At 42.4% G+C, this 49,693-nt stretch carries 47 protein-coding genes; 21 read left to right on the plus strand and 26 right to left on the minus strand.

The features are described 5' to 3' along the window. Positions 1-177: 177 nt before the first annotated feature. Positions 178-516 carry a helix-turn-helix domain-containing protein gene (locus BM043_RS02565; protein ID WP_092788658.1) on the plus strand — a complete coding sequence of 113 codons (339 nt, stop codon included), beginning with the start codon at positions 178-180 and terminating at the stop codon, positions 514-516. After that, a complete protein-coding gene (locus BM043_RS02570) occupies positions 510-1,811 on the plus strand; it encodes a type II toxin-antitoxin system HipA family toxin (RefSeq protein WP_092788659.1) in 1,302 nt (433 codons plus the stop codon). The genes BM043_RS02565 and BM043_RS02570 overlap by 7 nt, the downstream gene beginning before the upstream one ends. 55 nt (positions 1,812-1,866) lie before the next feature. Here the strand turns inward: BM043_RS02570 and BM043_RS02575 are convergent, their stop codons facing one another. Continuing rightward, positions 1,867-2,637 carry a YdcF family protein gene (locus tag BM043_RS02575; RefSeq protein ID WP_092788660.1) on the minus strand — a complete coding sequence of 257 codons (771 nt, stop codon included), beginning with the start codon at positions 2,635-2,637 and terminating at the stop codon, positions 1,867-1,869. Positions 2,638-2,826: 189 nt separating this feature from the next. Here BM043_RS02575 and BM043_RS02580 point away from each other — a divergent pair, with 189 nt between their 5' ends. Together BM043_RS02580 and BM043_RS02585 are read left to right on the plus strand one after the other, a co-directional pair. Continuing rightward, positions 2,827-3,234, plus strand: coding sequence for a nucleotidyltransferase substrate binding protein (locus BM043_RS02580; protein WP_092788661.1), 408 nt, complete (start codon positions 2,827-2,829; stop codon positions 3,232-3,234). Beyond that, the gene (locus tag BM043_RS02585) at positions 3,234-3,392 is read left to right on the plus strand and encodes a nucleotidyltransferase domain-containing protein (RefSeq protein ID WP_092788662.1); all 159 of its coding nucleotides are present in this window, start codon (positions 3,234-3,236) and stop codon (positions 3,390-3,392) included. The genes BM043_RS02580 and BM043_RS02585 overlap by 1 nt, the downstream gene beginning before the upstream one ends. 176 nt (positions 3,393-3,568) lie before the next feature. On the opposite strand, the gene BM043_RS02595 is transcribed toward BM043_RS02585, so the two are convergent. Next, positions 3,569-3,877, minus strand: a complete 309-nt coding sequence (locus BM043_RS02595; protein WP_092788664.1) for a DUF3784 domain-containing protein — start codon at positions 3,875-3,877, stop codon at positions 3,569-3,571. Between the two features lie 127 nt (positions 3,878-4,004). Between BM043_RS02595 and BM043_RS02600 the strand changes: the two genes are divergently transcribed. The 4 genes from BM043_RS02600 (at position 4,005) to BM043_RS02615 (ending at position 10,656) form a co-directional block, all read left to right on the plus strand. Then, positions 4,005-6,950, plus strand: a complete 2,946-nt coding sequence (locus BM043_RS02600) for an FAD-binding and (Fe-S)-binding domain-containing protein (protein WP_092788665.1) — start codon at positions 4,005-4,007, stop codon at positions 6,948-6,950. Positions 6,951-7,088: 138 nt separating this feature from the next. Next, positions 7,089-7,820: a LytR/AlgR family response regulator transcription factor gene (locus tag BM043_RS02605; RefSeq protein ID WP_092788666.1), complete on the plus strand. Its 732-nt coding sequence runs from the start codon at positions 7,089-7,091 to the stop codon at positions 7,818-7,820. A 133-nt stretch (positions 7,821-7,953) separates the two neighbouring features. Next, positions 7,954-8,373 (plus strand): energy transducer TonB, encoded by a 420-nt coding sequence (locus BM043_RS02610; RefSeq protein ID WP_092788667.1) that lies wholly within the window; start codon positions 7,954-7,956, stop codon positions 8,371-8,373. A gap of 72 nt (positions 8,374-8,445) precedes the next feature. Continuing rightward, a complete protein-coding gene (locus BM043_RS02615) occupies positions 8,446-10,656 on the plus strand; it encodes a tetratricopeptide repeat-containing sensor histidine kinase (RefSeq protein ID WP_092788668.1) in 2,211 nt (736 codons plus the stop codon). A gap of 13 nt (positions 10,657-10,669) precedes the next feature. On the opposite strand, the gene hutG is transcribed toward BM043_RS02615, so the two are convergent. From hutG to hutH, 4 genes are all read right to left on the minus strand, one after another. Beyond that, complete coding sequence (gene hutG, locus BM043_RS02620) at positions 10,670-11,626, minus strand: formimidoylglutamase (RefSeq protein WP_092788669.1); 957 nt, start codon at positions 11,624-11,626, stop codon at positions 10,670-10,672. Between the two features lie 229 nt (positions 11,627-11,855). Continuing rightward, the gene (locus tag BM043_RS02625) at positions 11,856-13,859 is read right to left on the minus strand and encodes a urocanate hydratase (protein ID WP_092788670.1); all 2,004 of its coding nucleotides are present in this window, start codon (positions 13,857-13,859) and stop codon (positions 11,856-11,858) included. A gap of 63 nt (positions 13,860-13,922) precedes the next feature. Then, positions 13,923-15,188 (minus strand): imidazolonepropionase, encoded by a 1,266-nt coding sequence (gene hutI / locus BM043_RS02630; protein WP_092788671.1) that lies wholly within the window; start codon positions 15,186-15,188, stop codon positions 13,923-13,925. Between the two features lie 36 nt (positions 15,189-15,224). Then, on the minus strand, positions 15,225-16,790 hold the full coding sequence (hutH, locus tag BM043_RS02635) for a histidine ammonia-lyase (RefSeq protein WP_092788672.1): 1,566 nt from the start codon (positions 16,788-16,790) through the stop codon (positions 15,225-15,227). Positions 16,791-16,895: 105 nt separating this feature from the next. Here hutH and BM043_RS02640 point away from each other — a divergent pair, with 105 nt between their 5' ends. The 3 genes from BM043_RS02640 (at position 16,896) to BM043_RS02650 (ending at position 20,070) form a co-directional block, all read left to right on the plus strand. Further along, positions 16,896-17,762, plus strand: coding sequence for a LysR family transcriptional regulator (locus tag BM043_RS02640; RefSeq protein ID WP_092788673.1), 867 nt, complete (start codon positions 16,896-16,898; stop codon positions 17,760-17,762). 143 nt (positions 17,763-17,905) lie between these two features. After that, positions 17,906-18,700: a helix-turn-helix domain-containing protein gene (locus BM043_RS02645; RefSeq protein WP_177188409.1), complete on the plus strand. Its 795-nt coding sequence runs from the start codon at positions 17,906-17,908 to the stop codon at positions 18,698-18,700. A 65-nt stretch (positions 18,701-18,765) separates the two neighbouring features. Continuing rightward, positions 18,766-20,070: an MFS transporter gene (locus BM043_RS02650; RefSeq protein WP_092788675.1), complete on the plus strand. Its 1,305-nt coding sequence runs from the start codon at positions 18,766-18,768 to the stop codon at positions 20,068-20,070. On the opposite strand, the gene menD is transcribed toward BM043_RS02650, so the two are convergent. From menD to BM043_RS02665, 3 genes are read right to left on the minus strand one after another with little or no spacing between them, the layout of a single operon-like run. Further along, positions 20,067-21,755: a 2-succinyl-5-enolpyruvyl-6-hydroxy-3-cyclohexene-1-carboxylic-acid synthase gene (gene menD / locus BM043_RS02655; protein ID WP_092788744.1), complete on the minus strand. Its 1,689-nt coding sequence runs from the start codon at positions 21,753-21,755 to the stop codon at positions 20,067-20,069. The genes BM043_RS02650 and menD overlap by 4 nt on opposite strands. Next, positions 21,752-22,963 carry a chorismate-binding protein gene (locus BM043_RS02660; protein ID WP_092788676.1) on the minus strand — a complete coding sequence of 404 codons (1,212 nt, stop codon included), beginning with the start codon at positions 22,961-22,963 and terminating at the stop codon, positions 21,752-21,754. Before BM043_RS02660 ends, menD begins: the two co-directional genes overlap by 4 nt. After that, complete coding sequence (locus tag BM043_RS02665) at positions 22,960-23,382, minus strand: hotdog fold thioesterase (protein WP_092788677.1); 423 nt, start codon at positions 23,380-23,382, stop codon at positions 22,960-22,962. The genes BM043_RS02660 and BM043_RS02665 overlap by 4 nt, the downstream gene beginning before the upstream one ends. 51 nt (positions 23,383-23,433) lie before the next feature. On the opposite strand from BM043_RS02665, the gene BM043_RS02670 reads away from it, so the two are divergent. After that, positions 23,434-24,057 (plus strand): histidine phosphatase family protein, encoded by a 624-nt coding sequence (locus BM043_RS02670; RefSeq protein WP_092788678.1) that lies wholly within the window; start codon positions 23,434-23,436, stop codon positions 24,055-24,057. Here the strand turns inward: BM043_RS02670 and BM043_RS02675 are convergent. The 3 genes from BM043_RS02675 to BM043_RS02685 form a co-directional block, all read right to left on the minus strand. Continuing rightward, on the minus strand, positions 24,041-24,448 hold the full coding sequence (locus tag BM043_RS02675; protein WP_092788679.1) for a hypothetical protein: 408 nt from the start codon (positions 24,446-24,448) through the stop codon (positions 24,041-24,043). The two genes, BM043_RS02670 and BM043_RS02675, sit on opposite strands and share 17 nt — an antisense overlap. Before the next feature lie 105 nt (positions 24,449-24,553). Continuing rightward, positions 24,554-25,327 (minus strand): zinc ribbon domain-containing protein, encoded by a 774-nt coding sequence (locus BM043_RS02680; protein ID WP_092788680.1) that lies wholly within the window; start codon positions 25,325-25,327, stop codon positions 24,554-24,556. Between the two features lie 3 nt (positions 25,328-25,330). After that, positions 25,331-26,431, minus strand: a complete 1,101-nt coding sequence (locus BM043_RS02685) for a Nif3-like dinuclear metal center hexameric protein (RefSeq protein WP_092788681.1) — start codon at positions 26,429-26,431, stop codon at positions 25,331-25,333. 41 nt (positions 26,432-26,472) lie between these two features. Here BM043_RS02685 and lpxK point away from each other — a divergent pair, with 41 nt between their 5' ends. The 6 genes from lpxK (at position 26,473) to BM043_RS02715 (ending at position 34,692) form a co-directional block, all read left to right on the plus strand. Continuing rightward, positions 26,473-27,534, plus strand: a complete 1,062-nt coding sequence (lpxK, locus tag BM043_RS02690; RefSeq protein WP_092788682.1) for a tetraacyldisaccharide 4'-kinase — start codon at positions 26,473-26,475, stop codon at positions 27,532-27,534. Beyond that, the gene (locus BM043_RS02695) at positions 27,527-29,476 is read left to right on the plus strand and encodes a putative porin (RefSeq protein WP_092788683.1); all 1,950 of its coding nucleotides are present in this window, start codon (positions 27,527-27,529) and stop codon (positions 29,474-29,476) included. The genes lpxK and BM043_RS02695 overlap by 8 nt, the downstream gene beginning before the upstream one ends. A gap of 38 nt (positions 29,477-29,514) precedes the next feature. Beyond that, complete coding sequence (gene miaE / locus BM043_RS02700; RefSeq protein ID WP_177188410.1) at positions 29,515-30,126, plus strand: MiaE family protein; 612 nt, start codon at positions 29,515-29,517, stop codon at positions 30,124-30,126. A 126-nt stretch (positions 30,127-30,252) separates the two neighbouring features. Beyond that, a complete protein-coding gene (locus BM043_RS02705) occupies positions 30,253-31,497 on the plus strand; it encodes an ABC transporter permease (RefSeq protein ID WP_092788684.1) in 1,245 nt (414 codons plus the stop codon). Positions 31,498-31,623: 126 nt separating this feature from the next. Further along, complete coding sequence (locus tag BM043_RS02710) at positions 31,624-33,315, plus strand: GMC oxidoreductase (protein WP_092788685.1); 1,692 nt, start codon at positions 31,624-31,626, stop codon at positions 33,313-33,315. 96 nt (positions 33,316-33,411) lie between these two features. Beyond that, a complete protein-coding gene (locus BM043_RS02715; RefSeq protein ID WP_092788686.1) occupies positions 33,412-34,692 on the plus strand; it encodes a prolyl oligopeptidase family serine peptidase in 1,281 nt (426 codons plus the stop codon). A gap of 71 nt (positions 34,693-34,763) precedes the next feature. Here the strand turns inward: BM043_RS02715 and BM043_RS02720 are convergent, their stop codons facing one another. Next, positions 34,764-35,117 carry a DUF805 domain-containing protein gene (locus tag BM043_RS02720; protein WP_092788687.1) on the minus strand — a complete coding sequence of 118 codons (354 nt, stop codon included), beginning with the start codon at positions 35,115-35,117 and terminating at the stop codon, positions 34,764-34,766. An 84-nt stretch (positions 35,118-35,201) separates the two neighbouring features. Here BM043_RS02720 and BM043_RS02725 point away from each other — a divergent pair, with 84 nt between their 5' ends. Together BM043_RS02725 and BM043_RS02730 are read left to right on the plus strand one after the other, a co-directional pair. After that, a complete protein-coding gene (locus BM043_RS02725; RefSeq protein WP_092788746.1) occupies positions 35,202-36,272 on the plus strand; it encodes an acyl-CoA dehydrogenase family protein in 1,071 nt (356 codons plus the stop codon). A 119-nt stretch (positions 36,273-36,391) separates the two neighbouring features. Beyond that, a complete protein-coding gene (locus BM043_RS02730) occupies positions 36,392-37,456 on the plus strand; it encodes a PA0069 family radical SAM protein (RefSeq protein WP_092788688.1) in 1,065 nt (354 codons plus the stop codon). Between the two features lie 88 nt (positions 37,457-37,544). On the opposite strand, the gene BM043_RS02735 is transcribed toward BM043_RS02730, so the two are convergent. The 3 genes from BM043_RS02735 to BM043_RS02745 all read right to left on the minus strand — a co-directional run bounded on the left by BM043_RS02735 (position 37,545) and on the right by BM043_RS02745 (position 39,560). Beyond that, on the minus strand, positions 37,545-38,069 hold the full coding sequence (locus tag BM043_RS02735) for a nuclear transport factor 2 family protein (RefSeq protein WP_092788689.1): 525 nt from the start codon (positions 38,067-38,069) through the stop codon (positions 37,545-37,547). A gap of 487 nt (positions 38,070-38,556) precedes the next feature. Further along, positions 38,557-38,934, minus strand: coding sequence for a DUF2784 family protein (locus BM043_RS02740; RefSeq protein ID WP_245752909.1), 378 nt, complete (start codon positions 38,932-38,934; stop codon positions 38,557-38,559). Positions 38,935-39,095: 161 nt separating this feature from the next. Beyond that, positions 39,096-39,560 carry a nuclear transport factor 2 family protein gene (locus BM043_RS02745; protein WP_092788691.1) on the minus strand — a complete coding sequence of 155 codons (465 nt, stop codon included), beginning with the start codon at positions 39,558-39,560 and terminating at the stop codon, positions 39,096-39,098. A gap of 434 nt (positions 39,561-39,994) precedes the next feature. Between BM043_RS02745 and BM043_RS02750 the strand changes: the two genes are divergently transcribed. Next, positions 39,995-40,219, plus strand: coding sequence for a hypothetical protein (locus tag BM043_RS02750; RefSeq protein ID WP_092788692.1), 225 nt, complete (start codon positions 39,995-39,997; stop codon positions 40,217-40,219). A gap of 75 nt (positions 40,220-40,294) precedes the next feature. On the opposite strand, the gene BM043_RS02755 is transcribed toward BM043_RS02750, so the two are convergent. The 10 genes from BM043_RS02755 to BM043_RS19810 form a co-directional block, all read right to left on the minus strand. Next, the gene (locus BM043_RS02755; RefSeq protein ID WP_218144118.1) at positions 40,295-40,564 is read right to left on the minus strand and encodes a type II toxin-antitoxin system RelE/ParE family toxin; all 270 of its coding nucleotides are present in this window, start codon (positions 40,562-40,564) and stop codon (positions 40,295-40,297) included. Positions 40,565-40,575: 11 nt separating this feature from the next. Next, entirely contained in the window at positions 40,576-40,806 is a 231-nt protein-coding gene (locus BM043_RS02760; protein ID WP_092788694.1) for a hypothetical protein, read from the minus strand. A gap of 306 nt (positions 40,807-41,112) precedes the next feature. Then, complete coding sequence (locus BM043_RS02765) at positions 41,113-42,195, minus strand: hypothetical protein (RefSeq protein ID WP_143071023.1); 1,083 nt, start codon at positions 42,193-42,195, stop codon at positions 41,113-41,115. Between the two features lie 31 nt (positions 42,196-42,226). Next, the gene (locus BM043_RS02770) at positions 42,227-43,675 is read right to left on the minus strand and encodes an L-lactate permease (protein ID WP_092788696.1); all 1,449 of its coding nucleotides are present in this window, start codon (positions 43,673-43,675) and stop codon (positions 42,227-42,229) included. Positions 43,676-44,210: 535 nt separating this feature from the next. Beyond that, a complete protein-coding gene (locus BM043_RS02780; protein WP_092788698.1) occupies positions 44,211-44,741 on the minus strand; it encodes a CIA30 family protein in 531 nt (176 codons plus the stop codon). Between the two features lie 317 nt (positions 44,742-45,058). Then, complete coding sequence (locus tag BM043_RS02785; RefSeq protein WP_092788699.1) at positions 45,059-45,577, minus strand: hypothetical protein; 519 nt, start codon at positions 45,575-45,577, stop codon at positions 45,059-45,061. Between the two features lie 253 nt (positions 45,578-45,830). Beyond that, entirely contained in the window at positions 45,831-46,370 is a 540-nt protein-coding gene (locus tag BM043_RS02795) for a hypothetical protein (RefSeq protein WP_092788701.1), read from the minus strand. Positions 46,371-46,398: 28 nt separating this feature from the next. Continuing rightward, entirely contained in the window at positions 46,399-46,809 is a 411-nt protein-coding gene (locus BM043_RS02800) for a hypothetical protein (protein ID WP_092788702.1), read from the minus strand. A 1-nt stretch (position 46,810) separates the two neighbouring features. Beyond that, positions 46,811-48,823, minus strand: a complete 2,013-nt coding sequence (locus BM043_RS02805; RefSeq protein ID WP_092788703.1) for an alpha amylase C-terminal domain-containing protein — start codon at positions 48,821-48,823, stop codon at positions 46,811-46,813. A gap of 377 nt (positions 48,824-49,200) precedes the next feature. Next, a complete protein-coding gene (locus BM043_RS19810) occupies positions 49,201-49,425 on the minus strand; it encodes a PIN domain-containing protein (RefSeq protein ID WP_143071024.1) in 225 nt (74 codons plus the stop codon). Between the last annotated feature and the right edge of the window lie 268 nt (positions 49,426-49,693).

Here is a 49,693-nt window from a genome sequence, read left to right on the forward strand (position 1 = left end):
TCAATAAATAATTTTTATCATTATTATGAGTGAGTAATAATTTGTTTTATCAAAATTTCAATTGCTAGAGTCTTATTCTATGATTCTCTGTCTTACTTCTAGCGTCTTTTATCTAAAATTGTTTGATAAATCATTCATAAATAAGTATATTTGAATATAATAAATGATTAATCAGTCATGACTATCGAGCAGCTTTCAGATATGGCTATCCTGCAGATGATCGGAGACTTCATCAAAAAGAAACGGATAGGCATCAATAAGACTCAGGATGAGTTGGCTACCGAGGCCGGGATGAGTCGTTCTACGCTAAGTTTGCTAGAGCGGGGTGAGAAGGTGAATCTGATCACCTTGATTCAGGTTTTGCGTGTCTTGGGGGAGTTGCAATTGTTGGAGGCTTTTGAGGTTAGTCAGCAGATCAGTCCGCTCGAATACATCAAGCTACAAAAGAAAAATCAGCGTCAGCGGGTAAGGCATACGGATATTGCTGCTGAGGATGATCGCCCTTCAGAATGGTAGTAGCAGCAGAAATCTGGATTTGGGATCGGCTTGCAGGGGCGGTTCTTTGGGATGAGACCAAACAGTTAGCAAGCTTTGAGTTTGACCGTGGTTTTTTGCGATCTGGCTGGGATATTTCGCCTATTTTGATGCCTCTTTCTCAGGGAAATCGGCTTTATTCCTTTCCCGAAACACGCAGTGACAAAGGCGATGGTTTTGATGCCTTCAGGGGGCTTCCGGGACTGTTGGCAGACATGCTTCCCGACAAGTACGGAAACCACCTGATCAATACTTGGCTAGTTCAAAATGGCCGTCCTTCCAACAGTTTAAATCCCGTGGAATTGCTCTGTTTTATCGGAAAAAGAGGAGTGGGAGCATTGGAAATCAAGCCTGCTTTGCGAAAGGAAAGCCTGAAAGCGAGTTCCTTGGAAATTGACAGTTTGGTAGGAATCGCCCAGAAAGTGCTGAATGTCAAAGAAAACTTTCAAACCGATCTTTCTCAAGAAGAGGAATCAGCATTGGCGGATATCTTGAAAATCGGTACTTCTGCTGGTGGGGCAAGGGCAAAGGCAGTGATCGCATTTAATCCTAAAACCGGAGAAGTGAAGAGTGGTCAGGTGAAAGCGCCAAAAGGCTTTTCGCATTGGATTATCAAGTTTGATGGAGTGCATGATTCTCAGTTTGGATCTAGTGCGGGCTATGGAAGAGTAGAGATGGCCTATTATCTGATGGCACTTGAGGCAGGAATAGAGATGAATGAATGTCGCTTACTGGAAGAAAACGGGCGGGCACATTTTATGACCAAGCGCTTTGACCGAACCGATTCAGGAGAAAAAATCCACATGCAGAGTCTCTGTGGCATTAGGCATTTTGACTTCAATCAGGTTGGAATGTATAGTTATGAACAAGCTTTTGAAACAATGCGGATGTTAAGATTAACTTATCCGGAAGCGGAGCAGCTGTTTATCCGAATGGTGTTCAATGTGCTGGCTCGTAATTGTGATGATCACACCAAGAATTTTGCCTTTCTGATGGATCAAAGTGGCAAATGGAGGCTTTCTCCTGCCTTTGATATTTGCCATGCTTACCGGCCCGGTAGTCTCTGGGTAAGTAGCCAATCTCTTCAGGTCAATGGAAAACGAGAAGGAATCACTGAGGATGATTATTTGGAAGTAGCCCGAAAGATGAATATCAAAAAACCGGATGAAAAGATAAATCAGGTAAAAACGGCGGTCAAAAAATGGAGCCATTTTGCCGAGGAAGTCCAAGTAGAACAGAAGTTGCGCGATTCGATTCAGAAAACACTTTTGGTCTAATGTCTGATTTCAAGGGGGCTGGTAAATATTAAGAACCTCATCAGTTTAAAGCTCCTTACATATAGCCAACCACTGTGTAAACGACTATTCCAATCCATTCTTTCACTAGCTTGGTCCAGTACTCCATCGAAAAAGGATCAGGAAAAAACAGAGCAGGAAAGTCATACTTCACGTCATGGGAATAATAATCGGTCGGAAAAGTGACCGTATTCAATCCCACCTTGTCAAAGCAACCTTTGGCCCTATACATATGAAAGGCTGAAGTGATGAGGACAAACTCCTGGTCGGTGGAAATGCCATTTTGCTCCAAAAAAGTTTTGGTGAACTGAGCATTTTGGGCCGTATTTTTTGCTTGATCTTCAATGAGAATATCCGATTCCGGGACTCCGGTCATCACCAAGAATCTCTGTAATAATTCAGCTTCTGATTGCGGATTGATTGGATTGAGGCCTTGACCACCGGTAATGAGGATTTTTTTGATTTTGCCCATTCGATAGAGTTGCAGAGCGTGGGTGATGCGGTCTGCGCCTTTATTAAAAAAGGTTCGGTCGGTTGCTGTTTTGCTTAGATTAGTGACTCCGGTGAGAACAATGCCGATTTCATGTGTTTCGATTTCTTCAAAAGGTTTGAACTCGGGTTCCCAAGCCAATAAGGCCAGATTAGATAGGAATGGATTGGTAAAAAAAAGTAAAAGTCCAATGCCTGCCCAAACCAACTTTTTTCCCCATGATTTACGGATATAAACTGCGCCAGAGACGATCAAAATCAGCACGATTGTCAGCGGCATCGCCAAAAAACTCAGAAACTGGGAGAGGTAGAAGAACATGGAAGGTTTGATTTTGGGTGTAAAGAAAAGCGGGAAGGATGGAATTTTCAAACTCAATTTTCAATGATCAATTATCAGGTGGAGGATCCTTGGTTATTGAGTTAGACCAATGGAAATTGATCATTGAGTTTGGTCTTTGATTTTTCTCCCAAGGGAATTGTGGTAAATTGAACCATAAACTCTAAAGGTATGGAAAAGGATATTCGTTGGATTCAGCGTTTGGATAATTTCCTCAAGGCGGTAAATCTCCTTGTGGAAGTAGAATCTTTAGATTTGGACGAACTTTCTCAATTAGAAAAAGAGGGGATTGTCCAGCGATTTGAATATACCTTGGAATTGGGATGGAAGACGCTGAAGGATAAAATGGAGTTTGATGGATTAATTTTGGATCGTATTTCTCCAAAAGTTGTTATAAAAGAAGCTTTTCAAGCCAAGTACATCGATCAGGTTGAGGTTTGGCTGGAAATGATTAATGATTGGAACTTACTCAGTCATAGTTATGATTTAGAGACCTTTGAGGCGGTTATTCCTGATATACAGTCTGTTTACACACTTTTGTTAGCCTCACTGGCAAAAAAACTTTCAGAAATTTACTAATGGAAACCTTCGGCCTAAGCGTTAAATCCTTCGAAATCCTAAAGCGTATTTTTAGTAAATACCCTGCCATTTCTAAGGTCAAAGTCTATGGTTCGCGTGCCAAAGGAACTTACAGCGAACGCAGTGATTTGGATTTGATGATCTTTGATGATCTTTGATGAGATTGAGCGAAAAGTTTTGGGTGAGATTTGGATGGAAATCAATTCCAGTGATTTTCCCTTAACTGTCGATCTTCAGGTTTGGAAGGATATTAAAAATGAAAACTTGAAAGAACACATCACCAGGGTTGGAAAGGTGTTTTATTTAGCTTCTCGTCAGAAAACCAAGGTTTAAATTAATTGATTCTGTTGTTTATCAAGTAATTACCACCAACCACAGCGATTATCGCCCCAACCAAAGTAACTATCAGGGTAATTCCTGAGCTCAAGTGTGGGGCTTCAAGCCACCTAGAAATGACATAGGAAAGTAATGAAATTACCCCCATAGCGGTAAACAATAGAAATCCATAGAAGGGTAACCCATTCCTCTCTGTGTTTTCTCGCTCTTTTTGAGATAGACTATTGTAGCCGGCAAGGATATTAGGATAAACTCTTACGATGAGTCCGATTGCCAAAAAAATAATACCTGATAGGATGGATCCCATAATCTTCTTATTTAAAAATGCTTTTCCAATTATACTCCTAAAATAGTTAGCGAGCTTTGAAAAACAAGTTTTCTACTAATTCAGTTATACCGCTATTATTTTATTGGGGGATCTGTATTTTTACTCTATGCTTTCAAACCAATCGAATCTAGTACCTCAACTGGAAAAACTGGCCACCCAACTGGAGGGTAGCTTGCAGTTTGACCGACTAACCCGGACGCTCTATGCGACCGATGCCTCCGTCTATCGGGAGATGCCTTTGGCGGTTGCTTTTCCCAAGTCGGAGTCGGATATCCAACAGCTCATTCACTTTGCTACGGAACACGGTACTTCCTTGATTCCACGTACGGCAGGTACTTCCCTCGCCGGACAATGCGTGGGCAACGGCATCGTAGTTGATGTGTCCAAGCATTTCACGCAAATATTGGAATTCAATAAGGAGGAACGCTGGATTCGCGTTCAGCCAGGTGTAGTTCGGGATGAGTTGAATCGTTTTTTGAAGGCCCATGGGTTATTTTTTAGCCCGATCACTTCCACCGCCAACCGGGCCATGATCGGTGGAATGGTGGGAAATAATTCCTCAGGAACGACTTCCATTGTCTATGGGGTGACACGGGATAAAGTGATTTCGCTGAACACCATTCTCAGCGACGGAAAAAAAGTGGTTTTTGAAGAAATCTCCCAAGATGATTTTGATAGGAAGTGCGGACAGAATGATCTGGAGGGACAGCTCTATCGGCAAATTTTCGACGAACTCAACAATCCCGAGATCCGGGAAGAAATTCATGCCCAATTCCCCAAAAAGTCCATCCATCGTCGAAATACGGGTTATGCAGTAGACGAATTGCTAAAAACGGAGCTTTTCGAGGGTAACCAAAAATTCAACTTCTGCAAGTTATTATCTGGTTCGGAAGGCACCTTGGCTTTTACCACCGAAATCAAAATCAGCCTCGATCCACTTCCAGATCCCATAGAAATCGTCGTGGCGGCCCATTTTGAAAGTATCCACGAAAGCATGAAATCCGCCCAAGTCGCCATGAAGCATCCGGCGACAGCAGTGGAACTAATGGATAAAATTATCCTGGATTGTACTAAAGAAAGCATCGAATACTCCAAAAACCGCTATTTCGTGGAGGGAGATCCGGAGGCGATATTGATGATCGAGTTTCGAGGAAAAACATTTGAAGAGGCAATGGCAAAAGGGGAGGCTTTGGTTGAAGACCTTAATAAAGCCAAGCTGGGCTATGCCTATCCCATCATCGAGCCGGAAAAGGTGGCTTCTGCTTGGTCCCTTCGGGCTGCAGGTTTGGGATTACTGGCTAATATTCCCGGTGATCCCAAGGCGGTGGCCTGCATCGAAGATACGGCAGTGGATATTGATGATTTGGCAGACTACATCGATGAGTTTGATCAGATGATGGTAGCTTTCAATCAAAAACCGGTGCATTACGCCCATGCGGGTGCCGGAGAAATCCATTTGCGTCCTGTTTTGGATTTGAAGACTCAGGAAGGAGTGGAGGATTTTTACAAAATCTCCCGTGCCTCTGCTGAGTTGGTGAAAAAATATCAAGGGTCGTTATCGGGAGAACATGGAGACGGTCGGGTGCGTGCGGCTTTTATTCCCTTGATGGTGGGAGAAAAAAACTACCAACTTTTCAGAAGGATCAAATCCACTTGGGATCCGAAAAACATCTTCAATCCGGGCAAAATCGTGGATGCTGCACCGATGAATCAATTTCTGCGCTATGAACCGGGCATGCAAACTCCCGAGCATAAAACGGTCTTGGATTTTTCCAATGTGGGAGGAATCCTTCGCTTGGCGGAGAAATGCAACGGCTCTGGAGATTGCCGCAAACTTCCGGGTTCGGGAGGGACGATGTGTCCCAGTTTCATGGCCACTCGAAATGAAAAAGATACGGTTAGAGGCAGAGCAAATACGCTTCGGGAGTTTTTGACTTTGGATAAAAAGGAAAACGCCTTTGATCATCCTGAGATCAAGGAGGCCTTAGATCTTTGTTTGAGTTGTAAAGGCTGCACTGCCGAATGTCCCTCCAATGTGGACATGTCAAGCATGAAAGCGGAATTTCTCTATCAATATCAAAAAACACATGGAGTTCCCCTCCGATCCAAGGCTTTCGCCTACATTAATGAACTCAATGAATTGGGAGCGAAAGTACCTTCAATTGCCAATTTCTTCCTGAAAAACTCCTTTACCGGAGGTTTGATGAAATCAGTTCTGGGAGTAGCTCCAAGCCGGAATTTACCTGAAATCAGCCATTTCAGTCTTAGGAAGTGGTATAAAAAGAACTATGCTTCGATTTCTGGGCCATCTGAAATAATCAAATCCGTGTATTTCTTTGTGGACGAATTTACCAACCATAATGACACGGAGATAGGAATCAAAGCGATATCGCTATTGAAAAAGTTGGGATATGAAGTGAAAGTTATCGATCATGAAGAAAGCGGGCGCTCTGCCCTTTCCAAAGGCCTTTTGCTGAAAGCTAAAAAACATGCAGAAGCGAATGTTCGAATTTTCGATAAGCTGATCGATGGCAATTCTCCTCTAATTGGATTAGAACCTTCGGCGATTTTGAGTTTCCGTGATGAATATCCACGGATTGTTGGTAAAGATTTGGTCGAAGGAGCCAAGAAACTTAAGTTTCACGTCAAGCTGATTGATGAGTTTTTGGCGCAGGAGACAGCCTCAGGGAATATCAAAGCGGAATCATTTACAGACAAAACCCAAAAAATCAAGCTTCACGGACATTGCCATCAGAAGGCGCTTTCTTCTCTGACTTGGACGCAAAAAATCCTTTCTCTTCCGGCAAACTATTCGGTGGAAACGATCCCGAGTGGCTGCTGTGGAATGGCAGGTAGCTTTGGGTATGAAAAAGAACATTTCGAAGTTTCACAGCAGGTAGGAGAGTTGGTGCTGTTTCCGGCGGTGAGAAATACCGAAGAAACCACCTTGATTGCAGCGCCAGGGACTTCTTGCCGCCATCAGATTGCAGACGGCACAGGCCGAAAAGCCAAACATCCGGTGGAGATTCTTTGGGATGCTTTATCGATTTAGAAGTGAGATTTGTTAGCAGCAAAAATAGCGTATGGTGAATACGATTTTGACTTTTTCCCTCAAAAAATCAAAAAAACAAATCGAATACTAATTTGATTTTAGGTAGTATTGAATGGTGAGTTTATTTAAAGAAGACTGTTGGAAAAGCATAAAATTTTAATCGTTGAAGATGAGGTGATTATCGCGGAAGATCTTCGGGATATTTTGGAGTCCATGGGGTATGAGGTGGTGGATGTGGTCATGTCAGCCCGTGAAGCCATGCAGGTTTTGGGCTCGGATGATGTTGATTTGGTGCTTTTGGATATTCGTATCAAAGGAGGAAAAGACGGGATAGACCTCGCAGCAGATATCAATGAAAACTTCAAAATTCCTTTTGTCTTTTTGACTTCTCATGCAGATACGAATACGCTGGAGCGAGCTAAGGAAGTTCGGCCCTACGGCTACTTGGTAAAGCCTTTTTCTGAAAAGGAAATCCATGCGACTATCCAAATGGCTTTATCCAATTTTCAATCAGAGCAAATCAAAACTCAGGAGGATTCTGCTGAGGAATTTATCCTTCAGGATTGTCTTTTTGTGAGGCATAATGGCTTGTTGGTCAAGGTGTTTTTCAATGATATTCTCTATTTCGAATCGGATGGAAATTACACCCAGGTTTTCACTCAGGATAAGAAGTTTGTGATCCGCGCTATTTTGAAAGATTTGGAAAGGAAACTTGATGAAAAGCAATTTGCCCGAATTCATAAATCCTATCTCATCAACCTGACTTACATCGAGGCCATCGATTCCAATGAAGTGCACATTGCCGGAAAACGGATTCCATTGAGTAGAAATCAGTATTCTTGGCTGATTAATCACATCAAAACGCTGTAGGTTTATCAGCTTTACGCGATAACTGTATTTCAGTACATTTCTTTTACTTTTTAAAGCAGTTCTTACCAAAACTGTCGAGGGGATTAGCAATTAGAGGTAGTTTCATTTGATCAAAATTTAAACTCCTTTAATCATGAAAGCTCTATCTATCAATCTATTAGCTCTTTGTTTTTTAGTTTCAGTTCAATCCCTATTTGCTCAAAATCAATTGGCATTCACGGAATATCCAGAACCTTCCATCGTGAGTATGATGTCTTCATCCCAGCCAGCATTTGAGGGAGGGCATGAAGCTTTAGTCGAATTCATTTCCGAAAATTTCATTTACCCGTCTCAAGCCAAAGTCAAAGGATCCGAAGGAACTGTAATTGTGGAATTTTTAATCGAAAAATCAGGAAAAATCAGTCAACCTGTAATCAAGAAATCGGTTTGTGAAACATTGGATGCGGAAGCGATAAAACTAATCAATAAAATGCCGGATTGGATTCCTGCCGCTCAAAATGGGGTTTCGGTGAAAACAAAATATCAACTTCCCATCCGTTTCGAATTGAACTGAGTAGTTTTTGGTTTTTTACTTTTGGCAAATTAGGTTAACTTAAAACATTCTTTTTCTTATGCTTAGATTCCAATGCGTCGAATACTAACATTTCTGCTTTTTTTGATTTCTCAGCTATCCTTCTCCCAAACAGAGCAGGATAGCTGGGTTCAGGACTCTCTACAACTTTATATAGACGGAATCGAAAAGCGAATTCAAACCGAAAACCGACAGGAAGCGATCACCCTGATTCAGCTCGTCTATGACCAAGGTTCGAAGACGCTTTCCTCAGAAATTTTTGATCTTTTTTTCGATTTGATCGAAGATCCCCGACTCAAAAATCAACCTGATGTCTTGGGTACGGCCTATCATTATTTGGGTAATTTGGAGTTTTATCGGGGACAAGCGGATGCTGCTAAATCCAACTTCGAGCAAGCTTTGGTTTATTATTCCGAAGGAGGACGAGAAAAGGACGCTGCGGGGATGGCGATGAATTTGGGGATTATCAAAGAGCGACAGTCGGATTATGAGGGTGCGATCGAAAGTTATTTGGTAGCGATTCCCATTTTTTCGGAGGCAGATGATTTAGCCGGTTTGGCCGTGGCTTTAGAAAATCTGGGATTGGCCTACAGCTATCAAGGAGAGTACAGAGAAGCTTTGGAATATTTAAACGAAACAGACTCCGTTTTGACCATCCGGACTAATCCTGAGGACAGTCGGTGGACAAATTTGTTTTATAACAAAAGCAATGTTCATCTCAATATCGGGAATTTGGACAGTGCGTTAAATTTTGCTCTAAAGGGCCTTCGGATTTCTGAGAAAAATGAAGATTGGAGTCAAGCCAATGCAGGTCATCTCTACTTGACCAAAATCTATGAACGATTGGAAGATTGGTATAATTGGAGACTCTATCTGGATAAAGCTCGAGATTTTGCCACTGAAAAGGAAAATAGGTTGATTTTGGCTGAGTTGGATTATGAATTGGCTGATTATTTTTTGGATCAAGAGCGATTTGACTCGGCCAAGTTCTATGTAGATAAAGGGCTCACTTTTTTTGATGAAAGCAAGCAATCCGAGGGAGGTACTAGAGGGCGAATTCTGAGAGGAAGGATAAATTTCAGGCAGGAAAATTTCCCCCAGGCCATCGCTGATTATAAAGAGGCATTGGCAGTGATGAATTCGGAAAAAAGCCGGGAAATCGCCTCGATTTATCACAATCTGGGCACCTCTTATGCGCGGACAGGGGAATTTGTTTTGGCAGAAGATTTTTTAAAAAAAGCACTAACTCTTCGGAATGAATTTGGACAACCTAATGGCCTGAGGGATGTGCATTTTGCCCTTGCGGACTTGTATCAGCGAAAAGGGGATTACAGGCAAGCCTATGAATCGCAGATCGCTTACAAGCAATACAGTGATAGTGTCTTAAATGAAAATAGAACCAAGCAACTTTTAGAAACTCAGACGGCCTTTGAAACCGAAAAAAAGGATCAGGAAATCGAACTTTTGGAGCAGCAGAGTCAATTGCAAATGCTTAAAACAGAACGGCAACAAGCACAAATTTACCTAGCGATAGGTGGGATTCTTATGTTTTTGGTCGTGGCAACCCTTTTCTACAATCGCTCTCGAGTCAAACAAAAAGCCAATGAACTTCTGACCGAAAAAAATCAAAAAATCGAAAAGCAAAATCAAGAGCGGGAAATGCTATTGAAGGAAATCCATCATCGGGTGAAAAACAACCTTCAGATCATTTCAAGTTTGCTCAGTATGCAGACACGGGGGATGAATGATCTCAAGATGATTGATGCCATGAAGGAAAGTCAAAGCCGGGTAAAAACGATGGCCTTGATTCACGAAAAACTTTATCAATACGATAATCTTTCGGCGATTAACATGCGGGAATATTTGGTTCAATTGAGTGATTTTCTGACACAAACCTATCGGTCTGAGAAAAAAATCGAAGTAGAAATCGATAGTGAAGAAATCAATCTGGATATTGATACGGCGATTCCTTTAGGTTTGATTACCAATGAGTTGCTGAGCAATGCTTTGAAATATGCATTTGAAGATGCCGAGACTGGAACGATAAAAATCAAGCTAAAAGAGACTGGACCAGGAGAGTTTGAGCTTTTGGTGGCAGATACCGGCAAAGGCTTGGATCAAAATATCGATATAGAGCGTTCGCCTACCTTGGGATTGAGGCTGGTCAATAGCCTAACGCGTCAAATCAATGGAACTATGAAAGTTGAAAGCCAAGATGGAACAGCGTTTTTGATTCACTTCAAAGAATCAAGCTTGGCCGCATAGCTTAATTTTTTAATTAAACAAAAACCTTTCTCAAAATATACTCCACGCATCGTGCTGCAAGTCTGGCCGTGGCATTGTCCTGATCAAATCTCGGGTTCAATTCGACCACATCCAAGCTGATCAGTTTTTTACTTTTGGCGATCAACTCAAAAGCTTTAAATGCGATCTGAGGGCTGAAACCCATCGGTGACGGGGCAGAAACTCCCGGAGCAAAAGCTGAAGAAAATCCGTCTAAATCGATGCTCAGGTAAACCTTGTTTACAGAATCCAAAAACCAGATGATTTGCTCTTCGATATATTCCCAATTGTGCAATCGAAATTGTTCCATGAGCAGGTATTTCGCATTGACTTCTTTGGCTTTTTGGAAAAGCGAAACAGGGTTTGCAGCACGTTGAATTCCTAGGGCGAGGTAGTGAAAATCATTTGGGAATTCCTCTGAAAGTTGGAAGAAGGGGGAACCGGAATGTCCTTTTCCATTTACCAAGGGACGAAGATCAAAATGAGCGTCCAAGTTTATGATTCCGAGCTTTTCCCCTTTTGGAATGAGGTGGTTTAAAAGTCCCTTTCCATGTGCATAAGCCAAATCGTGACCTCCGCCGAATAACACGGGAAAATGCTTGCTTTGAATCAGTCCTTTCATGGCCTCCGAAACTTTTTGCTGAACAGTTTCCAATTCTTTTTCCCGGATTGAAATATCTCCATAGTCATTGATAGATACATTTTCTCCTAAGTGAAAAGCAGTATTCCCCAGTAGATTCCGAATCAGATTCGGAGCTTCTTTAGTACCTGGTCTACCTTGATTCCGACGAACTCCCTCTTCCACGGGATAGCCTAGTATTCCTATTTTTTTTCTGCTTTCTTGAGAGAATTTTAAGTCGGAAATACATTGGACAAATTGGTGCCAATATTCTGGATTTTCAGATTTTCGACCCACCCAGTTTTCGGGGTTTGGATTAGTATGAATCGCCATTCTACTTTCAATTTTTAAAATCAAATTACTAACTTATTGTCTGATAAGTGTTGATTTTTTCAATAAAACGGCAAAAGGGATGAAAACCTATCGAATACCAGAAAAAGAAAATATTGATTTGTCCACCTTTCGGGATCCGGAGGCTTCCTTTTCTGGCTAAACGTATGCGGATTATCTGACCTGGGATTTTGAGGAAATTGACTCAGTGGTTCAGCCTGATATTTCGGGTTTAAATAATTAACCCTTTCAAAACTGCCTCATCCACCAAATTCGGAATACTGACTTTCAATCCGGGAGTTCGCCCCATTTCTCGTTGGATAGCTTCGATAGAACCTGCATTTCTAGCCCAGGCTCTTCGGGCAATTCCGTGGTTTACATCAAAAAAAAGCATGGATTTTAGTTTTCGCTCTGCCTCTTGACTTCCATCTAAGACCAATCCAAATCCACCGTTGATCACTTCACCCCAGCCAACTCCACCACCATTGTGGATCGAAACCCACGTAGCTCCCTGGAAGCTGTCACCGATCACATTATGAACAGCCATATCGGCTGTAAATCGACTTCCATCGTAGATATTGCTCGTTTCCCGGTAGGGAGAGTCTGTTCCGCTCACATCATGATGATCTCTGCCCAAAACAATCGGAGCGGAAATCTCACCTATGGCAATACTTCGATTGAAAGCTTCAGCGATTTTAGATCGGCCTTCTGCATCGGCATAGAGAATTCTAGCTTGGGAACCAACGACTAAGTTGTTTTTCTCCGCCTCTTCGATCCAAGTGATATTGTCCTGCATTTGTTGAGAAATGGAATCGGGTGCATTTTTTTTGATTTCTTTCAATACTGAAGCAGCGATTTGATCTGTTTTTCGCAAATCTTCGGCTTTTCCAGAAGTACAAACCCATCGAAAAGGTCCAAATCCAAAATCAAAACACATGGGCCCCAAGATATCCTGTACATAGCTTGGATAGCGGAAATCGATACCATTATCGGCCATGACTGCTGCACCTGCTCGTGAAGCCTCCAAGAGAAAGGCATTTCCATAGTCAAAAAAGTAAGTTCCTTTGGCTGCGTGGCAATTGATGGCAGCTGCTTGACGACGTAGGGATTCTTGCACTTTTTCTTTAAAAGCTTCCGGGTTTTCAGCCATTAAATGATTGGATTCATCGAAAGATAGTCCCGCCGGATAGTATCCTCCGGCCCAAGGATTGTGCAGGGAGGTCTGGTCTGAACCGAGCTCGACAAAGATATTTTCCTCGTCAAATCGTTCCCAGACATCTACCACATTGCCTAAAAATGCGATTGAAACCACTTCTTTTTCGGTTTTCGCCCTTTTCACTCGCTTGACTAAACGCTCCAAATCTTCGATCAATTCATCCACCCAACCTTGTTCGTGTCGTTTTCGCGCTGCAGCTGGATTAACTTCTGCACAGACGGTCACACAGCCTGCAATATTTCCTGCTTTGGGCTGAGCCCCGCTCATACCTCCCAATCCGGCCGTGAGGAAAAGTTTACCTTCAGGACCTTCTCCTTCTTTTAATTTTTTCCGAAATGCATTCATCACCGTGATGGTGGTGCCATGGACGATTCCCTGCGGACCGATGTACATATAAGAACCTGCCGTCATTTGTCCATACTGGGTGACTCCGAGCGCATTGAACCGCTCCCAATCGTCGGGTTTGGAGTAATTCGGGATCATCATGCCATTGGTCACGATGACGCGTGGAGCATCCGTAGAGGAAGGAAAAAGCCCCATCGGATGACCGGAGTAGATATGGAGTGTCTGTTCATCCGTCATTTCCGCGAGGTATTTCATGGTAAGCAGGTATTGAGCCCAGTTTTGAAAAACCGCTCCATTTCCTCCGTAGGTGATCAATTCATCCGGGTGCTGGGCTACGGCAGGATCCAAGTTGTTTTGGATCATTAGCATGACGGCAGCGGCTTGTCGGGATTGGGCAGGATATTCAGATATCGGTCGGGCTTGCATCGGATAATCCGGCATAAAGCGATACATGTAAATTCGCCCGAACTCCATTAATTCATTTAAAAATTCAGGGGCCAATTCTTTGTGCCATTCCTTGGGGAAATAGCGCAAAGCATTTTGAAGAGCCAGTTTTTTCTCTTCTTTAGAAAGAATATCCTTTCGATTTGGTGCATGCGAAATTGCTGGATTTCGTTGCTTCTTTTTAGGAAGAAAAGTCGGGATGCCTTGTTTGATTTGATTTTGGAAAGACATGGGAATTACGTTTTACGGATTAGGATTTACGATACTTCTTTGACCTTCATCGAGTACCTGATTTTATCCTTTTTGGTAATTTTGATCGGAGGTCAAAACATCCTTACTTCCCAACTTCCAAACTTCCACTGGTTTCATTTTTCCCTGATGATAGAGAATCTCCCGATAGTCTGATGTTGGGAAAAGGATTAAATCTGCCAATGCACCGGTTACCAATTTTCCACGATCTGATAGTCCCAAAGCTGCGGCTGCGCGGAAGGTAATTCCAGCAAAAACCTCTGCGGTACTAAGTTTCTCGAAAGTGGCTAAAACCGCAACTTGAGTCAGCAAATCTCCCATGGGGGCCGAACCGGGATTCCAATCGGAGGCGATGGCTAAAGCTGCTCCTTGATCGAGTAATTCACGGGCAGGACTAAAACCATTGCCCAAGCCGATAGATGCCCCAGGTAATGCGACAGAAATACAATCCGATTGAGCCAAAAGCGAAATTTCTTTCTTACCGGATGCCTCAAGATGATCAGCCGAACGTGCCCCAAATGCTACCGCTACTTTTGACCCACCCACCGAAAACTGATCGGCATGTACGGTCAAATCAAAGCCTAAGTCTTTTGCTTTTTGAAAATAGGGATTGATTTCCTCTGGAGAAAAGGCACTTTTTTCCACGAAAGCATCTATGCGGTTGCAGAGCCGTTCATCTTTCAGGATTGGAAAAAGCTCCTCTGAAATCAGCTTCAAATAATCTATGTTGGAACCTGAAAAATCCTTTGGTTTGGTATGTGCTGCAAGACAAGTAGGGATCAATTCCGCCGAAGTGTATTTTTTTGCGGCGTGAATGGCGCGAAGTATTTTCAATTCCTCGTTTACAGAAAGCCCGTAACCACTTTTAACCTCGATCGTAGTCACACCGTCTGAAAGATGCCGATTGGCATGTTTGGCAGTGATTGTTGCCAATTCTTCAATAGTATGTTTTCTTGTTTCTGAAACGGTGTCCCAGATTCCTCCGCCAGCTTCCGCTATTTCCAGATAGGTTTTTCCGGCATTTCGCATGGCAAAATCTTTTGCCCTCGAACCACCAAAGCAACCATGGGTATGGCAGTCGACCAATCCCGGAATAGCCACAAATTCACCTGTTAACTCAAAGATTTCAGCTTTGGGAAATTCTTTACGGAGTTTTTCCCAATTCCCCACCTTAAAAATTTTTCCATCTTCAATCAGGATTCCTGCCTTTTCGATGATTTCCAGTTGATCGTCCTTCAGAGCACCTTTAATCGGGAGCTTGTCAAGAGTTAGAGTTTGGAATATTGGACCGATCAGTTTTGGCATCTTCATGGTTCATTAAAATTTGGATTATAAATCCAGTTTTGATTAATACTCAAATAACTCACTCCATTTTGTTTCGAATGCCAATCCTTCTTGATCTGCTGTCCTTTTGGCTAACTTGATCAGTTCTCCACTTTTGACCAAATCAATAGCCGTTTCCATATCTTCATAAAGAATCCGATCGGAAACTACCGGATCGATCATTTCCCGAACCTGCTGATAAATCGCAGACATGATTTTTCCGGATTTCAGCGGTGCATGATAGTCCATGGCCTGCGCTGCATAAAACAATTCTATGCCGATGATTTTTTCTACATTTTCAATAACGCGTAGGGCTTTTCTGGCCCCAATACTCCCCATACTGACATGGTCTTCCTGACCTAGGGAAGTAGGAATGGAATCAGCAGAAGCAGGAAAACAAAGTCCTTTGTTTTCTGAGGCCAAAGCCGCTGTAGTGTATTGAGGGATCATTAGTCCGGAATTCAGTCCAGTTTCTTTGAGCAAAAGTTTTGGCACTCCCGGAGTATCTCCTTCAATAGAAAGGTAAATTCTCCGATCCGCAATATTACCGATCTCCGAAGCTGCTAGAGTTGCATAGTCAAGGGGCAAGGCGATCGGTTGCCCATGGAAATGCCCGCCCGAAATACAGTGATTCTCATCAAAAACTATCGGATTATCCGTGACTGAGTTAATCTCCGTTTCGAGGATCTGTTTGATATGGAGAAATGCATTCCAGCTCGCTCCATGAACCTGGGGAATGCAACGCAAGGAATAAGGGTCCTGGACCCGGGCACAATTCAGATGTGAGGCAACGATTTCAGAATCTTTCAAAAGATTCAATACGGTCTGTGCTACATGTCTGCTGCCATCGTAAGGTCTGAGCTGATGTAGTTTTGCCGAAAAAGGCTTTATCGAAGCCATCAATCCTTCGATCATCATGGCTCCTGTGATACTGGCATGAGTCAGTAAGTTGTGAAGCTTGGCCACGACTATCACACCATGGGCAGTCATAAATTGTGTCCCGTTGATCAGGGCCAATCCTTCCTTTGGACCCAGATGGAGGGGTGATTTACCCAGTTGATTTAAAACATCTCCTGCATGCTGGATTTTTCCTTCGAAATTGACCTTTCCCAAACCGATCAAAGGCAAAAATAGGTGAGAGAGTGGGGCCAAATCTCCCGAAGCACCAACCGAACCCTGAATGGGAACTAGCGGGATGATGTCTTTTTTGAGCATCCAGATGATTCGTTCCAAGGTTTCTAATCGAATCCCGGAAAAACCTTGTGCCAAGGCATGAACCTTCAGCACCATCATCAGTTTGGAGATTTCCAAATCCACTGGTTCACCTACTCCGACTGCATGACTTTTAAGCAAGTTTTTTTGGAGGGTCTTCGTGTCAGCCGCAGAGATTTTGCTGGTGCAAAGCGGGCCAAAACCCGTATTGATGCCATACACGATTTTGTCTCCCTGAGCTATTTTTTCTACCGCGGTTGAGGAATTCCTGATCCTTCTGCTAGTTTCCGGTCCCAACAAACCCCTCACCTCTTTTCTGGCTAATTTGAGCGCAAGTGAAGCTGTGAGTCTGTCTTGTCCGAAGTGGAAGCTGTTCATGGTATTTTGATTTAGACCTGACAGGTCAATGCCTGTAAAATTACTACTTCCTATTGATGCTTTTTGATACTATTTTTGTGAGTATTTAATAATTATAAAGCATCAATGGAGCTTAGACATTTGAATTATTTCAAAGCAGTAGCAGAGGAGTTGAACTATAGGAAAGCAGCGGAGCGGCTGTTTATTTCCCAACCCGGACTGAGTCGACAGATTAAACAACTGGAGGAGGAATTAGATGTGCAGCTTTTTGAGCGGGATAAAAAGCATGTGACCCTGACAGCCGCGGGAAGCTATCTAAAGAGCGAAGTTGATTTTGTCCTGAATCATCTCGAGACTACTAAAGTCCAACTCAAAGAAATCGCTGCTGGACGTGAAGGGGAATTGAGAATTGGTTTTTTGGGTTCGGCTTCCAATCAAATTTTGCCCGAACTGCTCCATCGACTTACGGACGCATTTCCAAAAATCACCACAAGTCTCGAAGAATTGAGCAATCAGCTTCAAGTAGAAATGATCCAGAAAGATGAGTTGGATTTGGGTTTTGTTCGCTTAGCCTCAGTACCGGGAGAATTAGAAAAGAAGGCTGTTTTGAGAGATTCGTTTTCTCTGGTTGTTCCGAAAAACCATCCAGTCCAGGTCTCAGATTTTCATTCCTTGAGTCAATTTTCGGAGGAATCTTTTATTCTTTTTTCATCAGATTATTCCAATTTTTATTACGAACAGATCATGGGGATATGTAGAGAAGCAGGCTTCCAACCTCAGGTCCGGCATAAGTCTGTGCATGCCTTGACTATTTTTCGGTTGGTAGAAAATGGCTTGGGTGTAGCGATTATTCCAACTTCGCTCAAGGAAGGATATGATTTGAAGGTAAGGTTTATGGAGATTCCCGATAGTTCCCAGTTTACGGAACTCTCGGTAATTTGGAAACCCGAAAACAGAAATCCGGTTTTGGAAAAAGTATTGAGCTTGATTTAGAATCAGAAATGGATTAAAAATCAGCAGAAGCCCTATTTTTGGGAAATGTCGGGCTAATGTCGGGTTAATTCCGCCCCTTATTCGGCTTAATTTTCACTGCTTTAAAAGATCTTGCCATGGTTAAACCAAAAAATATAATCACAATGCGACAACCAGAATTAGGCAGGAAAATCTCGGAACTGAGAAAAGCCAAAGGGCTCACGCAAGAGGAGCTCGTAGAAAAATGTAATCTAAACGTCCGCACCATTCAGCGGATAGAGGCAGGTGAAGTAACTCCAAGAAGCTACACCGTTAAAACACTATTTGAAGCCTTGGACTTCCAATGGGAAGAGGTGAAGAATGGTCCTGAGAACCATCAAAAAACATATCTATTTTACTTATACCTTGCTTTTGCTGCTGGCCTACTTTATTTCTTTTTGGCATTTTATGAAATCGGTATGGAGTATGAATGGATTGAAGACGGATATGTGGGAAACAGAAAGAGTTTTACAGCGATCAAGTTGCTTACTTTTCTGAGTTATGTTGGATTTTTAAGTGGACTGCTGTACCTAGAACGCTACTTTCCAAATAGATTGTTAAAAGTGGCACTTTGGGTAATGATAGGCTTTAATGTGGTTTTGTATAGTCTCGATATGGTGGCTCTCAATTCCACGATTTTAGATATTCAGGATTATTATTGGATCAAACTGGAGGCTTTTGGTCTGGCATACGCCTTTTTGGGAGCAAGCTATCTAGCATTTAAAAATGTCAAATATGGTTTGGCACAAGTCATCGGTGCTTTGGGGCTGATCGCCGGAATTTTGATCTTTTCAGGGGTTGGAGTGCTTTTTGGATTGTTGCCATTGACTTTTTTTGAAATCGGTCAACTCGGCTTAATGATTTACTTTATTCAAAAAATCGGGAGACCCAGTTCTCCCGATTCTCTTCTTGTTGCCTGATTTCTCATCCGGATTAGTGAAACATTTTTTTGATTCTTATCTTTTGAATACAAAGATGTTTTTTGATGGATCAGCAGATTACAGAGAAAGTTTACGATTTTATCACGGATGAAGGGGAGGAACGAGCCTGCGAGGCAATTTCAGAAAAAGCCTGTCGGGAAGTGCCCGGCAATTTTTTAAAAAACGTATTCAGCGGTGGTTTCTCCAAATTGGCAAATCAGTTGGTTTCGCCAGGTACTACCTTGCCTTGGATATTTTCAGCTTTGAGCGTGCCCCCGGCTTTGGTTGGCGCTTTGGTTCCAATCAAAGATGCCGGTTCCCTTTTGCCCCAATTAGTTGTTTCTGCCAAAATCAGAGCATATTCCCGAAGAAAATGGTTTTGGGTAATTCCTTCTGCGGTTCAAGGAATTTGCCTGTTGGCTATGGCTTGGGTCGTGAAAACGCAGGAAGAACTCTGGGCGGGTATTTGGATTTTGGCTCTTTTGGCCTTATTCAGTATGGCGAGTGGTGTGGCAAGCATCAGCTTCAAAGACGTTTTGGCCAAGACGATTGAAAAAGGAAAGCGAGGTCAATTATTGGCTTATCGAAGCACGCTTGGAGGAATTTTCACCATTTTGGCAGGTGTTTTTCTCTTTTTGCAGCAATCCGAAAAGTCAGAAGATATCAATTACCTGTTTTGGTTAGTGATGGCAGGAGGGGCTTGTTGGCTTATTTCTGCGGGATTTTTCTCGGGAATTGATGAACAACCCGGAGCAATAGAAGGAGGGCGCTCACCTATTACAGAATTGAAGCAGGGTAAACAGCTTTGGAAAGAAAATGCCAACTTAAGGAGATTTATAATTACCCGAGGTCTGCTTATGTCCATTCCACTTGCTCAACCGTTTTTTGTTGTTATTGCGCAGCGGGAATTGGGAGATGAAGTCAAAAATCTTGGTTTTCTAGTCTTGGTAGCAGGAGTAGGGGCAGTTTTATCTTCTCCTTTTTGGGGAAAGTTTGCGGATAATTCCTCTCGGAAAATGATGCGAATCGTGGCTATTTTGGGAATAGGGTCTATCCTAATGATGTTTTCGTTTCCCTTGTGGCCGGATAGCATGCAGAGTATTTATTCCTTTGCCGCCATCTTTTTGGTTCATGTGGTGATTTATGGAGGTGCGAGATTAAGCCGAAAGACCTATTTAGTGGATTTTGCACCAAAAGATGAGCGACCGCTTTATGTTTCACTTTCCAATACCATGATTGGGATTTTTACATTGATGGCTGCAGCACTTGGAGGAGTATCTTCCTTGATCGGTTCAGATGGGATGTTACTAGTTTTTGGAGGATTGTTGGCCATTTCTGCGGTTTTGGCCACGAAACTGAAGGAAGTTTAGACTTCAGAAATCAACTTATTGATTTTCTTTTTGACATCCTTCAGGATTTGCAGATTGGATGCACTCTCTGAAAAGATTTCCAGAATTTTTGGATGGATACTTGAGGAATAAAATTTTTCCAATGCTGTCCGCAATTCTTCCTTGGATTCCGCTTTGGAATACTCAAATCCAAACTCAGCAGCTAAACTCTTTGCGTTTAGTGACTGTTTGGTTTCAAAAAACTCCTCCAATTCAGGTTGGCTGGCAGGACCTTCTATGATCCGGAATATTCCTCCTGCATGATTGTTTAAAATAATAACCCGAAGATTATTCATGGGGTAATTGTGCCAAAAGGCATTCCGATCGTAGAAAAATGCCATATCACCGGTGATCAGGCTGACAGGTTCCTTGGTCGTGAAGGTGCAGCCTACTGCCGTACTTGTTGATCCGTCGATTCCACTTGTTCCGCGATTGCAGCAAATTTCCTGGGTTCTTTTTCCTAAAAAATTCACGTAGCGAACGGCCATGGAATTGGCAAGGTGAATTTTGGATAAAGTCGGGATTTTTTTCAATACCAGATGAAGGGCAGCGTATTCTCCAAATCCCACCTGATCCATCACTTCTGGAAGCGCTGTGCCTACTTTTTCCTCTAAGCGATTCCATTGTCGAGCAAATTCAAAGGATTGGACAGGTAAATTTTTAGAAAGCCAATTCAAAAAACCTGAAGGGGTACAGGCCAAAATCCGGGTGAGATGCTGATAGGTGTCTTTTGACTGTCCATCAGGTTGAATATGCCAATGGGAAATCTCCTGCTTTCGGAGGAATTGCTTTAGCGACTTGGAAATCACAGATTTTCCAAATGAAATGACCAAGTCTGGTGCTAACTCTGCCTGAAGTTGCTCATTTCCTAACCAATGATCATGAAGAGAAATACTGTTTTTCCCCTGTATATTGGAAATCGTATCAGCTACTACCACGACATGTTGCTTTTTGATCAGGTCATCCAACAAGCCTTGAATCTGAGAATCAGGTTTTTGCTGTCCGGGGACGATCATGAGTCGCTTTACATTGAGCAGCCGATTTTTGATGTGCTCAAGGCTATCTGGGCTCAGTTCAGTATGACTATGAACGGCAGTGAATTCGCGCGGGGAATCCGGGAACTCAAATTTTTCTTCGGAAGATGGATAGAATGGCTCTCGTAATGGAATATTGATATGTACCGGACCGGCGGGAAATTGCTGGGCCAAATTGATGGCTTCATTGGCTATTCGGGCGGCATGCCATACTTTGTCGGGATTGGAGAAATCATCCGGGAATTGGAAGCTTTTTTTGACATGCTTGCCGTAGACTTCTTGCTGGTAAATCGTCTGTCCATCCCACTGATCGATCCATTCCGGAGGCCTGTCCGCAGTCAAGATCAATAAGGGGATTTGTTGGAAAAACGCTTCGGCAACCGCAGGGTAATAATTTAGCGCAGCTGACCCGGAAGTGCAGACCAGTGCAACGGGTTTTTCCAATTGCTGGGCCATGCCTAAGGCTATAAAAGCCGCTGATCGCTCGTCAGAGATCGTTCGGGCATGGATATCAGGATGCCTCACGAAGGCTAAAGTCAGGGGTGCGCATCGAGAACCGGGAGAGAGAATGGCGTGCTCAATGCCTTTTTTGGCACAGATGGCCACTAGGTCGATAATGGGTTGGATAATCAAGATAGCTGGGGTTGAAAAAATTTTCCGATAATCCGGCATTTTAGTTCAGTCTCTTCCCATTCCTTTTCTGGGTCGGAATCTTCTGTGACTCCAGCTCCGGCATAAAGCGTGATTTCGTTTTCGCCAAATGATGCGGTGCGAAGATTTACGTAAATGGAGGTGCTGCCCTGAACATTCACCGGACCGAGAAATCCTGCAAAGAAGCTCCGGTCAAAATCCTCGTGATCCTTTAAAAAATCATGCGCTTCTTTTCGCGGCATACCACAGACGGCCGAGGTAGGATGAAGGAGATCAAGCATAACCGAGCCCAATTGGGGGAAATTGGTTTCCTTCATATTCACCCTAAAATCCGATCTCAGGTGCAATAGATCTCCAGCCATCACTGTTTTGGGGCCATGCTCTTCATATTCGCGAAGGCGGATTTTTTTAAAGCAATCCACAATGTATCGACTGACGAGGGCCTGTTCCTCGATTTCCTTTTGAGTCCATGCGGCCGATTTTAGTGGATTATCACCTTGAGCTTTTTGGGTGCCGGCGAGCGACATGGTATAAAATTCATCTCCTTTGGTTTCGATCAAAATCTCCGGACTTGCACCCAACCAAGTACCTATTTCCGGAATATGAAAAAAATTAACAAAGGAATTGGGGTAGGAGAATAGGAGTTCCCAGATGCTTTGGACCAGGTCAAAGTTTTCTGAGATTGTAATGGTTTTGGTGCGGGCAGGGACGACTTTTTCCAAATAGCCCGCTTTGATGGATTGAATACTTTTTTCTACCAATTCGATGAAATGCGATTTGGATTCGCCTAAATTTTGTTTTTCTTTATTGGAGAAAGAATGGATATTTTTTCGATTAAAAAAATCGGAAATCTTAGGGTTTGGATCGGGATTAACTTTTACCCATTCAGGGAAATCAATTTCCTGAACTTCTTGATTTAGGTTCAAGCTAAAATAGCTGCACGCTTTAATAAAAAAGGCCTGCTTGTTTTCTTGGTCTTCAAAAGGATGCACGATAAAACCTGCGGGAAGTTCCTCGATTCCCATGCCCACTTTACGCGTCACTTCTTCAGAATCCAAGACGAGTTCCAGCACTTTGGATTTCGGTTTTCGCCATAGTGCAAATGATTTTCCAGAGGAAAATGCCGCATTCAAAAGTATCTGAATCGCGTCTTTGGTAGCGATCCGTTGAGAGACTAGAGATTCAATCATTTTTTTTCCAAAATAGCCAGGGTAATTCTGCTAATGCAGCAGAGTTGACCGGCTTCATTTCTGATTTTAATTTCCCAGACTTGGGTGCTTTTGCCGATGTGAATAGGACTTGTTTTGCCGATTACTTGCCCCTCGCGGACTGATTTCAGATGGTTGGCGTTGATTTCCAAGCCTACACATACATGAGTGTTGAGATCTATGGTCAGCGAAGCGGCAATAGAACCCAGAGTCTCTGCAAGCACCACATTAGCTCCTCCGTGTAACAAGCCCATGGGTTGTTTGGTTCGATGATCTACGGGCATTGTAGCCTCTATAAAATCCTCTCCGATTGCAGTAAATTCGATTCCTAGATGGCCAACCATAGTCAGATTTCTGATGTTGTTTAGTTGAGCTAATTCAGGCTTTGTTCGAAATACCATGGATTCTGAGTGGATTTGTTTTTCTTTGGGCTTTGGACAAAAATAAAGAAAATGAATCGAAAAAAAATATATTTAGTCAGACACGGGCAGACGGATTTCAACCTTCGTGGTGTGGTGCAGGGGAGTGGTATTGATGCTCCGATCAACGATCGGGGTAGAGCTCAGGCCAAAGCATTTTTTGCGGCATATCAGGATGTTGCATTTGATCAGATTTACCATACGACTCTGATCCGAACCCGTCAGTCTATCGAGGGATTTATCGAAAAAGGAATCCCAACCACTGCTTTGTCCGAATTAAATGAAATCTCCTGGGGAGACTATGAGGGTACCCCGATGACTCCTGAGGAAAACGAATATTATCGACATATGCTTCATCAATGGCAGCAAGGGAATCTGGATTATGCGATTGCCGGAGGGGAAAATCCCAATCAAGTGGCAAAAAGATTGGCCAAAGGCATAAAAAAAATACTCACTGGTCCAGGCGAGAAAATTTTAGTTTGTATGCATGGAAGAGCCATGCGGATATTTTTGAGTTTGATCTTTAATTATGATCTCCGCTATATGGATCAATTCGAACATAGAAACCTATGTCTGTATTTATTGGAGCAGCTTTCGGATGGGACTTTTGTTTTGAAAAAAGGAAACGATCTAGCTCACCTCAAGGAATTGACTTAAACAATGCCCCTGACTTTTTTGATTTTTTGGAATCGTAGGTTTTGACGATCAAATCCAATTCCCGTTCGTTTTGGGTCATATCAAAAAGCCTAAAAGCCAGTTCCTGCAGCTGAATATTTTTTTTGGTGCCTGTATCGATTAGAAATTGGCCCAAAAAACATTCGTCAAAGTCGCAGGAGGGGATTTCGATTAGCAAGGCGAGTTCTGAATTTCCCGAATAGGATCGGGTAGAAAAAGAAGAAAATTGTGCTTCTATGCTTTTCAGATTTGTCTTACTTGCCTTTAATTCTTTGGATTTGAATAAAACCAAAAAAGTTTTGGTTTCAGGTCTAGCTTCAGCCGCTGATCCGATTGCAAAGATGAATATGAAGAGTAAGATTAACTTTCTCATAGCGTCCAATATACATAAATAATCTACGGAGAAGCAAGAAAGTTTGGATTAAAAAAGAAAAACCCCGGAACTAAAGCTCCGGGGTTTGTATGGATTTAAAATGCCTTAAGCGGATCTTGATGTTCTTTTTTTCTTTGGAGTTGGCTCCTCCTCAATCTCGTCTTCGACACCTGCTAGGATTCTTCCGCAGTGTTCACATACGATGAGTTTTTTCTTTTCTCGAATATCTGCCTGTCTCTGGGGTGGGACGGTATTGAAGCATCCACCGCAAGCCCCTCTTTTGACCATCACTACAGCCAATCCGTTTTTGGCATTTTCACGAATTTTGGCGTAGGATTTTAAGAGGCGATCTTCGATTTTTTTAACCGCCTTTTCGCGCTCGGTATTGAGTTTTGCTTCTTCGTTTTCACTTTCTGCCACGATGGTAGAAAGTTCGTCCTTTTTCTGATCCAGATCTTTTTGACGATCCTTCATGATCTCGGAGAGTTCATTTAGGTCGTGCTTTTTCTGATCAATTTTGAGACCTGCCTCAGCAATTTTTTTCTTTGCTACTTGGATTTCAAGGTCCTGAAGTTCAAGTTCTTTGGTGATGGCATCGTACTCCCGATTGTTTCGGACATTCATCTGCTGCTCCTGATATTTCTTAATCAGTTTTTCAGATTCTTTGATGCTTTCTTTTAGGGCCTTGATACTATCCTCAAAAGATTCGATTTCGCTGTTGAATTTCTGTAGGCGGGTTTCGTAGCCGGCTATTTCATCTTCAAGATCCTGAACTTCTTCAGGAAGCGCCCCCCTCACTTTTAGGATGGCGTCGAGTTTTGAATCTATAAGTTGAAGGTTGTGAATTGCCTCTAGTCTTTGTGCTACTGTACTTTCCATGTACTATCGATAGGATGTGGGATTGGTAACTACTTTTGTCAAATAGAGTGCAATATTAGGAAAATTTTGTGACAATAGTTCGCCCAATAATTCTTTTGTATAAATTTCACTTTCATAATGTCCGATATCACAAAGGATTAATTGACCTTCCGCATCGAAAAACTCATGGTATTTTACATCGGATGTAATAAAGACATCCGCTTTTGCCCGTTTGGCGTCTCCCAATAAAAATATACCGGCCCCACCGCATAGGGCGATTTTTTTTATTTTTCTATCAAAAATAGCGGTGTGTTTGACAATCTGCAGATTCATGCGCTCTTTGAGATAATCCAAAAAGTCTGCCGCTTCCATGCTTTCGACCAATTCTCCGACCATACCTGCACCGACTTCTTGATTCTCATTTTCAAGATTGCTCAGGTAATAGGCCACCTCTTCATAGGGATGTGCTTTTTTCATGGCCTTCACAATTTTTGAGCTTAGAAAAGCAGGTAAAATTACCTCCGCCCTTACTTCCGCCTCAAATTGAGGGACTCCCACTTCTCCGCAAAAAGGCTTTGCTCCCTCTGCCGGGGTAAAGGTCCCCATTCCGTCAAGTTGGAATGAGCAGTTTTTATAATCACCGATTTGACCCGCCCCAGCTTCAAATACAGCATCCAAGACTTCGTTTTTATGGTCCTTTGGAACAAAAAACACCAGCTTTTGAAGGATCTGATTTTTAGGTTTCAGGATTTTGGTCTGGGATAAACCCAGTCGATTGGCAATTCTTTTGTTTACTCCATGGGCTACATGGTCGAGATTGGTGTGAATGGCAAAGATCGCAATGTCGTTTTTAATGGCTTTGATGACGGTGCGCTCGACATAGTTTCGACCGGTGAGGCTTTTCAATCCTTTAAAAACAATCGGATGATGGGCAACAATCAAATTGGCACCGAGCGATATCGCTTCCTCAACGACTGCTTCTGTGCAGTCCAGCGTGCACAGGATTCCTTTGAGGTCTTGAGAGGGATTACCGGTAATCAAGGTGGCATTGTCATAAGACTCCTGATAGGCTGGAGGAGCTGTTTGCTCAAGAAAGGAAATCACTTCATGAATCTTATATCCCATAATTTTTTGGTTTATTTGGTCAAAAATACAAATTCTTAGGAATGCATCGGTTGGCTTTTATTTTATTCCCATTTGCCCTGATCTTTGATTTGATTACCCGAATTCGAAACTATCTGTATGATCGGGGATATCTGAAAAGTCAGCTTTCAGCGATTCCTGCGATTTTGGTTGGGAATCTACGGGTAGGCGGCACAGGCAAGACCCCGATGGTCGAATATTTGATTCGCCAGTACCATTCATCCTACCGGACTGCTACGCTTTCACGGGGTTATGGACGCAAAACCAAGGGATTTATCAAGGCCGGAAAGGTGTCTTTCCCAGAAGGAATTGGAGATGAACCTTACCAGATTTATCAAAAATTCGGAAATAAGTTGCAGGTTTTTGTAGGGGAAGACCGAAGGGCAGCTATCGAGCAAATCATGGACGAAGTACAGCCTCCTGAGCTCCTACTACTTGATGATGCCTTTCAGCATCGCTCGGTCAAAACCCATTTAAATATATTGTTGACTACTTATCAGGCTCCGTTTTATGAAGATTTCTTGCTGCCCATGGGAAGGTTAAGAGAATCCCGGTCCGGAGCCAATCGAGCCGATGTAATCATAGTTTCCAAATGTCCATCGAGGATCTCTGAGGAAGAAAAAAATACGATCAAAAGAAAAATCGGATCCTATATCTATCTGGGCCAGCCTATTTTATTTTCGTGTATTGGCTATGGGAAACCAGAAACCTGGGGGAGAAAGGCGGAATTTTCTGGTCAGGTGGTCTTGATGACGGGAATCGCTCAGGTCGATGCTTTAGAATCATTTGTGAAAGCTAACTATACGCTCCTGGAAAGTATGCGATTGGATGACCATCATCAGTATAAGGAGAGCGATTTTGAGAAATTGGGTCTTGTTTTGGCAAAACATGCCCGGGCCAATCCCGTTGTGTTAACAACCGAAAAAGATGCGGTAAAAGTTAAATCCTTTTATCCCGAAGGATTTATCAGAGAAATTCCGATTTTTGTCATCCCAATTCAGGTGGAATTTTCCACCGAAGATGCCAAAACATTAAATCAAATCATCCAACAAAAAGTCTTAAAAAAGGACCATTTCGGTGAATAAATCTCTTTTTGGAATTGCCCTATTTTTGCTTTTGCTGAGTACCTCTGAGCTCTTGGCTCAGCGACCTATTCCCCAGCGGGGCAGACAGGTCCAAAACCCCAATACCCGGGTACAGAGGGAAGCCCTGCAAGAAGGGGAAGGCGAGGAGGAATTAGAGGGTAGACGGACCCTGCTGGATGATAGTACCAAAATGGTCTTTGGCCCAAATACGGCACTCTTTTATTTTGAAAAGGATATCAAAAGAAACAGTTTGACACTATTTCCCCAGGATACGCTGCTGGATAATTATCACAATTACGATCCCGTGGCTAAAAGTGGCTGGAAATATCAGGATCTGGGAAATATCGGGAGTGCGGCAAAGCCGGTGTTCTATCAAGTTCCCGAGCTGATCGGGACGAGCTCAGGCTTTCATGCCTATGATATTTACTATCGAAAGCCGGAAGAAAGAAGGTATTTCGACACCAAATCTCCCTTTACCAGTATGTCTGCTTTTTTTGGGGGAGGCAGTAGAAATATGCTGGATATCGAGTTTGCTCGGAATGTCAATCCCCGATGGAATATTGGCTTTGAACTGCATACAGTCAGGGCTCGAAAAACCCTCAATCCGAACCGCAGGGATGATAATATGGTGGATCAGACTTCTTACTCATTGCACACCAATTACCGGTCGGAAAATGGGCGGTATTGGATTTTGGCCAACTTTTCTCGAATGCGGCATATTGTCAATGAAATCGGTGGGATCATTCCCCCTGAGGTAGATTCGACTTCTGTATATTTCACTTATGAAGATGCCAAAGTATGGCTGCGAAATTCCCAAGCCCGGGACCTTCGGCAAGATTATCATTTCTATCATGAATACAAGGTTCGCGACGGCCTGCAGCTCTATCATATTTTTGACCGAAAAAATCAGGATTTAACCTTTGAAGCTAATCTGAATTCTTCGGATTCGTTATTTTTTCCACCTCCAATTATCAACTCCGATACTACTCGCAACTTCAATGATTTTGCAGAATGGAGAAATGAATTTGGATTTAAAGGAACCTTCGGAGGATTTTATTACAACGCATTTGGGCGACTGCGAAATGGCCGTCTTCGAAATCCGAATGCGGAGGAAAATTTCGTCTTTAATGAAGTTTATTTGGGCGGGGAACTGATCGGTCAGCTGTCAGAGAAGTGGTCAATCCAAGCAGATGGGGAATACCTGCTTCCGGGAGCGTTTCGGATACATGGCTTATTTCAATCTCCCTGGTTGGATGTAGATTATACCAAAGCGCTTTATAAGCCGACTGCCATGCAGCAGCTGTATGCGGGCAATCATTTCCAATGGGAGAATGATTTTGATAATATCGGGGTGGATCAAGTCAAAGGGACAATCAAAGTGGATCTGGAGCGAGTCAGGTTAAGGCCTTCATTGACGCTTAACCGAATTAATAATTACATCTTTTTTGGCTTGGATCGGGAAGTTCAGCAGTCCGGCTCTGAGGCTTTTATGGTCATGCCGGGATTGGAAGCCAATGTGCGAATCGGAAAAAAATTCCGTTGGGACGCAGAAGTGATTTATACCTCACTGGGGGGTAATGGTTCCGATGCCTTTCGGATTCCTACTTGGTATGGAAACACGAAGTTTTACTTTGATAGTCCGGCTTTTGATGAAAATATCTTTGTGCAACTAGGCGTAGACCTTAGGTTTAGGTCCAGCTTTTTTGCGGAAGCTTATTTTCCTTCGCATCAGCAATTTCATTTGCAAAATGACTTCGACGTGTTTGCTTATCCGGTGGCGGACTTTTTCCTTAATTTCAGAATCAACCGAACTCGCGTTTTGCTGAAATACAATCATTTTAACGCAGGATTTATGGCTCAAGACGGATATTTTGTGACTCCGGATTACACCGGCTACAAATCGTTTCTGGACTTGGGGATCACTTGGTATTTATTTGACTAAAGCTATTCTTACGAAAAATCAGAAAAACTTATTTTCCTATGAGTTGGCAAGAAAGCACCAAAGAAAAAATGCTCAATCTTAAACTGCCCACAGATCCTCGCTGGGTAGGAATCGCAGAAATGCAAATCGAGGATATCCTCGTGGATCACGCCTACTGTGAACAAAAAGCGGCATCCTCATGCATTAGTTTGATTTTGAGATTTCATGATTTGGTCGAGTTGGTCGATACCTTAACGCCGATTGTAGCTGAGGAGTGGGGCCATTTTGAGCGGGTGATGGAGCAATTGCGCAAGCGAAATATGAAATTTAAGGAACCTCGAAAAGATGAATACGTTGCCAAACTCTACGGATTTGTCAAAAAAGGAGGAAACCGAAAGCAGCAATTAACGGAAGTGTTGCTCCTCAATGCGCTGATTGAAGCACGAAGTTGTGAGCGATTTAAATTGCTGTCCAAGCAGATCAGAGACGAGGAGCTTCAGCGATTTTATTACGAATTGATGATCTCCGAGGCGGGACATTATGTGACCTTTATCGAGCTTGCCAAGAAGTATCAGGATGAAAATTTGGTCAATCAGCGCTGGCAGGAGTGGCTCGATTACGAAGCTCAGGTCCTGAAGAATATGGAGATTCGGGGTGACCGAATGCATTGACTACTAAAATTAACCGATTTTAATTGGAGATTCTTAGGTTTCACCAATCAGTAATCCCTCAAATTAAGTATACTAGAAGCTTATTAATTGCAAATTTTTAAAAATCTGTTCTAATCCGAACAAATTATGAATCTGATCGAAAATGTCCGTGAGGCCCTGAAATCTGTTCAGGTCAATATTTTAAGAACCATTCTGACCGGAGCGATCATTGCAATCGGGATTTCTTCCTTGGTTGGGATGCTTACAGCAATCGACGGGATCAAAGCCCAAATTGCGGAAAGCTTCTCCGGACTGGGTGCCAATTCTTTTGACGTGAGGAATCGGGGATTTAGTGGCGGTCGGGCGATTCAGGATGGGAAGTCGGAGAAATCCTATCCCAAATTGACTTATCGGGAAGTTCAGGAATTCAAGCGCGAATATTCGGCTATCGGGCAGGCAACCGTGTTTGTTCCTGTTTCCGGTTCGGTAGAAGTGAAGAGAGGATCCAAGACTACTAATCCTAATGTTCGGATACGAGGAGGAGATGAAAATTACCTCAGCATCAAGGCTATGGAAATCGAGCAAGGGAGAAATTTTTCTAATCTTGAGGTTCGCTATGGAAACAACGTATGTATCATTGGGCAAGAATTAAAGAACACCTTGTTCGAATCCAATCAAAACCCGATTAACGAGAAAATCACCTTTTTTGGAAGACCGTATACCATTATCGGGATTTTGGAAAAGCAGGGAGCCGTAGGCAATGATCAAGGGGCAGATCGACAAATCATCATCCCCGTTGAAAATGCGTCAAGACTAGATAAAAGGGGCGTTTTTAACTATACCGTTACAGCTATTGCCTCGTCACCGGAGCGGGTGGAGTATGAAATGGGACAGGCTGTCGGAATGATGCGCAAAATCAGACAGGACAATGTGACTCAGGAGGACTCCTTTGAGTTGACCAAAAGTAGATCGGTAGCCGAAAGTCTGGAAGAGGTCGCTGGATATCTGCGAATTGGTGGTTTTGGAATTGGTTTTATTACGCTTTTGGGCGCCTCCATCGGATTGATGAATATCATGCTGGTATCGGTCACAGAGCGAACCCGGGAGATTGGAGTCCGTAAGGCACTAGGAGCCACACCACTTCGAATCCGTCAGCAATTTTTGATGGAAGCCATCATGATCTGTATTCTCGGGGGAATCGTTGGGATGATTCTTGGAATAGCTCTTGGGAATGTGATTGCAAATTTGATCGGGCCAGGGGGATTTTTGGTGCCTTGGCTGTGGATGATACTGGCCTTCGTGATTTGTGTCGTGGTGGGTTTGCTTTCCGGTTATTTTCCAGCATATAAGGCTAGCAAACTGGATCCGATCGAATCTTTGAGGTATGAGTAAAAATTCATTTCCTCTTTAATTCCAACGGTATTCAGTAAATTCATTAGTCAAGATCGTTTTGGTTTTTGTAGGAGACTATTTTAAAATTTTTATAAAAGTCTGATTAGAATCGATTATTTTTCGATAATGAAGCGAAATGAATTTGATGCTATTGTAGTTGGTTCTGGGATCTCAGGAGGCTGGGCTGCCAAAGAATTTTGTGAAAAGGGATTGAAAACCCTCGTGCTGGAGCGGGGGAGAGATGTGCAGCATCTCAAAGATTATCCTACGATGACCTCCCATCCCTGGGAAATGCCACACCGAAATCAAATTCCTCTTCAGGATAAAAAAGCAAATCCCGTCGTCAACCGATGTTATGCCTACAAGGAGGATACCGAACATTTTTTTGTAAAAGATACCGAACATCCATATGTGCAGGATAAGCCATTTGATTGGGTTCGGGGCTATCAAGTCGGGGGGAAATCACTGATTTGGGCGAGACAAACGCAGCGCTGGAGCAAGTATGATTTTGAAGGGCCCGCTCGGGATGGTTTTGCGGTGGACTGGCCGATCAGATATGAAGACATTGAACCTTGGTACAACTATGTGGAGAAATTCGTAGGGATCAGCGGGAGTTACGAAGGACTGGATACCTTGCCTGATGGGGAGTTTCTCAAAGCATGGGAAATGAACTGTGTGGAAAAAGAAATTCGAGATCGAGTCAATGCCCATTATCAGGATCGAAAATTTATAATTGGTCGCTGTGCACATTTGACCGAGCCCAAAGAAGAGCACCTTGCTCAGGGTAGGGGACAATGCATGGCCCGTAATCAATGCTATCGGGGTTGTCCCTTTGGGGCTTATTTCAGTAGCAATTCTTCCACACTTCCTTGGGCGGCACAAACTGGGAATCTGACTATCCGGCCGGATTCGGTGGTTCATTCGGTGATTTGGGATGAGGAAAAAGGAAAGGCAACCGGAGTAAGGGTAATCGATCGAATCACTCAGGAAGCCATGGAATATTTTGCTCCCGTGATTTTTATCAATGCTTCGGCACTAAATACCAATTTGATCCTTTTAAACAGTCAATCCCGACGTTTTCCGGCAGGTTTGGGAAATGATCATGGGGTTTTGGGTAAATACATTGCCTTTCATAATTATCGAGGGACTTTAGGTGGTGTTTTTGAGGGATTTGAAGATAAGCAGCAATTTGGCCGAAGACCTACTGCTGTCATGATGCCCAATTTCCGAAATGTCAAACAGCAGGAAATGGATTTTTTGAGGGGTTATATGACTTTTTATTCTGCTGGAAGAGAAGGCTGGGGAGGAAAGCTGGATGTGCCATTTGGGGCTGAATTTAAAGAGGCCAATAGCAAGCAAGGCCCTTGGCACGTGTTTATGATGATGCAGGGCGAAACCATCCCCAAAGAAAGCAATCAGGTGAGTTTGGATGCTGATCTGAAAGATGAATGGGGAATTCCTTTGCTGAGAGTAAATGTGGATTATGATCAAAATGATGAGAAAGTTCTCAAAGACTTTTTCGAGCAAGGGGAAGAAATGCTGACCATCGGCGGGGCAAAAAATATCTATAAATCCGACAGTAAGCAGGCTCCCGGTCTTGATATTCACGAGATGGGAGGAGTCAGGATGGGTAAAGACCCCTTAACTTCCCTTCTCAATGCTTTTAATCAGATGCATCTGGCGCCCAATGTATTTGTCACGGATGGAGCCTGTATGACTTCCACCGGCACTCAAAATCCATCGATCACCTACATGGCCTTGACTGCGAGAGCGGTGGATTATGCAGTAAGGGAGTTGAAAAAGGGTAATATTAAGTAATCCAACCTTTTGTGAGCTTTTTGACCACAGGAATAAAATTCAAGTATTTCTGTGGTTTTTTTTATAGGTTGGAATTGTAATCAAACCCATTAACCCATGAAAAAAATTATTCTATTCGCACTTGTTTTCAGCTTGTTGCCATTTTTGCTTCATGCCGAGGCAGACCCCGGAACCTACAAGATGGTCGTTACCGGATTTGACTGGGGTCCAGCAGTGCACAAACTGATCCTCAGCCCAGATCAAAAAATAGAAAATCCCAATGCTTCGGATTTTGAGGTTTTTGTCAATCGGTCGACTGATGAGGGAGGAATTCCCGAAACCCAACGATCCGGCAAAAGGGACGTTATTTTCACTTATTCCTCTGACGAAAACGGCAATCGACAAGCAGACGGGGCTCACTTGACCTTGGTCTTGGAAGTGAATCCTACGCAGCCTTTGGGCTCGCCCATTCAATACATGCGGGTAGGAGACCGTGGAGGGAATTTCTGGATCAACTACGATTTGACCATTATGCATCTGAAATCCGGTCAAATCTGGAATGAGGAATCTGATCGGATAATGCCTTTGGTGGATGAGTTTGATCTTTCGCCCAAATTCAACTACCAAGATAAAATGACGCTATCCTATGCGACTTTCAAGCCTGAAACCGAAATGAGCGAATTGCCCTTGATCATTTGGCTTCATGGTGGAGGAGAAGGAGGTTCTGATCCCACGATTCCACTTTTGGGGAATCGAGCAGCCAATTATGCATCAGAAGAAATTCAGGTTCACTTTGGAGGAGCGCATGTTATAGTACCTCAGGCGCCGACTTTTTGGATGCAAGCCGAAGACGGCAGCTACACAAGAGGAGACGAGGAGGATATTTATCATGAAGCGCTATTTGCGCTGGTTGAGGAATATGTGGCAGCCAATCCTGATATTGACAAGGATCGGATTTATGTGGGAGGCTGCTCAAATGGAGGTTACATGTCCCTGAAATTGATCTTGGAGCATCCCGATTATTTTGCCGCAGGCTACATCAGTGCCTTGGCCTATCACAATGAATTTGTAAGCGATGAGCAGATAAAAAGCATCAAAAATGTACCGATTTGGTTTGTGCATTCGGCTGATGACGGGACGACCAAGCCTGATGAAACTGTCGTGCCCATCTACAATCGCCTGATAGAAGCCGGGGCAAAAAACGTCCATTTTAGCTACTACGATCACGTGACGGATATTACGGGATTTTATGGAGGAGAGGATTATCACTATCCCGGGCATTGGTCCTGGATCTATTCCCATGCAAATACCGCTCGAACGGATTTTGACGGATCTCCCGTGAAGTTGGATGGAAAGCCAGTTACTATCATGGAATGGCTAGCCGCGCAGAAGAGATGATTTTGAAATAAAAAAAGCTTTTTCGAGCATTTAGTCTTGGAAAAGCTTTTTAATTTTTTTGTCAAATAGGATTAAACCCAATCGGTTTTTTTGGGATCCGGACCATATTTATTCGGACCTTTTTGACCTGGTTTGTATGCGAGCCAAATAAACCCAATAAAATTAATGGGTGGCGGGATCAATAGGTAGAGGGCATATTTCCAATCCATGCCAATATCGTGCAGTCTTCGGATTGCTTGAATCAGTAGTAAAACAATGGACGCGATCAGAATAATTCCAAAGATGTAAAAGGCTATCCAATCTTCGGTTCGGAAGGAATCCCAGATTTTCAACAGGCATAGTAAATTGGCGAAATAAAAAATCATGAACAGGACCAGATACTTTCTTCTTGTAATTCTACCTTCGGGACTTAATATAGATTTCATAACTATAAATACGTTTTAAACCTTTAATTGTTTAGCTTTTCTTGCTTTTTCTGGGGAAGAAAGCAATTAAAAAAGCTGTTTTTTATGAAAAAACCAAATATTATTACAGAAAAAGCAGAGCTATCGGAGCAAAAAGGGAGCTTAATTTCGGAGTGGCTGGATGAAATTTATGATCAAAAATGGTTTAAACTTTTCGTTCCCAGAGCCTTAGATGGCTTGGAGTTGACTTTTCCACAAGCATTGAAAATCGAGGAAAATTTAGCCCGAAAGGATGGAAGTCTAGGATGGACGGTGACGCTTTGTGCGGGGGCAGGTTGGTTTGTGGGCTTTTTGGAAGAATCGCTTCGCAAAGAAGTTTTTTCGGATCCCAAGGTATGTCTTGCAGGAAGTGGATTTGTAGGAGGAAAGGCCAATATCCAGGAGGATTCTTACCTGATTTCGGGACATTGGACCTATGCATCGGGAGCAGTTCATGCGACGCACTTTACGGCAAATTGTGAAATCTGGGAAAATGGAAAGGCAGTTTTGGACGCTGAGGGAAAGCCCCAAATCAAGGCTTTTATTTTAACACGGGATGAAGTAGAGATCCTTGATGCCTGGCATTATATGGGAATGGTGGCCACGGGGAGCCATGCTTTTCGAGCAGAGAATTTACAGGTTCCACTGAATCGTTCGTTTGAAATCCTTCCTGAAAAAGCCAAGCTATCCGATCCCATCTATCAATTTCCGTTTTTTCCTTTTGCGGAAGCTACCTTGGCGGTCAATATTTTGGGAATCAGTCTGCATCTGCAGGAATTGATTCAAGAATCATTTTGGAAAAGGCATGAGCGAAAAGCTTTCTCGGGTGATCAGTTGGCTTATTTTGAAAAGCTAGCCAAAAAATCAGGGAAGAATATGGAGAAAATTCGAGCCAAGTTTTATGCGAAAGTCGAAAAAGCCTGGAAGGAGCTGGAAGAAGATCAACAGCTTTCCCCGAAATCCAAAAAATCAATTAGTAAAATCAGTCGAAAAATGACGGGTATTTGTCGAAAATTAAATGCAGAGCTCTATCCTTTTGCAGGATTGGAAGCAGCAAAAACCGAAACTGAGCTTAATCGCGTTTGGCGTGATTTCAATACGGTCAGTCAACATTCGCTATTGACTTTTCCGTTTTAATCTCGTCATTTCATTTTTTTTCCGGGGATAATAGGTCCATTTGATTTCTTTGACAGTTGGTGACACGGGCTTTTAATTTCCCTTTACTTTGAGTATCCTATTGTTAATATTTTGACAAAATGATTGACAATAAACAAGAATATTTCAAGGGACGAGGAGCACAGATTCAGTCTGGAAATCGGTTTTTGCAAAATCAGATTGTGCAGGAGCACATGGAGGGTTTGGATGAGGAAATGATCGAAAATCCAAAAACCGAAGTTCGGATCGATCACCCCAAAAGTATCGTCAATCCCATAAAAAGTCCGGATTTGGGTATGAGTTTCTCGCTCAATCCCTACCAAGGCTGCGAACATGGCTGCATTTATTGCTACGCGAGAAACTCCCATGAATATTATGGCTACAGCGCTGGTCTGGACTTCGAAACCAAGCTGATGGTCAAGCCCAATGCCCCGCAGTTACTCGAGAAAAAGTTTTTGAGTAAGTCTTGGAAGGTGACGCCTATTTCGCTTTCAGGAAATACGGATTGCTATCAGCCTATGGAAAGAGAGATGAGAATCACCCGTGAGTTGCTCAAGGTTTTTGTTCGTTATCGTCACCCCGTGGGCCTGATTACCAAAAATAGTTTGATCCTGAGGGATTTGGATTTGCTGCAGGATTTGGCAAAAGACAACTTGGTGCAGGTTTATATTTCGATTACGACCTTGGATGAAAACCTCCGCAGAAAGATGGAGCCTCGGACTGCCTCTGCAGCTAAGCGGCTGTCGGTAGTAGAGCAACTGGCTAATGCTGGCGTACCTGCGGCAGTGATGAATGCGCCGATTATTCCGGGGCTAAATCATCACGAAATCCCTTCTGTATTGAAAGCGGCTGCCGATCACGGCGCGATGGGTGCAGGCTATACGGTGGTTCGTCTGAATGGGCAATTGGAGGAGATTTTTTCGGATTGGCTCGGCAAAAATTTTCCCGATCGCTATCAAAAAGTCATGAATCAAATTGCCGATTTGCATGGCGGACAAGTTCGTGATAATCAATTTGGCCGCCGAATGAAAGGAGAAGGGGTGCTGGCGCAAAGTATTCAGCAACTCTTTAGACAATCTCGAAAAATCTATTTCGGAGATCGGAAGCTCCCCGAGTTAAACTTGACCGCTTTTCGAAAAGGAGGAAATTTAAGTTTGGATTTTTGAAGGTGGACTTTTCCTGATTCTGGATATAAAAAACTCCCGAAAAATCGATTGGGATTGATCTTCCGGGAGTATGTTGGTGGATTCCGCTTTATTCTGCAGCAGGACTATTCAAAGGAGAATGGTGCTCATGGATTATCTTCCAACCCATATCGGTTTGGGCCAAGAGAAGCGTGATTTGTTCGTTGACCACTGCATCATCTTCACCGAATTTTAGGTGAAAGTCCGAATGGAACGTCACATTGGCCACTTGGTCATAGATGGCGACTTTCAGATCATCGTATTCAAATTTTTCCACTCCGGTGACATTGCCAAAAACCCCGCGCTCATATTCTTCATTGGCGGTGCCGTCGTTTCGTGGTTCACCGTTTTTGAATTCCGTGAATTTTGGTCCATAAGCGTGGAATGAGATCAGTCGATCAATATCACCGGCAATAATGGCCTGTTTGATATCTTCCATAAAGGCAATCACTTCTGCCTTTGACTCCGGAAATTCATCGTTGATGATATCGATTTTCTCTTCTTCGACGATGACAGCTTGTTCTTTTTGTTCTTCACATGCATAGAGGGAAAGCATAGCTAAAGCCAGCATTCCCAAGGTTAATTTTAAGTTCATAGTATGGGTAATAGAATGGGTTTTTCATCCATTAAGCTCGAGGTAAATTTGAGCTGCTGAATGGTGTGTTTGCCGATAAAATGGGCTAAGACTTGGACGGAAATTGGTGTTTTGGTTTAGTCAATTTCCCAAACCGAACGATTGATGGTTTTTATTTTATCGTTTTGCCCGCAGAGAAATCGCATGAATGAATGCTATTGCGGTAGTTCCGAAAACAGTCGGAAAGAGCTAACTCTTGTCTCGATCTTAACCTTTGACTTATGATGAAAATCCGACCTGCCTGCAAGTGGGAATGTGCCCATCATTCGGGTTGCTTAAAACAAGGTAGTCTTATTTATCGAGTAATCAGCTAATTAGCTGAGAAATAAAGTTGGTTTGATTCATTTTTCGATATCTGGAATAATCAAAAAAAATAAAATCCGATAACCGAAAATACCGTTGAACTTACATTTTGAGAAATGAAGATTGGGCTGTAAAAAAAGGAAAACTACTCTTTTTTGATCAAGTTGATTTTTTTAAAATTCACCCAAATGCTGGCAACAAAGCAAATCAAGAAAATGATCAACGTTCCTCCATCTACGACCTGAATAGGCAATTCAAGTCCCAATAATTGTCTCAGAAGAAAATCAATATAGGAATTGGTTTCGATCGGTAGTCCGAGTTGCTCTCTCACTTCCCAATGCCAATCGGTGCAGGGGCAATATCCCCAACCTTTCCAGATCCCTAAGATAAACCAAGAACCTGCTGTAGCGCTCAGCGTGATCAAATTCCAAAATCGAAAACGCTCAACTAGCCAGCCGAATAGGTTGAATAGAATCAACACTCCATGGAAGACAAAAAAAAGAATATTCAGGCTATGTAGCATAGGTTCACTCATCGCTTCGGCTTATTTGTTCCAATTTACAAAAATTACTCTTGAGCTTTTTTTACTTCTGGAATGGGAAAGTGGTTTTTTGAGTTCAGTCGAAGCCCACGTTCACAAGGTGGCGTGGTGGAGGTTTAAACTATTCTGAAAAATGCACACTTTTATTTGGCTGATTCGTGGATATGGACAATTTTCCATTGACCCTTTTTCTTTTTCCACACGTAAGTATAAGCACCTGTCCCAATGTCCAAGACTTTGTTGTCTAGCGTTATCAATTCGGCAACTGCTGTAAAACCGATTAGAGCCGCATCTTTTGCAAGAACCTGAACAATCGGATTTTCTACTTTCATTTTAAAACTCTTTGTTCCTTTCAAGATCTGAGGATACACAGTTTTAAATTCCTCGTTGCTGCCAACTGATAATTCCATATTACGATAATACCGAAAGCTGCTATCCGAGTGAAATTCGGCTACTTTAAGCATGTTGATCGTTTCCCAAGTCTGATTATACCTTTCGGTAACAGCCAGGATTTCTTCGACTATTTTCCCGGTTTCCTTGTCTGTTTGCCCATAGGTAATCCGACCAGTCAGAATAATCAAAATAAAGATTAAAATGGATTTGATCATGGTATTTGTAGGCGTTTATATTCAAGCTAAACTTAGCTGACTAGTAATTAAAAGCAATTGTCAGAAAAATAAATCATTCCTACAATAGCCTAAATGTATTGATCTCCAAATCATTTAATAGATAAAAAAATCTTGCGTTAAATTCGGGATGATTTATTTGGTTTTAAGAATTACCCTATGACGATCAAGTAAATGCATATTGCGGGATTTCGAATCATTTTCCAGTCGGTTTGCAACACACTTAATTAAATTCACTAAGCTTAAATTTACCACGTTTCCCTCCATAGGTTATTTTCACTGTGTGTGCCTTAAAGGTTTAATAAAGATCAACCAAATGACCGTTCCAATGGTTGAAAAATCTGTTTCGATACATGAAGTTAATCTTAATCGCAGGAAGCCAATGATTTCCAGACTTTTCTCAAAATAGGAGGCGGATGGAATGCAGAACTGGATCTGTTCAACTTTTAATAAAAAAACTGCACCTTTTAACTAAGTCCGATAGCCTTTTTGGCCAACTGATTGAGCTCAGAGATCAACTGCCGGACCTTTTTGCCGCAACACTTCACCTCAGAGCTGGAATGGAGGAGTATGCTGGTGGGGTGGGGTACTTCCGAAGTCCCCCAACTGAAGGGGAAGTGGCTCAGTTCAGACAGAAATAAATTTCAAATTGCACCTAGCAACTTATTAAACTTCAAAGTTGCTGATTAGAAACTCCACCTTGAGGAGGTACTTTTTCAAATGACTTTCAATTTTTCAGGATTTTGGCGGGTATCCCAAACTGTATGAACTATGATATTATCAGAGGTCACTTCATAAAAAAGTATAAAGTCCCTTATGATTATTCCTCGTATGGAATCAAGATCTGTCTTTATTCCCATTTCTGGATTTTTGATGATCAACTTGAGTTTTTGATTGAATTCCTCGTAAAGCTTTTTTGAGTATTCGGAGTTTTTATTTCGCTGGGTGTAAAAATCAAGGATCTCAAAAAGTTTTATTTTGGCCAACTGAGACCAAATTAGTTTTTGTTTGCCCATTTTTCAAATTCTTCATCTAGTTGATCATGACTGGTAAAAAGTCCCTGATTGATCTGATCTTGCGATTGCTTGATTTCCTCCCGCTGTTCAGATGTGAGGTGGAGGATTTGGGATTTGCTGTCCAAGATCGTCTTGATGGCCTCCAAAAAAGCCATATCCTCGATTTCCGAAATTCGCTGAATTAGATGCTTTTTAAGATCTATAGTAGTCATTGATTTTACTTTTTAATTTGAATTTACGTAAAAATCCAATGCCTAGGCAGATGAATTTTTGAAATTATCCGAATTGGAAATCTGGAGGATTGGATAGAAGAGCGTAGTTGCAAACTTTGCTTTGCGCCAACTTGAACTTCATAAGTTCTGAGGAGAGACTTGCCGAGACAGGGAATGAACCCATCATTCAGGTTGCTTAAAACAAGGTAGTCTTATTTATCGAGTAATCAGTGCTTTAGTGCTATTTTTTGGAGGTAAAGAATGTGTGATTTCAACCCTATTGTGAATTATTAGTCACGCTTTTTTTTAAAGCCTACTTTCTCGGTTCAACTCTTCCCTCAAAAATGCATTGAGTTCCGATTGCTTGACTCCAAGGTGCTGCTCGATGAATTGGTAATAATCTTGATCATTTTCTCCGCTGTTCAGCAATTCCTTTAGCAAATTCCAGCCTCCTTTCTCAAAAAACTTCTTGGCGATCAACCCGCCCAAAACGTAATGAAAGGCTGTTTCGCTGTCTAAGTTGGACAACGTCAGCATTTCATTCAAGTTGAGTTCTGGATGGGTTTTTAAATGGGCATCGGTTTTTTTGATGTGCCAATCTAAACTTTCCCCTCGACTGCCTCCTAAAAAAGTGGCAATGCCCTCCGAAGCCCAAAAATGTTTGTTGGGAAAATGCTTATCAATCAATACATGAAAAACTTCATGCGGATAATATTCTCCTAAGCCCCCACAATACACTTGATTTTCCCCTGCTTTCCCACGGGGTTTGGCGGATCCACCCATTCCGAGGTAATAATCCAATCCTTTTAATTCTTGGATCTCATCGAAATCATCCGCCAAATAATAATCAAATGGCATTGGTTTCACTCCAAAATCGCTACAAATCCGATCGATGAAATCATTCAGTTTTTTGGCTTTGCCCTGGTCAAAGGAATGGTAGGGTGGATAGTAAAAATCGACCCATCCTACCGTGGTGCACCTCCATTCTTGTCGGTTAATGAGCAGTGCATTGGCTAATTTTAAGACGCCATTTTCTTTCCTGGCGATATAGTTAACGATGGCGAGTATGTAGGGACTTCCGTCTTCTTGGGTATAGGAAAACTGAGCCTTGATTTCATAAAAATCATCTCGGGATTTGATGCTTAATACATGAACCGGAAATCCCATATAAAGGGAAGGCTGGAATTCACTTTCCAAAAAATCATAGTTTTTGTAGTTCTGCTGTTCCTCAGTATTCCAATAAGTGTTTTTCTCTTGATTTTGAGGATTCGATGCCAGGTAATTTTCAAAAAGCCGCATTACTTCTTGAAATTCCGTAGAACTGGAATCAGGCAGGTAATTGTAACTTACTTTTTGAGCAAAAACATCGAAGCAGATTATAACTAACATGAGAAATTGAAGGATTCTTATCATGAGTTAATTATTGGGTTGCTGTTTGGCCTGAAGCAAAGATCAAAAAAGAGATGCCGATTACGATCAGGAGATAAAGCGCGATCAGTAGGAGATTTAATTTCATAATGGTCGAGTAATTCACCTCCGGGGCATTGATTACCGATTTGACCATCAGGATATTTTGTAGGGAAATACAATTGCCAATAGCACTTCCGGTGTTTAACAAGGCCGAAAACAAAAATGCATTAGAGACTGCAAAAGCGGCCGATTGGATGGTATTTCCAAAAATAAGATTGCTCATCGTCGCACTACCACTCAGGAAACTGCCCAATACTCCCAATACCGGACTTACGAACAGTTTGGTATGTTCACCCAAATCGGAAAGATGAGTTTGGGTCAGTTGTGCAATATCCCCCCGGATAAATTGTGCATAGCTGACCAATACAAAGAGCGTTAGCACCGTTTTGGAGACGATTTGGCCGGTATGCTTTAAGTGATGACTGAAGAAAAAAGAGCCCCCAGCTTGTCCTTTTATGTAAAGGAGGTAAACCCAGGCTGCGAGGATAAAAATAGCCCCAGGCTGATACAGGGATATCGCTCGGGAATCCTCAGTGATCGACCAAGCCAAGTCGGCAAGGAAAAATTTGGAAATCAAAAGCAACACAATAAAAATCAAATAGGGATAAAATGTATCAAACCAGGATTGAAGAGGTGGATTTTCTTTTTTGGGCACAAAAAAGAAAGTAAAAAGCAGCAATCCGAGGATCCCCGAAATGACCGAGGCATATTCAATGGTGAATAAGCCGGTCGATAGGTAAAGCACGGCATAAATCACTCCCGCACCCAAGAGCATTTTCCAGTTTTCTTGCCAGTTGATATTGGTTTTTTCAGTTTTTTCAAAGAGAAAAGCCAGAAAAAAGGGGAGTAAAACGGCAGGAATGAAATTGAGCAGTACGGTAAACTGTACCACTGCATCGGGCTCCATAATGCCCAATCCTATCTTCAAGGGAGTACCCAATGCCCCAAAAGTGACCGCTGTGGTATTTGCCGCAAGAGGAATAATAATGCAAGTCTGCGGTCGGAATCCCAAGGTCAACAGCATCGGAGTGATCAGCATGGCCGGAATCCCAAATCCAGCAACTCCCTCCATAAAGCTTCCCAAAAAATAGGTGAATAGGATAATCACGGTAAGTTTGGAGGAAAAGGCGGAAGTGATTTGATTGAGTGTCCTGAAGTGGTCGTTTGCTTGCAGCACTTTGAATAGGAGGTAAGCGCCAAAGAGCAAAAGGGCCAGTTCGATGCTGATGACTGCCCCATTGATGCCGGGAATAGAAAATCCAGCCAAGTTTTCTCCGGAGTATAGTTTAAATCCGATCAGAAAAACAAGCGCCATTGTGGCCCCCAGCCAGAGTTTTCTCAGGTAAAAAGCGCCGATCAGCAGAAAAGTCAGTGAACCTAGCGTAGAAAACAGTTCCATAAAACGATAGTCAGATAAAAGGTGAATCCTTGATCGAGGGCTTCGATTTTAAGATCGTCCATCCAAAATAGAGATTCAGCGCTAGCTTTGAAAATTAGGGGCTTAAAAACTAAACTTGCGGACACGCTGCAAGGGTTGGCGAGCGAAGTCGAACAGTCGCGGGGAAAGGAAAGGAACTCCGCTAAGATTGGGATCGGAACCGAACCGCCAGACCTTTTTGCTCAGTGCTTGCAGCTCAGAGATGATATTTTGAGCCTTTTTGCTCAATAAGTTTAGCTCGGAGCCGAACTGTCGGACCTTTTTGCTTCAACGATTCACCATTTTGCTCAGTGCATGCAGCTCGGAGCTGATGTTTTGAGCCTTTTTGCTCCGTGAGTTTAGCTCGTAGCCGAACTGTCGGACCTTTTTGCTCAAACATTTCACCTCCGAGGTGGAATGGAGGGGTAATTTGGTGGGGGAGGGTACTTCATAAGTGGGGGAGGTTACTTCCGAAGTCCCCCTTTTGACTGGAGAAGTGGGTCAGTGGGGAGTTTGTCTACTGCAACTCGATCTTTTCTACTTCCAACCGGAAATTTTCGTTTTTGCCATTGCCGATCATAAAGCGGACTTCTTGGATCTGATCGGCATCGAAGTTGGGAATGTTCAGTTTATTGCCACGGAAGGAAGGCTCCATTTTGTTCAGAGGAATTTCGACGGTTTGCCACTCTCCGGTAGTTTTAAAGGTGTAGACGTAAGCCGCACGTTCTCTCAAGTTGGCTTTGATTCGGAATTGATATGCCTTGCCATCTCCCTTCAGACGGATGATAGCCTTGGTATAGCCGCTGATATTTTGGGGTGGAAAATGATATTGCATCGAAGCAAAGCCTCCGTTATTTTCCAAGGAAACCGCACCGGTAAATATCGCGTGGCCGTCCTCACTACGCGTAAGCTTGCTGGTGGATATCCCGCCCATCACGGTATCGTTTTCGATTTCCCAATCAGACCAATCGGAAGTAGAACCAAAATCAAAAACCAGTAAGGTGCTCATAAGAAAGGGGAATAATGCGATTAAAAGAAAAGTTTTCATGCTTGTGATGTTTTTAGGGTCCTGACTGGACTCGGCTTCTTAACAAACAGGAGGAGACATAAATAGTTTGCGGTTGGCTGGGGTACTCGCTTTTAATTTCAGCTTTTGATTTTAGGTGGTCTTGCTTTTCCAATTGCAAATTGGTTTGGATATGGGGGTGAAGTTGCAAACTTCACCTAGCGCCAAATAGGACTTTATAGATGCAGAATAGAGACTACGCCTAGATGGGATAGAAGAGCCTAGTGGCAAACTACACTTAGCGGCAATTGGAACTTCAAAGGTGCTGACTGGAAACTACACCGAGACGGTGTTATTTTTTAGCTAGGTTCCCAAATATCTATCCGAGTTAGTTTCCCTTCCAAGAAGAAGAAAAGCAGCCTCGAATCAGTCAATTGTCCATTAGCTGATATAGGAACGCCACAAGTTCTATAGGTTTTCGGATCTTGATAAATTTCGATTGAGCTAGTCGATTGACAGTCTTCTGGAAAATTATCTTGAATCGACTCAATAGTGGTTAGGTTACTAAGCGTTAGGCTGCCAATCCTAACTTCTGAAATTTTGCAGTCAAACTGTATAACGCTCAAAATGCACTTGTTTGAGTTTGCGAAGTATTCAAAGTACGTTCGTCCGATATATACAAGTGAATCTGCCATTGACATGTCCATTAATTCAGGGATTGGTTTAATACTGTCAATTTCTAAGTTAGACGATCGCAGTTTATCAAGCGTTAAAGAATAGCCGATAATACCATTTATCTTGATGTCCCCAATGTCAATTGATTGTGCATGGACAAAAGAAGTTAATCCAATGAAGATAATAAAAAGAGTCTGCTTCATGTTTTGATAATTCTGACTAACGTTCTCCCGCTTGGCGCAGTTGGGGATTGCTTGATTTTGCCTTTTGCAAATCCAAATTCACGGGCCTTAAGCTTGGGTTTCGTTTTAAGGAATTCTACAAAACCCGCAACCTCATTCCTCATTTCTTTGGGCAATGAATTGATTTCCAACTTTAATGTGGTGTCTGTCATACGCTTAAACTTAGTGTAATTAGCCGATTGATCAAATCTGGAGGTTGATTGAGGTGGAGAACTTAAGTCTTTTTCTTAAGTTTAACTACAAAAGAATTATATGATTCAGTCTTTTTGTTTTCAATCTCTATCAATATTTCATAGGGCGATTTTGGTCCTAATGTAATATTAGAAATTGTTTCTTTATCGGAATATTGATACCACCTTCCAGGGTTTCCTCCCATAGTTTCAAAGGTTAGAATTTTATTATTTTTATAAATTTCAATTTTTGATTTGTTTCTATAGAATCTAAACTCATCAGCAAATTTTGGTGCCCCAATTTGTATATATTTATCTAATCCTTCTAATTCAATGTATTTTGAAAGGAATTCTGTTTTTTTAGTTTCTTCAATTTTTGTAATCATTTCTAGACTTTCTTCCATGATCCGTTTTAAAGCAGATGTTTTTTCGACATCTCCTATTACTGCTTTCATTATTTTTTCACAAGTTTTAGCCCTTGTCATCCAGTCAAGATATGTTTCGGGTTTTCCTGATTGATTATCTAATATTTTATTGAATCTTTTGTAATAATCAGTTTTAAATAGATTTAATAAAAATTTCATCGATTTTTTCTGTTTAATTAATGTAATTTTAAAATACTTTTAAGGATTCTATATATTTTAGGATTGAATTGTATTTATTCTTATCTTTAAGATTTGTTTTTTCATTTGAAATAAGTTTCTTGATATGATTAATTCTTTTATCTAAATTTATTATTTCATAATTCTTGTTTGGGAAAATTTCTTTTAAAAATTTGTTCTGAAGATTAAAGTAAAGCAAAATATTTAATAAATCTGATTTAGATATTTTTGTATACAAATAAATTCCACCCAACTTGCAGATTACATCTACTTGAGTATAATTAAAATTAATTACCCCCCTTTTTTTATTTAAATGAGTGAATGTTTTTTTTCCTTTTTGTTTATCTATTTTACTTGTTGTTTCTGTAAAGCCGTTATTCAATAAAGTTGACTCAATTTTTTCGAGATTATTGATTTCCATATTATTTTTTCGATTTAATTATTAAAGTGGTTCGATTCGGCACATACAAATGCACCTGTTGGTCTTTGTCGGTAGGGTAGGCGATGGACTTATTGAGACGCTCGAAGCCACCGAATTCCTTTTCATCGGAATTGAGCAGGATATGATAGCTACCCGCCTCTGGCATTCGGATCGGAAAACCAAAATAGGACTCGGTAGGGTGGAAGGAGTAGACAAAGACTAACCCGCCTCTCTCATAGGCCAAAATTTTCTTATCCGGCTCCAGGTAGAGTTGCTCTCCATGGGGAGCTTGCAAGATTTGATGCTTGCTGATCAGCGCGATCATCGCCTGATCCCAGGCATTGAGTTGGCTGTAGCGCAGATGCTCGGCATCCACCAATGACCATTGCCTTCTTGCATATTGATAGCTCCAGTTATTCCCCTCGCGGGGAAAATCCACCCATTCGGGATGACCAAATTCATTTCCTATAAAATTCAAATACCCTTCTCCTCCGAGCGAAAGCGTAATCATCCGGATCATTTTGTGCAGGGCAATGCCGCGATCCACCACCAAGTTTTGCTCCAGCACAGACATGGAGGTGTACATTTCCTTGTCCATCAGCCAGAATGCCAGGGATTTGTCCCCAACCAAAGCCTGATCATGGCTTTCGGCATAAGCGATGGATTTTTCCTTTTTGGGACGATTACTCAGTTCGTGCCACAGCTCAAAAAGGTCCCACTGTTCGTCGGTTTTATGTTTGAGTGTTTTGATCCAAAAGTCGGGAATTCCCATAGCCAAGCGAAAATCAAAACCGATCCCTCCATCTTCGATTTTGCGACTGAGTCCCGGCATCCCGCTGACTTCCTCCGCGATGGAGATCGCATGGGGCTTGAGCTGATGAATCAGTGTATTGGCCAGCTGAAAATAGCGAAGGGCTGCATCATCCACCCCTTCATCGAAGTATTTGTCAACGGAATCGAAGGATACATTGCCGTGATGATGGTAAAGCATGGAGGTAGCTCCATCGAATCGAAAGCCATCGAAATGAAACTCCTCCAGCCAATAGCGGATATTGGAAAGCAGAAACTGCTGTACTTCCCATTTTCCATAATCGAAAAGCTTGGAATCCCAGCCTTCATGATAGCCCCGATCTCCGGGATGGAAATATTGATGATCCGTCCCGTCAAATTCATTGAGGCCTTCATTTACATTTTTGACCGCATGAGAGTGTACGATGTCCATGATCACCGCGATGCCCATTTGGTGGGCAGTATTGATCAGGGACTTGAGTTCCTCGGGAGTGCCAAATCGGGACGAAGGGGCAAAGAAATTGGAGACATGATAGCCGAAGGAGCCGTAGTAAGGATGCTCCATGACTGCCATAAGCTGAATGGCATTGTAGCCGCCCTTTTTGATTCTTGGAAGAATGAGTTCTTCGAATTCCCGGTAGGTGCCCACACCAAGTTTTTCCTGTGCCATCCCCACATGACATTCGTAGATCAGGGGCATTTGAGCGATATTTTCCAAAGAAAAGTCTTGATCTGACCAGATGAATTCCTTCTCGGGAAACCAAAGCTGTCCTGTGAAATCGTGTGTTTTTTCGTCCTGAACTACACGACGGATATAAGCGGGAATCCGGTCGAGGTCCCGGCTTTGGGCATCGATGACACGGACTTTGATCCGGCTTTGGTGGGTAAAGGTGTCTTTATACTGTGCATAGGGAAGAAAAATCTCCCAGTCGCCCCGATGATTCTGTCGCATGGGATGGGATTCGCGGTCCCACCAGTTGAAATCCCCGGTCAAAAAAAGTTGCTGAGCAGCCGGAGCCCACTCACGATAAATCCAGCCGTTTCGCACAGGTTCGAAGTGCACACCATAATAGTCATGGAAATTGGCAAATTCTAGGATGCTCCCCATGGATTCATTGATCTGATGAAGTGTAGCTTGATAGTCTTCAAAACGCTTCTGGATAGCCGGGGCAAAATCTTGAAGCCAAGGCTCATCACTGATTAATGCTAAGGTGGTTTTGCTCACAAAAAATTAAAGTTTGATTGAGTTGAAATTAGGAAAAAATACCAGGATTGGAAGTATGGAGAAAAAAGTTTCGTCGCTCCAGTACTAAAAAATAGGGGTGGCGTTGCCACGGGCTCCCGCCCGCGGTCATGAATGGTTAAGCTCCTTCGGAGTCAATGTCTAATACGATCCTAAGGCTTTTGAATGTACGATCCGAAGGATTGTTACTTTTCATGGCCTTGGGTGACTGTAAGGAGCCCAGGGTAAAAAGCGAACATGGAAAAGACAGAGCCCCGAAGGGGTGAAACTTAGTTTAGGTTAATCTAATGCCACTCAAAAACCACCTCCGATTCCTGAACTTCTACATTTTCAGTAATAACTTCTAGATAATTATTTATTTAAATTAATTGCTGGAATTCAAGAATTCCCATCGCTGTTACTTTTGGAAAATCAATCTGTTTCAGCTCTTCAAAATGCTTATCCTCAGTGAGAATCAAGTCTGCATTTCCTGTAATGGCACAGTCAACAAATTTATTGTCGTCAAAATCTGCTTCAATTAAACCAAATCTATACTTTGGGGAAATTAATTGGGGCTTCTTGTAGTATTTATAATCAGCTGATATTCAGCTATATTAATAACAAAAATATAATATAAAAACCCCGAAATCGGCTGTTTCCAGCTTTTTTCGGGGTTTCCTTTTTTGTATTTTAAGGTTGCAAACTAAAATACGGTGAAAGATATTATGCAGCTTCCTCTTTTCAAAGATTTCGACGGGTATTCTCCAAAATATCACTTTTTCAGGAATTCATTGTTAGGTCAGGTACATGATTCCATCCCCTGGGATGGGTTAGTCGCCTGCCTTCCCGAAGAACGGACAGGCAGGGGAGCTC

This window comes from Algoriphagus hitonicola (assembly GCF_900113375.1).
Classification (GTDB): Bacteria; Bacteroidota; Bacteroidia; order Cytophagales; family Cyclobacteriaceae; genus Algoriphagus; species Algoriphagus hitonicola.

Bases quoted from the DNA above. Each gene is read 5' to 3' on its own strand.
- BM043_RS02615 (WP_092788668.1), top strand. From the start codon at position 8,446: ATGCGTCGAATACTAACATTTCTGCTTTTTTTGATTTCTCAGCTATCC.
- BM043_RS02735 (WP_092788689.1), bottom strand. From the start codon at position 38,069: ATGAACTTAAAATTAACCTTGGGAATGCTGGCTTTAGCTATGCTTTCC.
- BM043_RS02715 (WP_092788686.1), top strand. From the start codon at position 33,412: ATGAAAAAAATTATTCTATTCGCACTTGTTTTCAGCTTGTTGCCATTT.
- BM043_RS02585 (WP_092788662.1), top strand. From the start codon at position 3,234: ATGGAAACCTTCGGCCTAAGCGTTAAATCCTTCGAAATCCTAAAGCGT.
- BM043_RS02565 (WP_092788658.1), top strand. From the start codon at position 178: ATGACTATCGAGCAGCTTTCAGATATGGCTATCCTGCAGATGATCGGA.
- BM043_RS02705 (WP_092788684.1), top strand. From the start codon at position 30,253: ATGAATCTGATCGAAAATGTCCGTGAGGCCCTGAAATCTGTTCAGGTC.
- hutI (WP_092788671.1), bottom strand. From the start codon at position 15,188: ATGAAGATGCCAAAACTGATCGGTCCAATATTCCAAACTCTAACTCTT.
- BM043_RS02680 (WP_092788680.1), bottom strand. From the start codon at position 25,327: ATGGAAAGTACAGTAGCACAAAGACTAGAGGCAATTCACAACCTTCAA.
- hutG (WP_092788669.1), bottom strand. From the start codon at position 11,626: ATGGCGATTCATACTAATCCAAACCCCGAAAACTGGGTGGGTCGAAAA.
- BM043_RS02595 (WP_092788664.1), bottom strand. From the start codon at position 3,877: ATGGGATCCATCCTATCAGGTATTATTTTTTTGGCAATCGGACTCATC.
- BM043_RS02740 (WP_245752909.1), bottom strand. From the start codon at position 38,934: ATGCTACATAGCCTGAATATTCTTTTTTTTGTCTTCCATGGAGTGTTG.
- BM043_RS02665 (WP_092788677.1), bottom strand. From the start codon at position 23,382: ATGGTATTTCGAACAAAGCCTGAATTAGCTCAACTAAACAACATCAGA.
- BM043_RS02645 (WP_177188409.1), top strand. From the start codon at position 17,906: ATGCGACAACCAGAATTAGGCAGGAAAATCTCGGAACTGAGAAAAGCC.
- BM043_RS02730 (WP_092788688.1), top strand. From the start codon at position 36,392: ATGATTGACAATAAACAAGAATATTTCAAGGGACGAGGAGCACAGATT.
- BM043_RS02670 (WP_092788678.1), top strand. From the start codon at position 23,434: ATGAATCGAAAAAAAATATATTTAGTCAGACACGGGCAGACGGATTTC.
- BM043_RS02660 (WP_092788676.1), bottom strand. From the start codon at position 22,963: ATGATTGAATCTCTAGTCTCTCAACGGATCGCTACCAAAGACGCGATT.
- BM043_RS02795 (WP_092788701.1), bottom strand. From the start codon at position 46,370: ATGAAATTTTTATTAAATCTATTTAAAACTGATTATTACAAAAGATTC.
- BM043_RS02725 (WP_092788746.1), top strand. From the start codon at position 35,202: ATGAAAAAACCAAATATTATTACAGAAAAAGCAGAGCTATCGGAGCAA.
- BM043_RS02640 (WP_092788673.1), top strand. From the start codon at position 16,896: ATGGAGCTTAGACATTTGAATTATTTCAAAGCAGTAGCAGAGGAGTTG.
- lpxK (WP_092788682.1), top strand. From the start codon at position 26,473: ATGCATCGGTTGGCTTTTATTTTATTCCCATTTGCCCTGATCTTTGAT.
- BM043_RS02610 (WP_092788667.1), top strand. From the start codon at position 7,954: ATGAAAGCTCTATCTATCAATCTATTAGCTCTTTGTTTTTTAGTTTCA.
- BM043_RS02720 (WP_092788687.1), bottom strand. From the start codon at position 35,117: ATGAAATCTATATTAAGTCCCGAAGGTAGAATTACAAGAAGAAAGTAT.
- BM043_RS02575 (WP_092788660.1), bottom strand. From the start codon at position 2,637: ATGTTCTTCTACCTCTCCCAGTTTCTGAGTTTTTTGGCGATGCCGCTG.
- BM043_RS02600 (WP_092788665.1), top strand. From the start codon at position 4,005: ATGCTTTCAAACCAATCGAATCTAGTACCTCAACTGGAAAAACTGGCC.
- BM043_RS02625 (WP_092788670.1), bottom strand. From the start codon at position 13,859: ATGTCTTTCCAAAATCAAATCAAACAAGGCATCCCGACTTTTCTTCCT.
- hutH (WP_092788672.1), bottom strand. From the start codon at position 16,790: ATGAACAGCTTCCACTTCGGACAAGACAGACTCACAGCTTCACTTGCG.
- BM043_RS02745 (WP_092788691.1), bottom strand. From the start codon at position 39,560: ATGATCAAATCCATTTTAATCTTTATTTTGATTATTCTGACTGGTCGG.
- BM043_RS02580 (WP_092788661.1), top strand. From the start codon at position 2,827: ATGGAAAAGGATATTCGTTGGATTCAGCGTTTGGATAATTTCCTCAAG.
- BM043_RS02765 (WP_143071023.1), bottom strand. From the start codon at position 42,195: ATGTTAGTTATAATCTGCTTCGATGTTTTTGCTCAAAAAGTAAGTTAC.
- BM043_RS02685 (WP_092788681.1), bottom strand. From the start codon at position 26,431: ATGGGATATAAGATTCATGAAGTGATTTCCTTTCTTGAGCAAACAGCT.
- miaE (WP_177188410.1), top strand. From the start codon at position 29,515: ATGAGTTGGCAAGAAAGCACCAAAGAAAAAATGCTCAATCTTAAACTG.
- BM043_RS02675 (WP_092788679.1), bottom strand. From the start codon at position 24,448: ATGAGAAAGTTAATCTTACTCTTCATATTCATCTTTGCAATCGGATCA.
- BM043_RS02710 (WP_092788685.1), top strand. From the start codon at position 31,624: ATGAAGCGAAATGAATTTGATGCTATTGTAGTTGGTTCTGGGATCTCA.
- BM043_RS02770 (WP_092788696.1), bottom strand. From the start codon at position 43,675: ATGGAACTGTTTTCTACGCTAGGTTCACTGACTTTTCTGCTGATCGGC.
- BM043_RS02760 (WP_092788694.1), bottom strand. From the start codon at position 40,806: ATGACTACTATAGATCTTAAAAAGCATCTAATTCAGCGAATTTCGGAA.
- BM043_RS02650 (WP_092788675.1), top strand. From the start codon at position 18,766: ATGGATCAGCAGATTACAGAGAAAGTTTACGATTTTATCACGGATGAA.
- BM043_RS02800 (WP_092788702.1), bottom strand. From the start codon at position 46,809: ATGGAAATCAATAATCTCGAAAAAATTGAGTCAACTTTATTGAATAAC.
- BM043_RS02785 (WP_092788699.1), bottom strand. From the start codon at position 45,577: ATGAAGCAGACTCTTTTTATTATCTTCATTGGATTAACTTCTTTTGTC.
- BM043_RS02780 (WP_092788698.1), bottom strand. From the start codon at position 44,741: ATGAAAACTTTTCTTTTAATCGCATTATTCCCCTTTCTTATGAGCACC.
- BM043_RS02570 (WP_092788659.1), top strand. From the start codon at position 510: ATGGTAGTAGCAGCAGAAATCTGGATTTGGGATCGGCTTGCAGGGGCG.
- BM043_RS02750 (WP_092788692.1), top strand. From the start codon at position 39,995: ATGGAATGCAGAACTGGATCTGTTCAACTTTTAATAAAAAAACTGCAC.